The following is a 54,062-nucleotide window of genomic DNA, read 5'->3' on the forward strand; positions in this document are numbered from 1 at the left end:
GGTGTGGCGAGAACAAAAACCTGAATCAGTCCACGAAATGAGGCCATGAACCAGCGTGGCGTCGCAAAAACTTTGGCCGGAATATTGTTCATTGTTGCGCTAAGAGCTAGGCATCCCATTCGCGGAGCTTCGCCCCGTCAACGGCAACGCCTTTTGTAAATAAGCCTAACTATAAGTTTGCTCTGTGACCTGCAAATACAGACAACGACATTGGGCCCGAAGTGTCTCACAAAAAGTCTGTTTGCCCGAGTGATCCATTCATTCAGCGTTTCCGGCATTCCAAAGGTGGGAGGCTAGTCGACCTCTCTGGGATATCCGGACGCGGTAGATTCCCCGGCCCTTGTGCGGAGAGTGATGAAGTCCGTTGCGAAAGCTGGGCGTTTCGCACGCGTCGGTACCAATTCGACAGCGTGGTTGCAGCCTGTGGCGCGTCCTTGATTCCGGATCAATACCACTGGTTATCGAGAAGTTGCCGTGTTTCGGGGGATCTAATCAGTCAAACAGCCCCAAAGACGCGCTTTCCGATAACACTCAAGTTACCTGCAGCGGCTGCAGCCAGGATAGTCGCCTGTTTGAACGTGGCAATTACGGCCAGTCTTTCAGCGGCTTGATGACCCTCATCATCATTGTCGCGCCAACGTCGGATTTGGACTGCGACCATGCCCCTGAGATGTACTCCGAGGCGCTGACACGCTTCGTTCACGCAATTTTCGCAGCAATGACTGCTCGGTTTCGAGCGGTAGGTGACTACGACACGCGCAAGCACCGTTTTCGCCGCCGCACCAATGGCGGCGCTATCCCGCTGGGATTACCTGCATAAGCGGCTTGGTCTTCGGCGACCTCCCCGGTTAGATGCTGCTCTCGCATATGCCCACTGCAGGGATCGGCGACGCGAGAGTAGCTATAAGCGTGTAGCCAGGATACTGCTCGCGGGCAGTGCGCGAAAAGCTCGCTACGGCCGTCTCGCTATCGTCAGCGGTGACGACGCTATGGATCGGCTTGATGACGTCGGTCGTGCCATCTCGGCGCAGTACACCGGATACGATGAACCGTATCGGCTGATGCACATTCCATCCGACCCGTGCGTCGCGATCGCGGGCCAAAGCCGGAAGTGGGGCGACGAGCCGGCGGAACATATGGCCGCGAGAAAAGCGACCCGGAGCGCCAGTCCGACGTGGGCTGCTCGAGCGGAGCCGAAAAGTACCTGCTTCATGCTAAATCTCCAACATCATTCCGTGTAGCCCTCGAACCACCTCGCAAGGTGCCATTTGGGAAATCGCGCCAGAAGTACCCGGAGCGCACCGATTATTGCTAAGCCTAGGGGCGAGCTTCTTTGTCCAGCATGACCAGATCGATTTACTCGAGGCGATCGCGCAAGGCCAGTCCCGACGGCGTAGCGCGCCAGCAGCCTTGGCCGTCACTCGTCGCAAATCCAGCTCGATACAGCGCTTGCATCGTGTCGAGATTGGCGACGCGCGTGCCGTTCAACATCACAGCAGATCCAGCACCAGGCACCGCGATCCAACCGTGCGACAGCCATGACATTACTCGCGATTGCGCGGGTGATAGCTTCGGTGAATTCGGCCCCATGGATATCCTTTGTCAGTGCTTGGGTGGTCGACGGTCACTCCGCCCAGTCAGCAGGTTGAATCGATCCAACCACGTGTGGCTCTTGGCGTCGCATTCGGCAGCGCGCTTCTCGCCGCTGCGTTTGCGAGCGTCATTGGCGTCCGTCAGACAACTCGACGCCAGAGCATGTCGTTTTCCCATTCAGGGAAGAATCGAAACAAATTTTTCGCAAAATTTTCCGACGGCTTGCTCCACCTCTGCGCGCTTGCTCAGATCAAATCCTTCTCGCTCCGCGAACGCGCGGAACATGGGCGTCCTGTCGTCTCCCAGGGCGTCCTTCACGTGCGCGACTTCTACGGAGATCGAGCCGGCAGAATCGAATTTCTCGACGATACTCACGTCCAGTACGCACTTCCGTTGCGGTGCTTCCATGTCCTTGATGCTCCATGCAGTCGACTACGTGTTGATGCAATCGGGTGCCAGTCTGATTTCCCGTGCCGGACGGGTCAGCGCTTTTTCCTACCTACCGAACACAATGCCTCGTCGGCGCCAAACCTGCGGTAAAACAAGCGCCGCAGCCCACACCCAAGAAGCCTTCGCTGATGTTGGACGCGGGCTAGATCACCATTTCCGGCTATCGCGATTCAGGGTGTTGGATCGTCTGCCTAATTTGCTCCGTCACCGCGTCGTAGGTATCCACACACGCCTCAGCAATTTCTTGCTGCCGGTAGTTGTACCGGCATATTGCCTCGCGCTGCGGCCTGAGAGGGGTCTTGCAAGCATCTTCCATCGGAGTGCTGCCCACGTACTCGAAGTTGTCGTGCTTGCTGGCACTTTGCTCGAAGCGACCGTATTTGAGAGAGCAAAGCGAATCTCTGTCAGTAATTGGCGCCGCTGCAAGGGAAGAACCTGTGGCTAGGGTAAGGCTCAAAATGATGGCGAAATGGCAACGCATAGCGGATCACCCGTTTTTTCAATATGGCTTACGCCGCGATCACCGAATCAAACACATCCCCGCGACTTTCGAGGCATTCGTGTCGAAAGTTGCGGTGTACTCGCACTCGGCGGCGCTTCCCGACCGCTCGATCAAGCAGTCCGCGAAATCAGCCTTTGCAGATGCCACGAAAACACGAAGTGCTTTTCGCACCGTGTCCGCACCTTCAACGACCAACTCTTTTGTGGCGATCATCGAATCTATGATGTCCTTCATCTGCTCGCGATCGACACCATAACAGCACCCGAGCACCCACACGAGCTCGATCAGTGCGACCTGAGAAACATATCCCTGCCGCTCGGTCGACAATGACTCCATTAGTACGGTCGCCTTCTTTGACTGCACAGCGTCGTCCTGAGCGAAGTAGCGAATTAGAACGTTCGTATCCAGTCCGATCATCGAGCAGATGCTCCCTGCTCGGAGATGGCGTGATCCATGTCCTCGATTGACACGGATTTGGCGGGCTTCTTCACGATACCCTTGAGCGACGTGAGCGTGCGTGTTGCCGGATAAACCTCGTACCGGCCGGTCACCTCATTGAAGCTGAATTCGATGCGGTCGCCGGACACCAAACCAAGCCGATTTCGGACGTCCACCGGGATCGTCACCTGCCCCTTCGATGTGATTGTTGCCGCCGTCATATTGCCCCTCCAGAATTCCTTACTTTATGGTAAGGCGATGAGGAATGCAAGGCTCAAATTCTCTTCCCTCACGACGATACGTCCTCACCACATTGCTCGACAGACTATCAATCCGCAGCCGAGCGCGGCCGAAGATTTTATGCCACCGTCCTCAATCATCCCTTTTCGTCGGGTAGCGCTGCATTTCACGTCGAAACTGCCTTTCCGCTGCTTGCCCTTGGTGGGCGCCTCGTGGCTGTGATGCCTGGATCATTCAGGGGTAAACAGGTGATGCCGAGAGTTCTCTCAACGCTACGGGAACGAATTCACGACGACGAGTGTGTCCGTGGTGCGGATGAGGATCCGTCGGCCGGTTGATGCTCATTCTCAGACAGTGACGAGGGGGGGATGGAGGTGACGGAATGACAGTTCCGTTTACGCACCCAGCCACTGCTTCCCCAAAAGTCGAGCGCGGCTGCGCGGCGCTGCCATTCCTGTCCACAGATTTGCCCCGGTACCGCCGCACATCGAGTTAGGGGTCGAAAGCGACGTCTCTCGGCCGAGTTTTCAATGTTTGATTCGAAAGCGCCCGTCGGACAATAGAAATGCACTTTCGCGCGACCACAATCTACAAGTTTCCACAAGGAATCAGTCCATGCTTCGACCGATTCGCAGTTCCCTCCTTTCGATCGCCCTTCTCGGATCATGCGCGCTTGCGCACGCTGAACGCTCGGTGTCGGACGTGAACACAGCCATTCAGGCCGGGCAATATGCCCAAGCCGAGCAGATGATCAAGGAAGTGGCTCCGAATCATCCGATGAGTCCCCGGGTTCACTACATGATGGCGCAGGTGCTGTCTCACATGCCTGGGCGCGAAGACGAAGCTCGCCAGGAGTTACTGGACGCCAAGCGGTTGAACCCGCAGTTGCCCTTCGCGAACACAACCGAAGTCGAAGCGCTACAAGAGCGAATTCGCCCGCATGAAGATCCGCCGCGCCCGCAGGACAAAGCGCCTCGCGTGCTGGATCAGCCGATTCAACCTCCGGCGCCGGTTCGGCCTCCTCAGCCGGCGAGCCTAAAAGCACCGGAACTCTTGCCGCACCTGCAAGGGGCGCAGATGAGCTCGTACGACCGCTTCATGTTGACCATCCAGGAGAACAAAATTCTTGCGGCTGCAACGGTCGGCATCGCGATTCTAGCTATCGCGTGGTCATTCATCGGCCGCAAAAAGAAAGGCGACGGCCAGCGGAAAGAAAAGGGCTGGAAATTGTGGCGCCGAAATGAGCCTACGGGTCCGTCAGACGGTGAAGGGAGCGAGGCTGAAGAATTCCAGTATTCGAGTGCCTTGCCCGATCATCATGATCAGACACAACATCGCGAAAACCCACCCGCCTCGTGGGGGACGGCGCACCACGAGGACGTGCCCGAAGACTTCGCCCGTCATTAAATAACGGGGCCATAAGGTCTCAATCTCATCAGATCGGAACGTAACCCGTGTGCGTCGGGGTCATGCGCACCAGGCGCTCGACCATGCGGGTGTTCTGAATACCCAGCAGGAGTGCCACCTCAGAAACTGTTGCCCCGGCCAGCAGCTGTCGACGCGCGTACGTCGTACGCAGCACGCGCGGTCCCATGTCATCCCCGTGAAAGTCGATCGCACGCAGTACGTCTCGGACGGACTTGTACACGCTAACGGTTGACAGTGCCTGACCATTCTTTCCAGGAAAAGCGACGTCCGGTTCTGCATTCTTTGGGCCAACGCCTTCCCTTCTTTCCTGAACCCACTCACGGATCGCCCGGACGCAGAACGGTGCCAGCGCGGCTCGATAACCGTCTTGGTCGTTCTCCGGCGTGCAGTCAAACGACGGAACGACGTCGTTGAAGACGAATTGGTCGAGTCGCGCTTCAGCTGCCTGCGACGCCGTGATGCCACCACCTGCCAGCAGTAAGAGCAGCGCCCGAGTGCGCCGCGAGGACCAGTTCGCGACATCCATTTCTTCGAGCAGGTAAGTCTGCAGCCGCGCGTCAATTTCGGTGGGTAGGCACACAATTCGGGAGGTGTCATGGCAGCCGCCCAGCATACGACTTGCCTTGAGCACAGGGTTGGCTTTGCGATAGCCGCGTGCGACGAGGTGGTTCATCACATCGTCGATTAAGTCGGAATGGCGTTTGAGGGTCGAGCGATGCGCCGGCAAGGTCGTTGTCTTCCGAGCGTCCGCAGCCATACCTGGCTCGCCAGGATCGCGTCCCTGCAGGGACGTCAGAAAGTCGTGCGTCAAGTCAGGCCCCACCGACAGAACCGTCGTTTGGTGCTCGGCGACAAACCGAATGAAGCTGTTGAACATCGAGCGGTACTGGCGGATGGTCTGGTCTGAGTATGCGTTCTGACCGTCGCTAGTTGCGACGTTCTGCACCCACATCTCGAACGCAAGCGCCGGGACGCGTAGCCACTGGTCTCGCGAAGGTGCGAGATCGGTCAGGTCTGGCTCGTCGGCCGACTCCAGATCCTCAAATAACTTCCCTTGCTGAGACATGATCGCCCTCCCATTACCACTCGTAGCCGGAGGGTAATGGAAAAATCATTTGTTTACAAGAACTTGCCTGGCACGGAAATTGACCCCCGACCCTGATGACGCTGTTCGGCCCGAAGGGCCGGTTGGGTGGGAAATGAATGGCTGTCCGTATATTAAGTTGGCTATCTAATTGCAACTTGCGCCTCGAACTGCGACCAGTATCCTTGGGGCATCTTCGAATTCATGGTGCCATCGTGATTTTTGGTTCTCACCTCCAAACCGTGACTGCCACCGGCTCCATGCGTGAGCCCGACTCGATCGTTGGCCGGTGCACGACCGGCCCACTCCCTCCGTTCCACTCGTGGGGGCTCGTTTTCGGAATCAGGGGTGTGGAGAATGACCGCGCGGCCGCAGAGGTCGGGCGGACCAACCTGCCGAGCGATACCGTTGCATGGGCCGTTGATGGCCTTCCGTGGGGCTCGGCATCCGAATCCGCATACGCGCTGGCCAGACTCGTCGTTCGCTTCCTGCGGCCGGACTGGAGGGCTTCGTTTTGGTCACGTGAGTATTTCGAGGAGGTCGCGCGGGACTTCGCACATCGCTTCCTTGTGCCGGCGCCGCGGTCCGGTGGTCAGGTCACGCGTCCCCAGATCAACGCGTGGTTCGAGTCGCTGGGCCTCGCGGCACCCCCACTCTCCGCGTCCGTACGGCTCGTTTCGAGCAAAATCTAAGCACAAACGAAAACGGCCACCGGATGGGTGGCCGTTTCCTAGAACATTGCATCGTCATGCTGCACGACGAAACGTCCGCGTCTGCTGGCGCAGACGCTCAATCTCTTCCCGATGCGCGGCACGCTCGACAAGCCGTTTCGCGCGACGTTCGTACTGCAGTTTCCAGATGTCGCAGAAGTCCACACCTTCCTGAACCGACGCGATCACCGTCACCCTCTTGCCTATCGCACGCAACTTCTCGGCGAGCAGCCCTGCGTGATACTCACCCGGCCGAACCTTGATGACCCCGCCGCCGCCGTCTTCGCCCTTCGCTGCTCGCTTTTCCTGCTCGCGGTCACGATCGGCGTAAATGAAGATGGTGTCGTACTTGCTCCAGTCGAGGTCAGCACGGCTCAGGTTGCCACAATCGAGCATGCTGCGTACTTCGATCTTGTTTTCGTATTTCGCAACGACTGCGAAGCCCGTTTCAGCACCTTCAGTCAGGGCAAGCGTTCGCGACACGGCATTGTTCAGCCGCGTCGAACCACCTGCTGGACCATCCGGTGAGGGCATCTGCTTCTTTGCTGCGGGCCTCCCCTTCGCATCAACGAACGGCACCTTTTCGCCATGCGGAGTCAGGTAGATCCGCTGAAGCGTTCGAGCCGTCTTGTCACCGGCGGCGACGAGCCGCTGCAGCATTACCGGGAACTTGCCCATGTCCTTGCCGTCGTGCGCCCGATATGTGAGACACGGGTGATGACGGACATCGGGGCCAAGCCATTCGAGACGAAGGCCGGGCACGCGATGACACAGGTACGTCCAGACGGGCGAGTCTTCCGTGATGGCCAGACTGCGCTCCCAGGTTTTGCGCAAGATCGTGCGGAGTTCCTCTGGGCTCTTTTCCGGACGCACTGCCACCTTCTGAATGAAGGTAGAGGGCGCCGCGCCCTGGTTATATCTCTGCGTTTTCAGTTCGTCATAGATCTCGGCCAGGGGCTTGCCGGTGATCTCGTGGATGACGCTCACGAGGTTGCCACCGGTGTCGCACTTGGCGCAATACCAACCCGAACCACCTTTTCCGCGACGGTCCCAGATAATTCTGAACGTCGCGCTGCCTGTGCAAAACGGACAGGGTCCCCATTTGCCGCTGAGGATATTCTTGTCCTGCACGTAGTACGGCAGCACATTTCTCCAGTCGATCGAATCAACGTCGACGCGTTCTTTCGAATCATTCATGGTGTATGCCTCTTGCCAACGATTGGCGGATATAAAGGCGTTGAAGACTCACCATGAGCCTTCCTGATGGATGCCGGAGCACACATCAGGAAAGCCCCCGAAGGGGGCGATCCTGGACCGTTATAGGTCCGTTTTACATGGTTCCAAATGCGCGTCGCATGTCGAGATAGTTTGCGTTGCCGCAAAACGGAATGTCTCGATCCATGTCGTCGAAGCCGCCGCCAGCTGCAATGGCGCCCGTTGCTGGACGACCACCTTTACCATCTCCTTCAGCGCCGCCACCGCGCGACTGACGTGCGGGTTGGCCCGCACGACGTTCACCGTCGTAGTTGCCGCTGCCGTCGTTGTCACGACGGGTGCCGAGCATATTCATCTGGTCTGCAACAATTTCCGTCGAATACCTGTCGGTACCGTCCTCCGCTTGCCACTTCCTCGTGCGAATCTTGCCTTCGATGTACACGGACATGCCCTTCTTCAGGTACTGACTGACGATGTCAGCCAAGCGCCCGAAAAAGACCACACGGTGCCATTCAGTGTTTTCCTTGAACTCTCCGCTGGCCTTGTCCTTGTAACGATCCGTGGTCGCCATGCGAATATTCGCAGCCGCGTCACCACTCTGCAGATGTCGAACTTCCGGATCTGCACCAAGGTTGCCGACGAGGATGACTTTGTTGACTGATGCCATTTCCTTCTCCGATGGTCTCTCTGGAGACCGGCGCGTGAGCCTTCCTTAAACGAACCGGGCAGCGGATGCTGCGCCGGCTCCTCCATTACTGCTTCCGTGACATCTATCGACGTTCTCGATCTACAACTTGAAACTCGTAGATGTTGCGCGTCTTCTCATTGCGGACACCGTTTCGAGTCACCCAGAACTGCTGGCGACCACGCTTAAGGCTGATCGTGTCGCCGATGGCGACGCGGTTCTTTTCCACGTGCTGTTCCAGCTCATAACCTCTGAACTGCGCTTCCTCGCCGCTAGGGGTCCTCATCGTGATCGCGTAGATCTGGAAAGGATCCTTCTTCGGCTTTTTGACATCGACGACACCGAAGCCAATCACCTTGCCGACCACACGATGAGCCCCTCGGAAATCCACCGGTCCTTCCTCGACGCCGTTCTCCCCAGAGGGGCGAACGTCTACAGGAGGGGGCGGCGGATCCCGTCGGATCGGCTGCTGGGTGCGCGGTTGTGGTTCCGGTGCGGGACCACGGCTGGGCGCTTGCGCGTCGATCTCGTCGAAGCATGGGGTGTCCGCCCAGTAGGGGGCATCCTCGTCCATCGGCGGGACTGCTTCCTGTGCCGGGGACGACTGCTTCTCCTGCAGAGCCGTGTACTGATCGGGTTGCGCTGGCTGTGCCGTGGGCTGAGTCTCAGTCTTGCGACTGGGGCCGCGCCGCCGTGCTGCTGCGATTTCCCGGCGGGTGTACTCGACCGCTTCTTCCAGGGTGAACGCGACCTTTTCGCGGGCCGCAATGCTGCGCGTGAACGCGGCAAGTGGCTTACGAATGCGGCCGTTCTCGATGCGCTGAATCTCGTTCTCCGCTAGGTAGGACGAGAATCGGTACTGCCGGCCCGAGATCTCCTTGAGTAAGTGTCGATCGGCGATTCGCATCACCGGCTTGTTGTCCCAGATCGAGGGCTTCGATTCATCACCGGCCACATTGGCTGACGATTGGTCGGAGGTCGATCGACGGACGACTCGCGCGGACGGCTCGTCGACAGCTTCCTTCAGCTTCGAAGGAGCTGCTTCCCTGCGCACCACTGTTGCTTCAGCCTGCGGCTGAGTTGCTTCCATCGCCTTGACGGTGTGGAGCGAACGCATAACCCCGCGAAGGGCCATGAACATCAGCTTCAAGACTTTGACAACGACCAGCAAGCCGACCGGAAGCACATTGAGAATCCCGAGCGCGGGGGTCGTGACACGGTTGTTCGTGCTCTGATTCATTGATTCCTCCAACCTGTTACGTCGACGTAGTCCTCGAGCTTGCGCTCGCATTTGAGCAGGAAGCCTTCGTCGCCGAAGGCCTCGATCGTGCGCAGCAATCCCTTGAAATGTTGATGGAGACAGCGAGCAGCAACTCGCCTGATCCACTCCGCATTCCATCCGAGACGCTCGCAGACGAACTCGAAAGGCACCATCACGTCAACCACCGTGACTCCGTCGATCTCTTCGTCCGGACGAGCATCCTGAAAGGCGTAGATCCACTGCATCGCGTCATAAACGCGCAACTCGTCTTGATCGCAGTCCTCGAAACCAAAAAGGTCCGGGCCCGAGTCGTCGACGAAGTTGCGGCGCTTGACGATCGCGCGCAGGTCGTTCCACAGCAGGTTGCCCATCAGCTTGCACATCACCAGTTCTGGTGCGTCCGTCTCCTCAATCCGGCAGAGAAGTGTTTCGAACGAACCGACGGGCTGGTCTTGCTGCGCGTCGTTGTCAGCCGCGTTCTCCTCGAGGGCCAGAGCCGGCCGAGGATCCGTGGGCACTTTCTTTTCGTACACCCGGCGGCGTGCGTCCTTCATCAGGACATCCCACACACCGGATGCAGCCTCCACGACTCGCGGAACCTCAACACGGAGGAGCGCTTCGTCGATTAGTCGATCTATTCCCTTTTCCGTGGCGTATCCGAGCCAAGCGTCATCCAGCGGATGCTGGGCGACCATGGGGGATAACGCCATCGATGGAGGATCTACTGCTACTCCAAACAGTTCCAGGTTCATGATGCTTCCCCTTTGCCTCAGAGAGGCCGTTGAAAACCGGGAAGCGAAGCCGGACTCTTTCCCCTGCCGTCCGGCAGGGGAAAGGCCCGAGAGGGTCTTTCCAGGGGGGCTTAGAGATCGGCTACGTTGATCACGTAGTCGGCCAACCCTTGTATTTCTTTCGTCTGAGTTACGAAATACTCACGCGAGTATTTCCCGAGATCGAGGACACGACGCTTGAGAAGGATGAGCTGCCGCTTCTTCTCTTCATCCAGCAGTCCGTCAGTTTCGTCCGAGAACAGCGTATCGGAGCGGAACTGGGCGGCGCCAGCTAGGTAGAGAGCCACTGCGCGCATCAGACAGTCGTTGATGTACACGCTCTGTCCGCCGCTCAGCTTCTGAACCGGCTTTTCCTTCCCGTCTTCGACGTCGAGGACCATGATCTCGAAGCCTTCACGCATGGCACCGGACCGCAGTTCGCGTTGCGTTTCGAAACGCACCGAAAACCGGCCGTCGTAGCAGACAGCCAGAAGGTCATTCGCGATCGATGCGATACCGGGACCGGCATCGTCAATCGAGAAGGCCACCAGACCATCCCTGCCGAGCGCTTGGGAAGCGAGCTCCCATGCTTCGATTTCTTGGCCAAGCCTTTCAGCTACTTGCGACAGGGACCCGAGTTCTGCAACCCCGGCTTCTGCCCTACCGACACGCTCGTGAACCTGCGCCTGTTTGGCTTGGAGCTGAGCAATCTCCCCATTGAGTGCCAATACCTGTGCCTCAGCTTGAGAAAGTGACTTTGCGACACCCTCACGAACTGACGCATCGGCGCTTGTGGGCAGAGCCTGCAGCCTTTCCTGATAACCCGCAACCGCTTGCTGCTGTGCCTTCTGGACCTGTGCGATCGCAGTGTCACACGCGTGTGTGGCCGCGTCGATGTCTGCCTTGATGGTGTTCCGCGTGGTGTGGTGTCGCTCCAAGTCCGCCTTCTTAGTGGTCAGGAGGTTCACGACGCCGGCGCGGGCTGCCTTGGCTTCATCGATCAGTGGCGATTGCGATGCGAGCGGAACGAAACGATCCAGACTGCGGATCACTGCATCCAGTTCCTGTCCGACCTGGCCATGCTGCGATTCCAGTGCGTCGAGCTTTGCAACCTCGACGCCGGCCGACTTCAGCTCATTGTTGAGGGTCGCGTACTGCCTGCGCTGATTGGCTAAGTCCGTGGTGACCTTGGTCAACTTCGCCCGAGCTTCGCGAGCATCTTTCAGGAGTTCGCAACCGGCAGCGAGCTCCATGCCTGAGCATGGCACCCGATCTGCGAGCGCGGCAACAGTATTCAGTTGCGTGACTCGATCGCCAGTTGCCGTTCCTTCGCTCGCGACCCTCGCCAGATCCGCCGTCAGTGTCATGGTCTTTGTCCGATAAGGACGAAGCGCCGAGACCTGTTGTCGGATGCCGTCGAGGGTGCCAGTCAGCGCCGCCCGCTTGGTCTGCAGCGGAGCCACCTGGTCGACGGCCTCTCGAACCGTCTTCTCTCCGGCAATCCTCGTGTCGATCGTCGTCAGCCGGGTCTCGGCGTCCGTGATCTCCTTCTGGAGTGCCTTGATCGACCTGTTCGCTTCGGCGTCGCTCTGTCTCAGGGAGTGGATTTGCTTGGCCGCCTGATCGCGAAGTTCCGATACACGCACGTTGGTTCGGCGATTCTCGGTCTCGATCAGTTCGCGCCATTGCTTGCGCTGCTCATCCACACGCTGGAAGCCGGCAGCCTCCGTGTCGAGCTGCACAATTCGAACCCGCAGCTTTTGCACATCCTTCTGCGCCTGAACGAGCGCTGTTGCCTTTGCCCGCGACTGGCTAATCAGCTGTTGCACTTCGGTCCGGGCTGCGTTAGCGGCAGAGCGAAGCTCTGCGCCGGCGCGGATGCGGGCCTGTACCTCAGCGAGCTTCTCGCGAAGCAGGCTTGCGACTTCGCCCGCCGATGCGCTGTCGCGCAGCAACTCGTCGTGGCCGAGCCAGGCGCTCAAAAGTGCCTTCACGTCGGCATGCTCATAGTCCCCCAGCATCCTGCGCCGGTGAGCCGCGAACTGCGTGGTGAAGAACACTTCTGGCCGGCCCAGGATAGCTTCGATACAGCGATCGTAGGTGGCGGCGCTACCGTCGGACGTTGTTCCGTCCGGCAGGACTACCGGCGCCCAGCCTTCGCCATCCCAACGGTGCAGGAAGGCTTGCTGGTTGCGGGTCTTGCCGGTAACTCGAAAGATCAGATCGGAGCGATAGCTTACGCCATTGTGCGACCAGTCCAGTTGCTTCTGTGCGAGGGGTTCCGCGATTTCGTCCCAGTAGGAAAACGAGGAAGGTTTGAGGCCTTCACACCGCGACGGCATGAGCCGGTACGGATGCAGGTTGTCCAGGATCGTCGTCTTGCCCTGCCCGTTCCTCCCCACAAGCGCAACAAGGGTCGCCCATTCGGGGATGACCGAGAGGTCGAGAGTGAGTTGGGATTTTCGACAGCCGGAAAGGATTCCAGCAAACCCCCTCAGAAAAAGCCTTGAGGGATTCATTTTCGATCTCCATGCCGCGGAGCGGCTATTCAGAAATCGGCGCAGGGCCGCGTGTCCGAAGGGATCGACGCAGAACTATCGCTCATGCCAGGGGGCATGGGGAATAAGCTTCTGCGATTTAAATTTATGGTTGCCGCCAGCGCGGCCTTACAGCTGAGACGATACATGAGGCAGGCAGAGGATGCAATACACGTTCGTTGCGATAGCACCAATCTGTCGTGGAGCTCGTCCCTGCGACTTTGGTTTGTTGCCAAACACCGCACTTTTCAGGCTGGTGTCCGGTCTTGACAGCATCAGAGGCTGTTGGGTGTTGATTTGTTGATACTTTTCTATTCACGACGTTCTCCTTTTTGCTCATTGCGAGCGGTTGATAGGAGATGGACCGCAAGGCCCGGACAGATGTGAAGGTCTGTCGAGGCCGCCCGAAGGCGCCGCAGCGTGCGTTTGTTCATGAACAGCCGAAAAGTTACTTTGGTGCGCCCGTCCGCCCAGGTGTACTTCCCCAAAACGGCCGATGAGGCTACCCTGCGGGGGATCGCCCTGGCGGTCGAGCGGAAGGTTTCGTAGCTCCTCCAAACGCCTCGAGTACCGAGATCGCAGGTGAGTGCGCGGACATCGCCCACCTTCAAAAGATCGACCAACACCCCCGTAGGAGGTGTTGGTTCGATGTTACGTTGACATTCCGATCACGAAGCGGAGTCCGACTCGCGCCAGAGACGCTGCCATGCCCCGGTGAAGCGGGCTGCCATACGCGGCGAATGTCGAAACACGCAAGCGTTCTCCGCATGCTCGTCTGACGCAGCCGCTTTCGTATAGTTGAAACTTCCCGTTTCGACAGCCGTCCCGTCGAGCACCATGAATTTATGATGGAGCATCTTCAAGCGGTTGTCGAACTTCACCGGGATACCACTTTCCATCAGCATTCTGACCTTCGAGGACGACTTCTGATTTTCGGTAGTATCCGCGACCACAGCCACCTTTACGCCACGCTCGTGTGCCGAGATGAGCGCGCGAGCGATGGGCAGAGAGGTGAACGCGTAGGTCGCAACTAGGATCGTGGCCTCGCTAGCGGCACGCGGACGAACTTCGCTGATCGCACGGATCACGCGAGCGCTAGCGCCACCTTCCGGTGAGAAACCACAGTCCCAGGTGGCGCCCGTCTCGAACGCTTGTTCTTCCGAGGCGCCTTTGCCGCCATCCCCAGTGGAAGACGTGCGAATGAAGCGCGCCACGTGCGATGGCGCGCTATTGAGCAAGTTCTCGACCGGCCGAATGATCGAGTCCACGCTCTGCGCGTGCAAAAGGGTCCACGGCATGGCCAGCATCATCGCGATGCTCGTGAGTACGACTTTCTGCTTCATGAAATAACTCCTTGATAAGGCTTGTTGCGATTGATCTGGCGTCGCTCGTCCCGAGCAAACGCACTCTCGGCACGACAACCGACGCATCGTTATCCGTCGATTTGCACCACTTTTCCACCTTCTCCGCCAACGTCGACAGCGTCGAAATCCCGCTGCAACGCTGACGCTGGGAGGCAAGCAACTTCGGCTCGATGCGAACCTCCGCCGCCTGCGCCAACACCTGTTCGATCGCCTGCTTGTCAACCGTGACGGCTAGCTCGGCATCGACCGAGTAGCGAACACGAACGAACGACCCGACACATGAAGCGGCTTGCTCTTCGAGCCAGGCCATGTCGGGCACGCCGTCGAACAAAAAGTCGACCATCACGCGTGCCGGTGTCTCGCGGAACTCGAAGTCGCAGTCACGCGGCCCAATGTTCCAGATGAGAAACCCCTTCTTCCCTTCTTCGCCGTAGTGGAAGCGCCCGATCGAACCCGGGTACGCCACACGCTGGACAAAGCCGCCGACTTCACGATCCCACGACTGATGCCGATGGATGTGCCCCAGCATCGTTGCCGTCGACTGCGCTGCGTACAACCCGCCAAGTGAGAACTCGTGGTCCTTGCCGGCCATGGGAACCCCATGCTCGGTCAACGCCCCACTCACCGTGCCGTGCCCGACCGTGACGGTGGCCACGCCGGCGGCGCTTGCTGCTATGTTTTGCGGCGCAAAGACCCCTTGCATCAACCCGGCAAGCACATCGCCCATGGCTTGTGCCACGTGCTCTGCGCCGACCGACGAGACCAGATCCGACTTGTTGACTGTCGGTACGCAAGACACCAGCAGTCGTGCATCGTCGAGCGAGTCTCCGGGCGACACGTAACGCCACTGTGTGCCTACCAACGCCACCTGTCCGATCTTGTCGACCGTCTCCACGGGATACTTGCCACCAGCAAAGCGGTAGATGGCAAGCATTCCTGGATAGTCGTGCAAGAACGTACCCTGCAGGATCAGGACTGGGCAGTGATCCGCCAGGCGCCTGAGTTCCTGCATAAGCTGATGAAGCGCCGCCGAGTGCGCGTCCTGCTTGTGGTCCGTTAGATCGCCGGAGATGATGGCGACGTCAACACGTTCACTAATCGCGGTGCTCACGGCGCTGCCGAAACACTGGCCAGCCTCAAGCAAATTCCCGATCGAGAAATGCAGGTCGCTGAGATGCGCGACCTTGATTCTCCTTGTCTGTTCCTGGTTCATGAGCGACTCCTTCTGCCACTACGTGGCGGTATGAAGGGAGTGCACCAGCTTCCCGATGCCTCACAACAGGCGCATCGGGAAGCCCCCCGTACAGGGAGGTTGCCCACGGCATGAGCCGTATTCGCTTAGCAGGTAGCAGCCTGCTGCATGGCACCGCACGCGGATTCCATGGCAGCAATACCCGCCTGTTCGCCATTGGCGAAAAGTTGCTTGATATGCGAGATGAGATCGCGCATCTTCGGGAAGTTTCGTTCCCAGTCCCCGACGACGTGTCTGGCGTACTGCGCGAAAAGCTCCGGAGGAATCCGGTAGTCCGCGGTCAGCAAGCGAGACTCGAGGTACGCGTCTGCATTTGCCCCATAGCGGGCCAACTGCGTGATGCCCTCCACTGCCTTCGTGAGTAGATCTTCCTGCATATCCCAGCCGACGCCGTACTTGTGGTCGAGATATCGAAGAGCGAGTGCCTTGTCGCAGCCCCCCGATCGGAATACATCTTCAACCGCGGCGCGAAGCTGCGTTGCACGCGCTCGGTTACCCGTCACGTGCTCGGCGTCGATCACCCCCGCTTCCTGAGTCGGCGCCGCAGCAGCCTCAGCCTCGTCAGCCGGTGCTTGAGCAAGCCACGCCACAGGAGCGACATTCCCAACCGGGTTACGCCCGATTTGGAGCATCGAAGCGATGTCGATGGCAGGCACAATCCGCGGCACCCACTGCAGGCCGGTCTTGCGTTTTCCGTCGCCGTCGAAGTAGCTGCGCTCCTCCTGAACTTTGGTGATCCAGAAGACTGGCTTGCCGGGAGCGTTTGGATTGAAGGTCGGGATATGCCCCAGCGTGCTGCGGATCTGATCAAGCGTCGACCAGATGTTTTCCGCGGCGTACTCCGAGCTGGTTTCCATTTCAACGATGCCAAGGCCGACTACACCTGGGATGTAGAACTTCAGTTGCCCCCGAAACTGGCAGAGACCGGACTGAAACTGCTTGCACACCCGCGGCTCGCACAAGCCCCTAACCTCCCAGTCACGCGGAGGAAGACGCTTGACACCAGCCTGGCGCTGCTCGACGACCTTCTTTGCATCGAGCCCGGGCAAGCGCTCGCAGACCCGTTCTCCGCGATCGTTGAACGCGGAGTGGTAGCGATCCTCGCCCTTGTTGCTCTCGAAACGGTGCGGGAAGAAGTCGAACAGGTCGTTGCTGTGGAAGAAGACCGGGAAACGGCGCAGCTCGCGCTTGCCGTCCACGTCTTCACCGTATAGATCCAGGATCGCATTCGGAAGCACCGACATCACGAAGTCGTCGACCGAGAGGTTGAACGCCTGCGTGTTGACCGGATACATCGGATTCTTAATGCCGGTCTTGGCGGTGATGTCCTTCTCAATCACAGAGGCACGCCGCTGCTGAGCGATGCCATCCTGATAGATCTGTACTGCCGTTGCGTTTTCCTGTGCGGTTCGGGTTAAGACCTTGGTGCCGCAGCGGATCTTTCCAGATGCACGGGGGCCGCCGTAATTGGTGGTCGTGCGCTCGGACAGAATCGATTTCGTAGGTTTCATGGTTTCTGCCTTCCTGGGCTTACGTCCGTTCGGGTTATCGATGGCGAGATGCCTTTTCGATCCTCATGCCAGTACTGGCGATTGAAGGAAGGCGTGCGCAGCGCGCACGGCAATGCGTGTGGCATTGCCGTACAGCCGCAGCGTGCTCGTGCGATTTCGAGGGGGGAGAGGAGACAGCGGGCACATTGCCCGCTGTTCCTATTGGGATTACGCGAGCCCCCAGACGCCCCGCTCTTCCGATGTGAAGTCCGGATAGAGTTGAAGGGTCTGGCGAATCTTCTCGCGCCAGCTGCTGTTGGTTTTGATGCGATCAGTCGACGCCGAGACGGCTTCGTAGATCTTCGATAGCGGGGCCTTGCCGCCAAGCTTCATCAGCACGGAGCGGACGATGTTGCGCCACGTTCCCTGAAGTCGTCTTTGCGCCTGGCATGCCATGGCGCCCAGGACGGCGAGAATCGTGCCCGTCTTGCGACGAAACAAAACGATGTACTCGTGCATGATGAACGGCAGATCCATCTTCCCGTACGGCTGGAAGTTGCTCGTCGCATTGTGCTGCGCTTTAATGAGCACGCCGGCCAGCTCCTGTGCCGGTAGCCGGGCGATAATCTCGGCCTGGTAGGACGTGTACACGCCGTTCCGGCGCCAGTCACCGATGATGCAGCCGTAGTAGCCGCCCGGCAAGGTCGCCTCGCGCTGGTTAAGCATGGCGAGATGCATCTTCTGATGGAAGTCCTCGTCGTCCACGCAGCGCGACAGATCGTCGGAATGCGCTTCTTTGCCCCACACCTCGCCCGAGTAGCGAATCATCCCGTGATACGGCGGATGCGACAGCACCAGGTTACCCTGCTCGCCAGTCGCTTCGACGATCGAGTTGCGCAGGATGTTGAAGCCCTGGTGCAGGTCGAGACCATAGGCCGTGATGCCCATCTCCTTGGCGACTTCGATGCTGGTGCCAGACCCCATCATCGGATCGATGAACACCGGGCGCTCGAGGCGGCCGAGGATCTGCTCGAACAGTTGCCGGTAGACGTGGCCGCTGCAGTTGCCGCGCCACTTTGCGTTGCCCCACGGACCGCGGTCCGGGAAGGACATGATACTCATGATTGATCTCCAGTTAGTGCCATTGCTGGCGGGAAAAACCGGAGTGCCGTTGGCACTGCAATGTTGGAGACATGGCAGTGCGCGAGCGAGCTTTTGAGAGAGTGGCTGTGAGACGGACCCGCCCGAAGGCAGGTCCGCACACCGTCTCGTCAAGGATGCCGTGACGACTGAATGCAGAGGCTTAGTCCGCAATATGCGGCTGCGCCCCCAGACCCAGCATGCCCATGATGCAACGGGCAACGGGTTTGAGCGGCTCGGACAACTCGTGCGCAAAATCGATCAATTCACCGACAAACGCTTTCGTGTACGTGCTCATGCTGCTTCTCCTTTAGAGTTGTGGGCCTTTCAACCAAACCGCTTCACGAACCTTTTCAGGCCGCGAACGCCAATCCAACTGGCAGCGGAAAGGTGCAGGGCGAGCATCAGCGCATGGAACGCAAGCAGGACGTAGCCCTGAAACGGATCATGCGTTACATGCTCCACCCCGGCGAAGACGCCGTTGAGGAGCAAGGCAGATGCACCGATTACGAGAGACAGCGCAGAGATGAGAACCACGTCCGCCAGAAACCGCACGAACACGATCAGCCCCTCGTCTACTGACTCTCGGATTTCTTCCTTGAGCTGATGTTCCTGGCTCATAGACTTCTCCCGATTTAAGTTGCTCCAGTCATTTGAACCACCTGACGTGATGCCGGTGAACGGCTGGAAAAATCGAAGCCCAAAAGAGCAAGGACAAGGGAACTTGTCCTTGAGCGATAGGGCAGAGTCTTGCGGAGCGCCGCCCATAGTCAGGCGGACAACGAGGATTGTTTAGCTGCAGCGAGCAGCATCCGTAAGGAAGCTGCCGCTGCACAGGTCGCGGGGGATGATTACTTGCGAGCCCATTGCTCAAGGCGGCTCGCGAAGCGGTACACGGCTTGGTTACTTGCCTTGATTACAGGAAGGGCGACGAGAAGCAAGCCTGCCAAAGCCACGATCTCAAGGATGGTCAGCTTTGTGTGGAAGGCAATGCAAAGCACGCTGATCACGATAGCGATCGCGAGGAATGTCAGATTTCCTCGGAACGCGTAGCGAAGCATTCCGACCAATAGAACGATCGCGGCGATGGGAAGATTCAGAATTCCCAATGAGGGGTGAATCCACTTAGGCCGACGACGCTGTTGGTTCAGATGCTGTTGTTGCTGGTTCATGGCGATCTCCTGATGCCGTAGCGGCGCGTGAAACCGGAGATGCGGTCCTGGCTCATGGTGTGCCTGGTGCGGATGCGACACCCGCAGCAGAGAACCGTATGAAGTGAAAATCCGCGTCCCCTTAAGGAGAGCGGATTTCCTGGTTGCGATTATCGACGACGGTAGCCATCGCCCGACTTGAGGTAAGCCGAGATCGTTGCGCCCGCCAGGCTCAAAATGAATGCCGGCGGCACGATCCCAACGGCTATGAAGATGCCCCACCCTCGCAGGACGCCCCCGATCACGACCGAGTGTCCCGCCAATGCATCGGACATCATCGTAAGCATGGTCAGACGCTCGGCGTGAACCGTAGCGAAGTAACCATCCAGAGCGGCTTGGCCACCGATCTGGAAAAGTTCTGCCCAACCCTGTGTTTCCTGAGCAATACCGATGAACCAAACGACGATCCCCGCGAGCCAGCAAACTGCGAAGGGAATCCATACGCCGCAGCAAAACTCAGACACGGCGGAGTCGAAAGCGGCGATGACTCGGTCGAGGTTCGACGGAGTAGCGTAGATCGATTTCACGTTCATGATTAACTCTCCTTTGCCGTATCGTCGCGTAGAAACCTGGAGAGCGGATCTGGGGGCGAAAATCGCCCCGCCCTTTCCGGACAAGCTGTCGAGGAAGGACTCCGTTAAATTACAGAGGGAGGGAGGAAGACTCGGACGAGTCTTCCTTGGTCGCGATTGACGTTGAGGCCGGCGTGATCAAGATCACGTGGGTCCAATCTCTGGCGTACCGGACGGCTATTCGGACCGAAATCACGGACAGCGGCGACGGGGCGAGAGACGTGGATTCAGATTGCTGTTGATGATTTTCCAGTCGTGCCAGGAAGGCGCGAAATACTGGAACGGCACTGGTTTGGCTACTTTTGCAACCCGAAAGATTGCAGAAATTGCCAAGGCGCCTACTGATCTGCGCGTGCTGCCGCCAATGCGGCGTAACTCATTCTACGTATATCTATCGGTTCCTGCAAACCGAAAATTTGGGGAGGCGGGCCTTTCGGCCCTCCCCCCCCCAACTCAACTCACTGACAAGCGTCGCATGGCTGGTCGCCCTCATCACCGGGGCGGCGCGTGCACACGAGGCCGAGCGGCTCTTCCTCAATCGGGACAGCATTGAGATTACGCAGTCCCGTGCGCTTCTCGCGATACAAAACGTAGGCGCGAGCCAGAGCGTGATCGACGCGCATGAGCGACAGTTCGACCAGATCTTGGATGTCCTCGATCGGGATGCTTGCTTCCAGCTTTCGCGCGATACGCTCCACCACCGCATCTGCGACCGAGTCGACCAGATCGCGGTCAGCTTGCGACAGCTCTCCTTCGCCCTTTTCCTTCACCCCTCTGACATCCAGCGCGTTCAAGAGGATCGCGGCACGGATCTTCGACGGATCGAAGGCGACCGCTTCCCCGTTACGCTTTACGACGGTCTTGTTGATGATTTTTTCCGATTTCATGAACTTCTCCTATTGATGACGCTTTGCGTCGTTGAAAAGCGGGAAGGTCGTAACAGGCGTTGTTACTCGGCAGGGATGACCTGCAGGGTAAGAGCACGCTGGAACGCTCGCAGACGGGGAGCCGGATTTCTCCGGTGGCCACGTTCTTCCGAGCGCGTTTGAAAAATCGGTCTGAATGGGGCTGGCGCACGAACGCGCATTACGCTGCCTCGTGTCCTCTGGCGGACGTTCTTTACCGATTTCGGAAATGGGAAATCACGACACCCGGATGGGCGCGGTATTACGGAGGCGAACCGGTGCTCTGGTTGCTGTGGCGGCCAATAATATGGACCGATTGGAGCGGCGATGCCGACGACTCGGCGTGTATCGATAATAGTCGAACTTCCCGGAAGCGGCGAATTGCGAAAATTTGCTGGAAAACACCGGCATTCATTCCGACCCGCCTGATCCCTGCGGGGAGAATCCGGAAAGATACTTTGGGCGCGCGTCGCGTGCAGCAAGCTCACCAAACGGACCACTAGCCTTGAATACCGCCGAGCAGTCCCAACAGGAGGATTCCTGGGCCGACGTGCCCTTCACAATCCCCAAGAACCTCGACCGAGTCGAGGCGATCCGGACGAACGTCGTATCGCGCACCGAGATGCGAGTCTACTCCCCGCTCATTCGCCGCTGGGTGGATCGCGATTTCTACTTCGTCTCCGAGCGACTGTTTATCCGCAGCCGCGGACTGAAGACGCGCACGGCAACTGGCAATGCACTGCCCGGGCTGGTCAAGGACCTCAAGTATGCGACGCTGGGCCTCCAGGTGGACGCCGAGGCTTACGACGGTGAGTTGAACGAGGCCATCTTTCGCAAGACGCGGTTCGATCTGATTCTCCTCTTGCCGATGCTTTCGACGCTCTACCGCGAACTGCAGCGGGCGGATCTGGCCATCGCTCAGCTGTACATGTCCGAGTACAACAAGCAGATCACCTACGAGCAGCGCGAAGCCATGCTTCAACCGCTGCACCTGGCGCTCGTCGCAATCAAGCAGCATGCTATGGGCATTGTGCCCAAGACGATGGCTGAGCTTGCGGAAGAACTGCAGATCAGCTGACACCCCAACTGTTCGCCCGTGTTCCGGCGTCATTAGTGGCGTATTCGTGAGCGCGCCGTGCCGCGCAAATGCAGCCATTAAGGAGAGCCTTGCAGTCCCTCCCAGCCCGGCCAAGGCTCCCCGCGGACTTCGTCTTGCTCCCACGCGACTCGCGTTCTCGCTAGCTGAAGAGGCGTCGGAAGAACTGCGTCAAGGCCAAAGTGATTGCACCACCCCTACGCGACCCCGCGTCTGCAGACGTTGCATACTGGTTCGCGATTCCCGGCGGGATCCAGAAGCGGGCACCTGACGCCACGTAGGCACTGATATTCACGTCGCGCGGCTGAATGTTTGGTGGAAAAGCGAACATCGGAAATCCCTCTCGCTCGAATACGCCAACCGCAGTCTCGAGGTCCCGATTCAGTTCCTCATCAAAGACATTCTCGGGATTCAAACCCTTCGGACGCCACGTAAGCCAGCGAGGGACGTTGTGCAGCGCGTCAGCCAGGTCATGGATGGCGGCGATAGTCGTCGGGGTAAGGGGTTGCCTCGCCAAGCACCGAATCTGGACCAGGGCAGCTTGAGTAATGTGCAAGGCCTGCGTCTGCTTCTCGGTCAATTCGACCATCGTCCACTCCTCATTGATTATCCTGCTTGGTCAGGTCCCGGCCATGTTACGCATCCACGAGGTTCGCGTAGGCGTTGTCCTGATCCACGATCCGCTCGATTCCACTTTCCTTGAGGAACATGCTGGGAGGCTTCCCACCGCCAGTAGACAACATCAGGTCCTTACGCGCTCGCGTCATTGCGACGAACATCAGGCGGCGCTCTTCTTCGAGCGTTCCATCCTTCGCCGGGAAAACATCATCTTCGGCGCCAACAACCCAGACATGATCGAACTCGAGTCCCTTTGACCCGTGGGCCGTCATCAACTCGACGACCTTCGGTGCGTCTGCGCCCTCGGGCTTCTTCTCGTCGCGCTTGCTCTGCGCCATCTTGATGGCCGTCAGGCGGTCTTGAACGGTCTGAGCCAAAATCCCCCGTTCCGGGTCCGCGCGGCGCGGCATGAACATGTCTCGCGCGATCTGAATGACGTTTTGGCTGCGTTTGTCCGGAGCGTAGGAGGAAAGCCAGTCGCTGATGCCGTAGATGAGCAGCGTGTCCGCGCCGATCACCAGCGACGACTGCCAGCCCGTGAAGAGCTTCACAAAACCGCGCCACTTCTCCTTAACCGAGTCTTCGATCTTCGCCCTGGCGAAGTCCTCCGACTGACCGAGCAGGAATGCGCCGCGAAATAGCTTCTCGAGTTTGACGATGCTCTGTTCGTCGACACGGCACCAGGACAACAGTTGGTCTATTACCTTCTTCTCCGGCTTCACTACAGCCTGTATTGCCGCGCAGAAGATCATTACCTCAACACTATTCAGGATCGACTCGCCTGGCGGGCGGCGGTACGGAATGCCTAGCGACTGGAGTCGGGCCTCGACTTCATCAAGACGACGGTTATTTCGCGCGAAGATGGCCACATCGCTGCCAAAGCGGAGTGCGTCAGCGGCGTAACGCGCGGCCGCGTGAGCTTCCTCCTCTTGTGTCTTGAAGGTCTTCCATGCCGTCTTGCCGCCCGGCCCCTTCATAGCGACGAGGTTCTTGTCGACACGGTCGAGGTTGTGGTTGATGACCCTCGTGGCCGAGCTAACGATTTCGGCATGGCTTCGGTAGTTGTTGCCCAGCATCAGGCGCTCGGCGTTGAAGCTGCGCTCGAACATCTGCATGCCCTCGTAGCCGAGCGCGTTCCGAAAGCCGTAAATCGACTGGTCGTCGTCACCCACGCCGGTCAAAATGACATTTGCGCGATGGTGCGCGGCCGCCATGTCGAACTGTGGTTTATCGGTGTCCTGGTACTCGTCGATAAAGAGGCGTGTGACGTTGAGCGGCGGCACCGCGCCCGATTCGAGACCAGCGTTAGTCTTCAGAAGGATGTCCTGGAAGTCGATAACCTTCTGCCGGCTCATGATGTCCGTGTAGATTTGGGTCATCTGCTCATGGCGGAGCTCCGCCGCCGGCCGGCCCGACTTCACTTGCTCGATGATTCGGCTTGCCTCTTCGAGCGTTAGGTCTTCGATCGCGAGCTCCGATAGCGCGCGCAGGATAAAGCTACGGCGCATCCCTTCCTTAACGATCTTCCACTTAGTTTTTCCGAACGGCCATGGCCGGCCGGCGATGATGTCTCGACCGAATACGACCTCCCGCCCGTTGTCGGTCGCCAGATCCGGGAACGACATTAGGTTCATGACCGAGTGGAAGGTGCCGACCAGGATCCGGGAAGCGGCTTGCTTGCCAGCGAGTGCGATGGTACGGGCTCGAAGTTCGAGAGCAGCTTCTCGCGTGAACGTGACCGCGGCGATGCGCTCAGAGCGATTTTGCAGAGTCGCCGCGATCTTGCGCGAGATAGTGTTGGTCTTCCCAGACCCCGGGCCCGCGATGACGAGGCAGTTACCTTCGCAGTTGGCTACGGCCATCTGCTCGTCGTTCAGGGGCGCGAGGATTCGCGCAATCGCGTCATTCATGCCGCCACGGCTTCTTCAGTGTGAGCCGCTTGGAGGGGTTTTGCGCCCACCGGCTTCCCCTTCGCTAAGGCGCGGCCGCGCAGCGACTGATTCACGTGTGACGCGAACCCGTAGATCTTGCCGAGAGCCTGTTTGGCGAGCAGTTGGCGCTTTTCGGTTTCGCCGTGGCCAATGAGTTCGTTCCACTCGAGGCCAGCCATCAGCTCCAGCGACTGGTCGTATTTCATCACGCCCCTCAGCATCTTGATGCCGAGACGCGAGCGGAACAGCGCCTTCATGTCGACGGCCGGCGACAGGACTTCCGGCTTGATCCACGGCATTCCTTCGGCCTCCACTTGGATCTTCCCTTCCGTCACCAGCATCGTAACGCGGCCGAGTTCCTTATCGGCGTCGGTGTAGAACTCCTCGACCAGGGTGTGCAGCTGCTCGACGACTTCTTGACACTTCTTGCCGAGCACCATCTCGCCGTAGCGCTGAAGGTTGTGCGAGCAGTAGTCGATTGCGCCGAGATAGCGCTCCAGCGCCGAGCCAACGACACGATCTTTCACGACGACCTGTTGCGAGGCCATCACGATGCCGGCTTCCGGGGTCGTGAGCGCCTTGCGGCCTTTCTCACGCTGACTGGCCGCCTTCTTCATCAGGCGGGCGCGCGTGGCTTCCGGACTTTCGTCGTCGGCGGGAGTCGGAGCCTTCGTACGGCCGCTCTTGTTGCCGTCGGCCATGGACATCTCGACTGCCGCATCCAGATCGCGGAGAGCCGCCTCCGCTTCGAGCTCTGCGGCACTCTTCGGCTGGAGAGCCGTGTCGCCTACGTTGTCCTGACCGCCGAGTCCGGCGGACACAATCTTGCTGATACTACCGGCTACGATGTTATCGGCGCTCATACTGACCTCACTCTGTTGGAAGTCCCGATAGCTTCGCCCCGACCGCATCACAACCAGAATGGAATATCAGACCGTCTGCATCTTTATTCAGCGACGCCGGTACGCTGAGGAACCTGGTTCGGTGCCAACTCGAGTCGGATGTCGATGAAGTCTACATCGCCGGCGTATGCCTGCGTGGTGGGGCGTTGGGGGCTCATGCCAACCCGCATGTCGTCAAGCAGCGCGGCCGATGGAGCCTTTGCCCAACGCACTGCAAAACGGAAGGTGGCTCGGCGGCGCATCGTGTCGATAGCATTACCGAGTGCGCGCAATTCGACTGGCTTGTTCCTGTGGCGGAAGCCCAGGGCAACCACCATCTCTTTTACACTGAACTCTAGGCTCACGAGGGCATTGCTCAAAATGAGGACGATGTCAGAACCTTAGCCGGACGAGGAGCGTCCGTCGAGTCGAATATCGGGCGAGGTGTATGGGGAATGTATGGTTACCAGGCGTTCGGGGCGGACGCCGCCGGGATTGCACACCATTGACGTAATGTGCTTTTTTCATTCCCAACGCTCAATAATTGGCAGTGATCGCATATTCATGAATGCGAGGGAGGTCGAATATTGCCGAATGTGGCCAAGTCATTTGGCTCGGGAGAACTTGCTTCGCTCCCTACTCTCCCGGCATGGCTCACGTATCTCGCTTCCGAATCATTCGTCCGATCCTCATTTTCGCCTGCCTATTCTTCTGCGGCGTACTATGCGCCCGGCCGCCGGCTGCGGCAGCGGGCTACGTCGCGCTGCCCGCGGCTCTTTGGTGTCTGCGCGAGCTCGGCAAGACGTCCCTCTTGTACTTGCTCGGATGGTTCCTTGGCGCACTCAGTAGCGTGGCGATCGGAGTGCTCGACGTGGGCGCCGGCCGCCCGATGGCCCTTACGATTTGGCTCGCGCTCGCCCTGCTCTCGACTCTCTTCACGGCGCCGGCCTTCAGCCGCCGGGCGACGCCGGTCGAGCGTTCGGCATGGGTATTCATCCCGCTGTCGCTGCCCCCCCTGGCCCTGGTTGCCCCTTTGCCGCCTGCCGCAGCGGCTGGCTGGTGGTTCCCGTCGACTAGCGTACTGGGTGTACTGTTCACGATCTGGACCGCGGCGGCCGTGCTTGAGGCGGTCAAGCGCCCGTCGTGGCGACCGCTCTTCGTTCCGACGTTCTGCGCCGTACTATTGAACGTCTACGCTGTTCTCGTACCGGCCATGCAGTCCCGTGTAATCGCCATGAGCCTGCCGGTTGGTAAGCCACCTGTGGACTTCGACGAGTCAATCCGTGCCGCACTGTCGTACGGACCGATCGTGCGGGGGGCCGCTGCGGTGCCTATCGCGTCCGGTGCGCCGACTCCGATTGTCATGCTTCCGGAAAACGTGCTTGGCCCTGTCTCGCCGGGGCTAGTCGACGCACTCCAATTGCCGTCGGCCGTCCGGCTAATCGCGGGCGGATCGGGAGCAGTCCCGTGGGCGGAGCATCTTCAAAAAGGCGTGTGGGTTTTGCCGGATCGTGTGTTCTACCCCGCTATTCAGCCGATTCCTGTTATTGAGGACGGACTCAAGCCGCACTGGAGCGCTATCGGGCGCACGGCGAAGATAGGGGATGAACGTTATTCGCTGCTCGTGTGTTTCGAGGCAGTCACATCTCTTCCCCTTTATCATCTGCACTACCGAACACCGGTCCTGCTGCTCGGCAACGGTTGGTGGGACCGCAGCGGAATCATGGATATCGAGGTATCTCTCGCACGCGCGTGGGCCCGTCTCTTCAACGATCCAATCGCGATTGCACGCGGTTTTCCACTTTAGGGAAAGGCTCCGTAATTCCATAGGTATTTGAGCGCCGCGCTCGAGGACTTCTCACTTATCGTCACACTCATCATGAGTGACGCGATCCTTCCGCACGGCGCAGCGAAACTACAGCCCACCATCACGATGGTAAAGGCTGGGCCGTTCGTTGTTCGCCACTTGGCACCCGGCAAGCCCTTCCTGGAGTTTACGGACGGGAAATATGTCCTCGTGTACCCCAAGCACCCGGACGAGATGCCGATTCTGTCTATCGCGGATCGGCTTCGCTATCGCATCAACCAATGGCTCATTTCGCGTCGGGCAACGTGGTATGTCCCTCCGATGAAGTTCTCGTTTGCATCCTTGCCTACGGCCCACAACGGCACTTCCGCCAGGCCGGCCGCATCGCGCCCGCGCGCTGCGGCGCGAGCCAAGTACAGGGGCCGCATGCGTGCCAGCGTGGTGGCGGTCTCTATTGCCGTCGGTCGAAGTTCTCTGATCGTCTTTCTCGGATTCATGGCGCTGATGGGCGTCACTCGGTTCGTGCATGTCGACGCACAAACCGTCTTTCAATCGGTCCATTTCGGCATTCCGCACTTTCTTACGCCTTGGCGTGAAGCAAACGATCCCGTCGACAGGGCGTTGCATGGGCAACCGAACGGATACTCCGCAATTCCGTACTACCCGAGCATCACGCCACGCACCTTCTCGACACCCCCATCTGGCGACAACTCGCCTCAGGTACGAGATAAGGATCACATCGTCCGTGACGCGGCCAAGGGCTGGATTCCGCTGCCGGGCGGTGGCCCTTTCCCCATGAACATGCCAGCCTATGGTGACGACGGCCAGAAGGGACCGATCAACCTCACGATCCACCCGCCGACGTTCACCTCTCCTGACGCTTATGGCGATGGGGAGGATAGCGGCGATGCAGTGGCGCTGCTCGGAGCAACTCCCACCCCCGTGGCTGCGCCGCCTCGACCCGATTCGGGACATATCGCTCCGAAGAAGGTGCATGGGCCTCGCGTCCTAGCGGTGCACTCTGCTCGTGAGCCAGTCACGCCACGCGCGGTCAATCATCCGACGCCGCAACCCCACCTTGAACCAGTTCAGCAGCAACCGCAGCAGCAGAGCCGCGACACGGTCAACGTGCAGCTTATGCCAACTGCGACGCAGGCCGCACCGACTGTGACGCAGGCCGCACCGACTGTGACGCCGCGCCAAAGCGACGCCAGCGAACCACAGCATCAGACCACTTCGGCAGACGTCCCTGCCACGCCCAAATTCAATGTCGTCACGAAGAACGGTGACGCACTGGTCGTTATGGATCACGGCCAGATGAAACAGATTTCTGTCGGACAGACCCTGCCCGACGGTTCGACGCTGCTTACCGTCCAACAGAGCGGCGGCGGCTTCTCTACCTCCCGCGGCAACTATGTCGCCTACTGAAGACTAGGAGTATTCCATGCAGAATGCAGCACAGCACAACGAGGTTATTGACGGCGCAGCAGCTGTTTCCTATCTCGACAAGTTTCGCTCGCCGGAACCGGTTCAAGCCGAACAACAGCAGGCAATCCCTCGGTCACGTACCGCGCTGCCGAACCTGCGTACGATGTTCGATCGCCTGATCAACATCTTCGGCCGCGACAATGACGGCGTCTTCTACCTTGACCATGAAAAGCACAATATCCGTTCGACGTTCTCGGGCGACTTCGAACTGCAGGGCATGATCAAGACACGCGCGGGCGCGATCTTCAAGGGCTCGCTGCAAAGCTCGGATTCGCTGATCAAGTCAGCCGGTACGGTGGTCATCGACGTCGATGCGGATATCGCAATCGATATCGAATGTGAAACGCTGATCGTGCTAGGTAAGCACTCGGGCAAGGCCACCGTGCAGGGTACGCTCATCAACATGGGCGTGATCAAGGGCGAGTACATGTATGGCGCTCTCGAATCGTTTGGCCGCATCGAAGGCATGGTCGAGCAGATCGCGAACTGATCACCGTTCTCCGTATGCTCTTCCCGGGCCTCTTCTCGCCATGGTCGCGCCGCGCGGCGACCATGGCTGTGCTGGTCTGGTGGGCAGTCCTTTCGTGGCATCACCGTGACTTGTTTCATGAGGTTGCTGAACAGGCCGGCTTGCCCCGCGTGATTTCCGGAATCAAGTGCGCAATCACGAACGGAGCGAGTGCAGCCGCTATCTGCTCCCAGACCGATCCGCAATCCAATCAGCAGAGGCAAAAATGAGTCGCAACTGGGAAAGTGTCTACGCGAACCTCGGCGACGTGACCGATTGCCTGCGTGAAGCAGTTCGTACCCTTCGCAAGGAGGTGCAACACGCGGTGCCGGGTACAGCCCGGGGCACCCCGGCGGTTGACGTGAAGGCGAATCTGGAACAGCGCATCGCATTGATCCAGGAGGCTATTAAACTCGTCGAACAAGACCGCTCCGATTTCTACGTATCGCACACGCCCGAGGTGCGGAGCGCTTGGCCGCAACCGAACTTCCTTTTCGGTGTTCCGTCGGTCGAAGCGTGATCGACTCCCATACGATGAACATGAATGTCGGCTCCCACGTCTTCCTGCTGGGCCCGCATGGTTGCGGCAAAAGCACCATTGGACGCCATCTAGCTGCGCAGGGATACGTCCACTTGAGCATTGGCCTGATTGGCCGTCTCGCTCGCCGTGGCGCTCGCCCGGCCGACCTACCAGTGCGCGTGCTTCAGGTGATGGCACGCCATGTGCCGGGTGAAGCGCTCGATCCGCGCGCCGCTACCGAAATCCTCGACTACGCTCGCAGTCTCGATCGGGTCGTGATCGATGGCTTCCCAGCCCACGTCGAACACCTCGCCCTTCTAAACGACATCGAGCGGTGGAAGTTCGTATACGTGCTGACGCCCCGTCAGATTCGGGAACAACGGCTCAGGGCACGCGCAGAGACCACGAAGCGAGGCTGGTCTCCCGGTCTTAAATCGGTCCGCGATAGCCTTCTTCCCTCGCTATGCTGGCATTTACGATCGAACGGCCAACTCCTTCGACATTTGAACGGTTGACACGCTCGATTATGTAATTATGGGCGAAGGCACACCTCCGCAAGTCGAAGGTCTTCACGATCCCACCTACATCGAGAGCCAACTTCTGTGACGCCTTCCCTCCCCGTAGAGCAGGATATCCGCAGCAGCACTAAGCTGATCGAGACCCTTCTGGAGTATGCGATCCTGTATGCCGCCTCGTCCGCGGAGCCGCGGGATGGATCATGCTGGGAAGCCATCAGTTTCGCGCGTGACTACCTGCGGGAAATGGCGCCCAGTGCCAGCGGATCAGACAAGCAGCCACCCCACATCGATTCGCCTTGGCCTGAACTCCAGCATGAGCTTCTGACGGGCCTGTACGAAGGTCACTTTTCAGTCGACTACCAGCCAGTCTGCGAACTTGCCTCGCACGCGGTCGTGGGCGTTGAAGCACTCGCGCGGTGGGCCCATCCGAAGCGAGGCAGCATCTCGCCAGTCGTGTTCATCCCGGCCGCCGAGCGCGCCGGCTCCATCCACGCATTGGGTCGCTGGATTCTCTTGAAGGGCTGCGAGCAGATGGTCGCGTGGGATCGGGAAGGCCTGTCCATCCCATATCTGTCGGTGAACGTCTCGCCGCTCCAGCTCAATCGCGAAGCATTCCTCGCCTATCTCGACGAGGCGCTGATCATCAGCGGCCTGACTCCGTCGCGTTTGGTGCTTGAAGTGACCGAGAGCCTTAACCTCTTGCACAACAGCTACGCCGTCGAGAAGACATTTCGTGAGCTGCGTGATCGCGGCGTCCGGATCATGATCGACGACTTCGGAACGGGCTTCTCGAGCCTGACGTACCTGCAGAACCTGCCGTTCTCGGCCATCAAGATGGATAGGCAGTTCGTGTCGAAGCTACCTTCCTCCCGCACTGATCTGGAAATCATCAAGGCGATCTCCCAGCTCACTCGCCAGTTGGGTATGGACCTAATTGCGGAAGGCGTTGAGACACAGGACCAGAAGGAAGCGCTCGTCAAGCTTGGCTGCAATTTCATTCAGGGGTGGCTGATAAGCCCTGCACTGCCGGCTGCTGCCCTGAAGCGTGAGTTTGACGAGGGGCGTCTGGCCACGAAGAAGCCGCTCGTGGCGATCGCGGCTTGACGGCTGAGGCCGCCTCTCGCCGCCTAGAATCGCTCCCGCGATTTGGAAGGAATTGCGTCTCGCCTGCTTGATCCTGTACATCTCAGCATCGGCACATCGCAATGTCGACTCGAGTAACTCTCCGGGCGTCATTGCCCGCGATCGCCATTCGGTAAATGTGGCCGCACGACGCTTTGGCCGCAGCTTGCTATGAGCGGCTAAAATGGGGCGCAAGATATCTCGGCGGGGCGGCGCTGGCCGGCACTGCGTGAGGGACATCCCTCCGCGCCTTGCGGCGGGAGGGATAATTTCTTCAGGGGTTACACGAGTTCGAGCAACTGCGAAACGATCTGGTCTTTGAGGCGAGCCCCTGGACCAAACCACGCGCTGTTGAGGCGGGTCTCGTTGTTGCGCGCCTGGCGCTCGAAGTCCACGTACTGCGTGACTGCGTTCACCAGACCCCAGGCAGTGTTGCGCACACCGCTCATTTCCGATCCGCGGCCCGAACCGTTGAAGAGCTCCATGATCTTTTTGTAGCCCCGCGTTTCGGTCACGATAGTCGCGACGTTTTCAGCTTGTTGCGCTGCGAGCACGCCTGCCAGCACCATGCCAGCTTCGGTGCTACCCATCGACGTCCTCGAGAACGACTTCATTCGGGTGACGAAGGTGCTCCACGACTCGCCGGCCAGGATGCCGAGTTGGCTCTTCACCACGTCCGGATCGAACTCCGCGTCGTGACGAATACGCACTTGGCTCTCGACGTCCCGGTTCAGCGCGAAACGCAGGGTGTTGTTACACACCACACGCGTGCTCGTGTACATCGCCGTCGTCGCAATCGCACTGTCGTATGACGTCGCGAGGAGCAAGTAGCCCTTCACATTGTCACCCGGAACGATGTCTTGCTTCAGACCTGTGTTCGCGAGAACCCAGATCGTCCGGCCTTCTCGCATCGATCCGGCCGTTTCGATCTGGAAGCCGGCGCTCCGAGTCAGATCGCGGAAGAACTCGAGAACCGAGTCCGGCTGGACGACGCGGTACTTCTTCGTCACGACCGACAGGCCCTTCAGGTTGTCGCTTCGCACGAGTACGTCGTGGCCGTCGAGCTTTAGCGTGTCGCCACCCTCCTCTTCCGAGGAATTGAAGCGCACCGGCCGTCGCAAGATCGACCACTCCAGGCCGGCGGCTTGACGCCACTCCTCGATCGAAGCTCCTCGCTGGACTTGCTGGCCCAGACCGTGCCAAGGCTTGTCACCGGTCCAAGCCATTTCCGCGCGACCAAGTTCGTTGATGGTGAGTTGATGCATTGCTGTTCTCCATTGTTGCGCGGGATTGCGCCCTTGATAATGAAAAAAAGGCAGCCCATCGTTTCCGATGGCTGCCTTGTTGATTGCTTGCTGCGGTGAGTCCCGGTGGGACTCTGTGAATTACCACTCAACTTCCAAGTTCGCGATCTCGTCGAAGCGCACGAGACGCTTCGCATTTATGGGGCCGCCTCGATCCAGATGCCACAGATCGAGGTCGACCGTCATCGTTTGCTCCATGTCGTCGAGCGAATGGCCCATGACCGCACCGCGGATGGCCTCTCCGGAATGAAGCCGGACGCGGAGCAGGAATCCGCCCCCGCTCGCGTCCGCTTCCCGGATCGTTTCGACGATCCTGCTAGCTTTTGCCATGATGAAACTTCCTGGGTGAGCGCCGGACCAGAACGGAGCCGGGTGTTGCGATGGAAGGTTGCTTGAAGGGTGACGTTTCAGTGCAGCCGGACCTCGAGAGATCCGGGAGTGCACAGGGCACGCAGCAGCGGATGAAGCACCGTGCGACGTTGCTCAAGACGCGGGCCACCGATGCAGTAGTCGATCAGGTTCAGGCTACTGTCTGTGATGACAGTGCCGTAGACGAACTGCGAGTTTGACGTCTTCCGGTGAAACTGGAATACACGCGCTTCGTCGTAATCGAACTGTGGAGATTTGAGGATAGTGCGCGCGATGAAGTCAGGATATTCAAACTCGTGCTGTGTTCGAATCTCGCGAAGGTCGCGCTGTTGCAGTTGCCCGACGTCTAGGAGCTGACCGGGGGCATTGATCGGATCGGAGTACCGATGTCTCGGGGCCACAAACTTCGTGACTTGGCCCGGACCTACGACCTCTTTCACTTGAATGACTTTCAGGATTCGCTCGTAGGAGCGGTTCCCTATGTCAGGAACGGGAATTTCCATTTCGTCCTCCCTTTTTTTCACCTGATGCCGCCAGCGCGGCTGCTGAGAAAGAGGACGCCATCCGTTGGATGGATGTACGGATCATACCCCAAGAACTTGCTGGTGAAAACACACATGCTTCAAGCTGGTTGCTCGTTCCAGGCATTCGGCAAACTCTCAAATCCAGTTCGGGGGTATGCACTATCCATTCGCGAAACTACCATTTCCACGTTCATTTGCATTCCGTAGAATGGCGAGACAATTAACGTATGAAGACGGTGTGGCAATCGGGCCTGCCGTGATGAACGAGGTGGTTATGAATCCACTTATGCCCTTGGTCGCAGTTGGGTGGCTGATCCGCATCATCGGGATGTGCGTCTGGGCGGTCGCCTTCTCGCACGTCTCGCATGGTGGCCTGGTCACGCCGACGGACATCGACAAACTCATGTTCGTGACGATCGTCGTGCCGGTTCTGATCGTGCTCCCAGACTTCTACAAGGCCTGGAAGTTCTTGCTGGCCTACGCCTTGGTAGCGGCCGGCGCCATCACTGTTGTCAGACTGGCGCACACGGGATGGTCAACTGTGCTGACGGTACTGGGCATCTGGACGTTTCTACTCTTTGCACACCCGCGGATCCGCCCGGCGCTCCTAAATTTTCGGGCGCGGCTTAACGGAGGTGCGTCTCAGCCGATGAATCCGGCTCAGGCTGCCACCTCAGCGCCGCGCCAGGCCCGCCATGGTATTCAGAATCAGCCGCCGCAACCGCCTGCACCGAGTTATGACTTTTCGGACAGTATGAGCACTCCGCGCTACAAGTTCGCGGACGTGGTCGGTATGGCCGAGACGAAGGAGCGCCTGCTCGCCGCAGCGAAGGATGTGATCGCCGCGCGCGCGACACCACGCAACGGCATCCTCCTGTTCGGTGATCCAGGGAACGGGAAAACGTTGTTTGCCGAGGCGCTTGCTGGCGAACTTAACGTGCCTTTCTTCTCGATCGCTTACGGCGACATCGCTTCTATGTGGGTTAACGAGTCAGTGCAGAAGGTGAAGGCAGCATTCGCGGCGGCCCGCAAGACGGGCTTCGGTGTGTTCTTCATCGACGAGATTGACTCGTTCTTAAAGGAGCGTAGCGGCAATGGCTCGCACCACATGGACCGCGATCTGACCAACACGATGTTGACCGAGATCGTGAATCTGCGCGGCACGAAGATCGTGCTGGTCGCGGCGACGAACCACCTGGACGACCTCGACAGTGCCGGTGTTCGCGAAAAGCGCTTCGACTTCAAGGTGGAAATCCCGGCGCCGGATCAGGAGGCTCGCCAAGCCATCTTGCGTCGTGCGATCGGTGGCACTGCTGGTTACGATGTGGCCGAGCCTGCCGTGATCACGACGCTGGCAGAGCGTTGGGCGGGTTACAGCGCGGCACGTCTGACCGCTGTAGGCGAGCAGATCGGCGAAATGCGCCGTAGCGGCGAATTCGCTGGCAAACTCAGTTTCGAGATAGGCATGCGTGCGTTGCGTCTGGTTCAAGGCCGCAAGGGGAAGCTTCCGGAGACGGTGAAGAGCATCGACGAGATTCTGATGCCGGAAGAGTCGCGTAATGTCCTCAAGGACATGGCCTTCAAGATGGCGAACGTGTATTCGCTCGAAAAGATGGGTAGCCGCTTGCCGACTGGTCTGATCTTCGTTGGCCCGCCGGGTACGGGCAAGACCCAGGCCGCGATGGCGCTCGCCAAGCAAGCAGATTGGGCCTTTCTCAAGATCATCGGCTCGGAAATCGCGGCAAAGCCCGAAGCATGGGACAAACTGTATAAGACGGCGTGCGACATTCGCCCGGCAATCGTGTTCCTAGACGAAGCGGACGGAATTCTGCGCGACCGTCAGTATTCCGGCTACGGCATGCTGACCGAGAAGATCCTAACCACCATCGACGGCGCGGGTGGCCGAGTGCGCGACCTGCTGTTCATCGCCGCGACGAACTACTACGACCGGATCGACAGCGCGGCGGTGCGCGGGGGGCGCTTTGAGGAGAAGATCGTTTTCGACGTGCCTGAAATCGAGGATATGCAAGCGTATATCCGCGCCAAGCTGGATCGCCTCAGCGACTGGACGGTCGAAGCATCGGTCGAATTGCTGCTCTGCGAGCACCTCCTCGGCCACTCGATTGCTGATGCCGACGCGGTGATCCAGAAGGCGATCGACGCCGCCGCGGTTCGCCGCCTGCGCGAAAACACCACCGACATTCGGGAATCGGACGTGGGGCAGGCCGTGAAGGCTGTGCTGCGTGCTCCCGCAGGTTCGATGTGATCGTGACCGGGGTCAGGCGTCGCCCTCTCCTTGGCCTTTGCTCGCCTATTGTTTGATCTTTTCGATATGTCCATTGACCAATCCGAAGCCGTTGATCTCGACGTACTAGTGCCGCTTCTCCTCAAGCGGTTCCGCGACCGTAACAACCCGAATGCGGGATTTCCTGACAGCCAGATCCGCGCTAAGCTGCGCGACATAGGGGTTGTACTTCGTGCCGGCGATTTCGACAAGCTCGCGCTGGCTTTGCGACGGACTCCCATCGCGCCGTCCGCCGAACTGCTTGCTCAAGTGCGGGCGCAGCTCGGCGAGCGTAAGCCGACGAAGCCGAATATACGGCTCGTCGCGGACGAGCTTGGGTTGTCTCTGACATACCGCCAGCGGATCGGGGTATATCTGCATGTGGTTGACAGAAAAACGACCACGATTACGGACGAAGTGTTGGCTGACCTGCGGGCCAAGAGCGCAGGTTGGCCACTCACGCGCGCGAGCATCGGCAACTTGGCTGCGTCGCTCGGCTACAAGTTGCTGCGAAAGGACGTCGACCAGGTCACGCGTCTGCTGCGCCTCGACGCGGCACAGCAACATCCGGTCGTGATGAGCCGGCCAACGTTGGAGTTGGCCAAGGTACTGTCCAAGAAGGCCGGCGTGTCCATCGAAACGGTTTTTCTCCGTGCGTTGGTGGACAGTGCCTTAGGAATGCTGGACCACCAGCGGTTCCACTTCGACCCGCGCGGGCGGGATCCCCTGAGTGTCCAGCACGTCCGTCTTCGCATGCAGGTCATCGACCCCGCCAGCTTCCCGCGTGAGGTGGAAGTGGCCGTCTGAGAGATCAGGACCCAGGACTTTCCGCCGCGCCCAGGGCTCCAGTCATGGCGCCGACCATGCCCTCGATACTGCCGGCCGTGGCGGGCGTGACAATCCAGCGGCCGCGTACCGCTATCGCGGGAACTGCAGAAAGGTCCATCGCGCGGAATGCCTTGTCGCCAGCATCGATCCGCTCCAGCATGTCGGGGGCGTGATACGCGTCCACCAGTCGCTGAGCCTCAATGCCCTCCTCCCTTGCCCACTCGGCCAGATCATGGTCCGACGCCGGGAAGTCGGCCTTACGCGCGACGGCCTGGAAGGCGGCCTCCTGCAAGCGCGGAATCGCGCCGAGGCTGTCGAGCGCGTTGAAGAGCGCGGCCTCGCGGGCCAGCTCCGGACGGCCGCCAGTGACCGGGACGCGCTTCAGGATGACGGTCGGCCCCAGCTGCTTTGCCCATACCTCAAGCATGGGCTCGAACGCGCGGCAATGCGGGCAGCCGTAGTAGAAATAGTCCACCACGACGTTGCGCTCGGAAGCGGTCGCAGTGGCAAGAACGGACCGGGTTTGCGCGAGATCGTAGCCTGTGTCGGTGCGCTTGTAGTCACCGTTTGGGTGCATCCAGCCAGCTACGCCTACGGCTATCAGCGCTCCTACAGACGCCGAGATAGCCGGCACTTTCCAGCCTTTGGTCCAGTGGATCAAGATTGACCTCAAATGGGATTGGGATGGATTGAGTGTGCCCGAGAGCTTGGGGATTGGAAGCCCGAATGAGGGGGGAACTGAGGGGAGATTATCCGCCGCTAGGTGTTTTAATTTCCCCTGGTGGGGTGAAGTTAGGGCCGTGTTCATCCCCAATGAGACCAGACACATAGGCAGCCACTACTTCAGCCTAGTCCACGATGATCGCGGCGTCATCCCTTTCGAGGAAAGGTGCTCGGCGAGATCTTCGCGATTGGCCTCGTGATCGCCAGGTCGTTGGTACTGAATACGCGGTGGGGCGCCGCGGCCAGATCACTCAAACGTTAGTTGGGAGGGACACCGGGGACTGCGCCCCGGTGTTGCTGTGGTTGATGTTTATGCAAACACCTTGCGGTACACGCCAACGAAGCTGCGTGCCGAACGCATCGCCATCTTTGTCATCAGCGAGGCAGTCATCGTGACGAGTTCAACGTCGCCGAGGAACGATTCGCTATCCGCCTGCCGAGTCGTGCCGAAGACCTGCAGGGAAGCCCCTGGTGGAATCTCTTCGTGCCGCTCGACGAGCCGGACGTTCCATTCCGGGGTGATCCGATCAGCGGTGGAATAGTGAAGGATCTTTGCGCGATCCGTCGGCATCACTTTGACCAGCGCGGGTCGCGAGAGAGTCCGGTAGATTGAGTAGCCTCTCTCTTCCACCATGATGCGGCTCACACGAACGGTCTGGCCAAGGTATCGACGGAAATCCGCGAGGATCTTCGTTTCGAGGCCAATCGTTTGCGATGTCATGACATGCTCCAGATTCAACGTGGAGCACGCCCTGGTGGGAGTGCCCACACAGGGTTGAAAAAATGCCGGTATCGGCGGTGAAAATCTGGAGTAGTTCGCACCAGCGCCGCCATCTGGCAGCCGTCGCGTACCGCATGCCGTGGTCGCAGACCATGGAATGCGTAATGGTGGGGCGCGGCGCACACTTTCGTGTGGCCGCGCGTCCGGTTTCGCTTAATGCAGCGTGCGGTCCGCCTTCAGACGTGCGTCCGGCGCCGGATACGTACTCGCTCCCGCGAGGATTTGGTCGAGGTGAGCCTCGATTTCCTCCGACGCAGTTTCGTACGAGGACACTTCCACATCGCAAAGCACCACGCGGGTGCCGCACTCATTACGATCTTCGCAGTCAACTTTGGCCTGGCCGAACAGTTCCTCGGCCTTGAAGGACGAGTAGAACCATTCGAAGCTCCAGCCTGCTGCGGACATCCACGCGATGACGGAAACAGTAACACCGGCTTCGACATTGGCGGATGCTGCTTCGACATGTTCGATTGCTTGGGTATTCATTTCTCCAGCTCCTTTCGAATGACGGAGCAGCCCCTCGACGGAGACGTGCCCCGCGTGGGTTCATGATTAAAGAGTTGTGCCAGAGATCTGGCGGGTAAATCGGCACGCGCGATCGCAAAAGAAAGCAGACTGTGGCGTGAATACCTTCACGGCACAACCCGATGCGTACTGGAGAATTGCGGGCGCTCGAGCGAGCGATGATTTCGAAGGGGCCGGACACGGCGCACGAAAGCGCGTTTATAAAGCGGATGCCTGCAGCCAGGCGTGCACCGACTATACCGCAAATTCGCCGAGAGGAACAACAGCGCCGCCCCCCCCAAACCTTCGGGGCGGGCGGCGTTCGGTTGCGTTTAATCGTTCAACACGGGAGGCGCGTGGGGGCGCCCGTCCGTATGCGTCACGAAGATCGAGGCGGCAGTCTTGCTTTTCTCGACTTTGAGCACGAAGGTGTGCTTTCCGGCGGCGAGACGGATCGAGTCCTGCAGCGAGTCGCCACCATGCTGGCCGTGGACACCCCGCAGGCGAACGTTGTAGAGGCTGCCGTCGCGGTATTCCCGAACGGCCGGCATCTCTATGCTAGCTTCGCGGAAGTTCGTACGATAACGGCGGAATACCGCACCGATCGCGCGCTGGAGAGCCTGATCGCTGTGGTAGCGACTAAGTTTGACGAAGTCGGCGCCGAATGAAACCTGCTCGAGGCCGGCCCCGGTCGTCATCATCGCAAAGCGACTGCCCTTGTAGTCCTCCATCCCGTCGAAGTACGCACCGCGGAATCGGTCCACGATCGGATCGACCTGCGCCTCGCTCGGACCATCTTCCCAGTTGACGTCGATACACGCGCCGCCAGAGTACTTACTGCTGCGGACGCTGAATTTGATCCCAGGGAAGGCCTCCTTCAGACTTTGCCGCAGGATCTTGGCCGTTTCGGTACAGCTCAGGTCGCGTCGATTCGAGGTTGCCGGGAGGCTCGACGCGGAAGCTACGGAGAGGTTGCTGTTCATGGTTGGCTCCTATGCCGGAATGCCGGCGGTGGTGAAACAGGAGCCGTGACCGATCATTTCGATCACCTGCCGATGCGCGGAGTATGGGCAGACGTGGGGGGGGCAGACGCGTCCCGTTGGACGACGTCTGCTATGGTTCCTGATTAATTGAGGGACATACGCATGCCGCCCGCGGACTGGTTGATGCTCTCTGCGCGTGCTGCCGCGGCGTGCCCAAGGTTGCAGGCGAATACTTTCTGGTAGCCCTTCACGATCTCGATTGCTTGATCCAATCGTGCAGTAGGGGCGGCGATATCATCGGCCCAGGCGATCGAACCCTCACCATAGTGATGCCAGATCTGGTATCGACCATCCCCCATCAAGCGGACCTCGGCGACCGCGTCGTATATCGGGTGCATTTGCACCGACCAGACGAGATTGCCCGATATGAGGGAAGCGGTCAGCGCCGCCTTTTCGTTGCTTTTCATCGTTCGTCCTTTTCTACCGGCATCGGCGTTGAGAAAAGATCGAGTCGTTTCCGAGCTCACCTGAGCGAGATACTCAGGTGAGCCCTCCGTGAGGAGGGAGGCGTCCATCTGGTTGCTCAAGCGTGCGCCAAGTGGGTGGTTGAACAGCCAGAGATTGGCTACCGGCATTGAAGGAGCCGCGACGCGTTTTAGGGGCAGGCAGCCGAGTAAATAGCGAAGGCGTGCGAGGCATGGATGTGCCCTGCCGAGGACAAGATTGGGAGATTTCTTGGGCCTGAGAGTAGCCCCGCGGTGCGTTAGAGCCCTGAGGCCGCACCAGTGAAGAGATGCCGAGTGAACGGCTGGAACGGACATTATCATGGGATTTCGGGCAATGCAATCGCCTCGAATTTGCGTTTGTTGGAGCGGGCGTCAGACTCTATGCAGTTGAATTCGCTTTCACCCGAACATTCGGCCAGCGTATTGCTGACCGCGCTTTGGGTGGTAGAGTTTCGACGACTCGCTTCCCATTTCCGGAGGTCAATTGCCCATTCGATCCGCGAGATTTTCCCGCTGGCGCCAGCGAACGCGCTGCGACGCATCTGAACCGTCGTACAGTCTGCTTGTGCGAATGCTTGCCGTGATTGCATGCACGACTATTGTCGCGGCGGCGTTCATAATGTCGCTTGCAGTATTCTGGCGTGCTTCCAACACCCCGACCGTGCTCGACGCACTTTTCGCGAACTGGTCCGACGAGGTGCTGATCTTGCTGGGAGGCGGCTCTCTGCTGGCTGCAGCGTGCGCCGTCCACGCCGTCCGCAAAGTTCTCGAGTGACCTAGCCTCTACCGGAGCTTCACCGCTTGTTCGCCATTGCCCCGACCGACAGCCCTGCCCTCGAAACTCGTTCTGCCGCCTACCCGTTCGGCGAAAAGGTCCCCTCTACGGTGCTGATGCTGCGCACGTGTGTGCCAGAGGCTCCTTTGTGCGTCGAGCCTCAGCATTATCCGATCGCCTACATCGGCACACGTTACCCGTGCTTCGTGGAGTCGAATGGCGAGGTGGCCGTCATCCTGCCCAACGGCCAGTTGATGCACGTGCCGCACGACGCCTTCAAGGTCATGTGCTTCCACTCTGGCCCAACCGACACGAATAGAGCCAAATTTTTTTTGTTTTAAGGGAAAAAACTATCATCGTTTCTGCCGTAATGTGGGATTGATGGGACGACATTGCGCCAACCGATCCACAGACCCAGACCAGGAACTTTGCATGATCACGGATGCTTTCCAGCTTCCTCGCCTCGAACAATCGCCCCGCCTGTGGGCGCTGGCGCTCAATCTCACCCTCGCGCCGTGCGTGGGGGAACTTGAGGAGGAAGAGTCCAATCGCGTGGTACTGGTGATGATGAGCGAGAAGCGCCTCGATCCTACCCGTGTGAAGGATCTGCTCACGCAGGCCCTCTCCGATTATCGCGGTGAGCGTTTGCCGGTCCATCCGGAAACCCCGATGCTAGGCGAGTTCATGCAACGCTCGTCGTGGCGCTTGGCGGTCCATGGTGCGCGGACCGCTAAGCTGCGTTCACTTCACACCACGCAAACCGAGATCTGGCTGCGTGACGATGCCGACGATGCCTACCCCGTCTTGTGCCAGGCCTTCTCGCCTGACCCGGATCGTATCGACGAAATGCTCGATGCCGCGAGCGCCTTCCGGTGGGCGCCGACGGAGCAGTCTCTTCGCGGCGGCGAATGAAGTACTCATTCCTGGCCGCGGTCACCCTGGCGGGTCTCGCGGTCCTGTCGTCCGCGCGAGCGGGCCAGCGGGACGACGAGGAAGTGTACCGACAGCGCGTGATCGACTACGTGGTACAGCAGTACGGAAATGGAACACCCCTCGCCGCGGCCGCGATGACATACGCACGGACTGCCGGCGAGTTGTGGTTGGCGACGGCTCAAACGCAACAATACGATCAGGGGATGACCCAACGCGCTGGCATCGCCGAGATCTGCTTTCGTGGGCAGCTGGCCGAAGCCGGTGTCTCCGATCTCGACGGTGCAGTCGCCGCGCTCGAACGCACGATCGCGTCGAACCCCGCCATATATGCTGGCGAGCTTTATGCAGCCGCGCTTGCCTTGCAGCATCCGCTGGATCTGGCCATGACGCCTACGCAGGCCTGCCTCCAGGCTCGTGTCCCACTCCCCTAGTTACCCTGCGCGATCTAGGGGGCGCGTGAGACGATCTTGGCCGCCATCGGGGGCGGCAACTCGGTTCAGGTCAGCTTCGGTTCGTTCGGCATCGCCGTCCGTGCCGCACGCAGAAGTTCACAGCAGCCAGGGCGTTGGAGCACCGCGCAATCGCGTCGCTGAAGTCAAAGGCGAAGTGATGTAGGCCGGCCGAGGCTTACGCCAGCGGCCGGCAACAGCCCTAGGCGGGAACGAGGAATTTGCGCAGCTTCTCTACGCCACGCTGATGCAGTGCAGTTGCGCGGCTATCGCCGATGTTGAGTCGCTTGGCGATCTCGCGGTTCGTGAGGCCATGGTAGTAGCGAAGTTCGATGACTTCCCGGTCACGTGCCGAGAGTGTTTCGATTGCGTCCAGCAGCTTCTGGATGCTTTGTTCGAGGATGAGGTTGTCTAGGGCTGTGTCCGTGAAGCTCTCGATGTTGGCTTCCTCGATCTCCTCGCAGGAGTAGATGATGACGTCAGTCTGCAGGCGGTGGATCATGTCGTGCACGTCGCTGACCGTCAGCCCCAACTCCTGTGCAATTTCCTTCGCTGTCGGTTTTCTACCTGTGCGCCCCGACACCGCGCTGGCTGCGGCGCTAATCTTCTTCGCCTGAACGCGCTGTGTGCGAGAGAGTGGATCATCCGCGCGCATCTCGTCGATTACGGCGCCACGGATGCGGGACATGGCCCGCGGGATGAATACCTGAACCTCCAAATCCTGGTTGGTCTGGGCGTATTGGATCAATTCGGTCCATGCCGATTGCATGCGGTCGTCGAGGGTCTGGCCAAACCCGCCGCAAAGCCGCTTCACCATCCGCGGAATTTTGTCCGCAAACAGGCTACAGAGCTGTGCCTTGCTCAAATCTGAAACTCGGTGATCCATTCTTCTTTGGCTCGTCGTGGTCTAACTGCTTATTTCATTGTTCTCATTGCATCGCCATACGTGGCAGCCGAACTCGGCTTGGTTGACGAGTCAGTTCAGTGCTCACCGGACTACACCGAAATGCTCGTCAATCACAAGCGCTTCACCCTCCTCTTATGCGATCCTCTCCCCGCTAGAGGGACCTGACACAACCTCGTCTGCACGAGGAGGTTTGAAGTACTTGCTTATCTTATCAATTTTCCGATGCTTGCAAATAGGCTCGCAACTAAAAAATTACGTTAATTCGGGGTTAATTGAATTCGAGAATCTGATGCAAAGGCCGCACAATTCGATTTGAGAAAACGCCATACGTTTCTCCATCCAAAACACACTCTCTCACCGACCAGAACGCTGTCGTTGATACTAACGTTTGCATTTCGCAGTCCCGAAGGGAAATTCGAGGCACCATGCGGCGCAAAAATTCATCCCACAAAACTGTCCACCACCACCACTACTACGGTGGCCGCCGCCGCTTGCGCGTCCGCATCCTCCGTACCCTGGTCGCTACGGTTGTGTTGTTTTTGGCATACAAGTCGGCGGTGCACGTCCTCGCCGGTTCCGGATCGCATCTCTACCACTATTAGCGCTATGTCCAACTGGAACAACCTGCCCCTGCGCAAAAATGACATTTCTCGTTCCGGTTACGGTCACAAGAAAGGACGCTTTGCCCTGCTGTCTTGGGCAAGTTTGATTTTCTGTGCGCTCGTTGCCCGCAGAGCAATCAAACTGGGCCGAAACGTTGTTGTAACCGGCACGCCTGACTCTGGGGCGAATACGGTATTAACGCTTATTTCTGGAAAAACTTTAGGCCCGAATGCAAATCCGGGGGGAGGAAAGACGACATATTCGCCTTCGTTGGAGGATTTGGAGGGAACCCACGCACTGAAATTCATCGGTCCACGAAGCTTTGACCCGAACGCTTGGCGTACGATCATGCAGCACCTCGGCGAGCGGGGTCGCCCGTTCTCGATCGCGACAGTCAGCCGTCACGCCGACTGGCTTCGCCACGAACTGGACCTCTATGCCGCCTCGAGCAACGCGCGCGGCATTTTTTGGCTGACGCTAAAGTGATTCTTGGCCGAGTCGCCACCGCCCAAGTCGAACCATTGAACCCGACCCGGCAGGTTTCGATGCGGGCCCGCACATGTTGTCGGCAGGCAGTGGGAGGGGGTTGTGAAACGGCGCGCACTCAGACCAACAGGCCTGAAAACCTCCCCTCCTACTCTCCCCGTCAGTTGCGCTTGAAAGCTCGAGCCGGCGGCATCAGACGGCTCGCGCGACGCATTGTCCAGTAGATCTCAGCCGTGGCTGTCAGGAGCAGTGAGGCGATTGCGTTGAAGGTTACATGCTGCACAAACACATCGGAGGCGGAGAGGATGAAGTTCCGGGTCGGAAGGTCCATCATAAAGCGCTGAGCGTGGTCGCCGCCTACGGACGGCGAGTTCGCTACGAGCAGGATTGCATCCAGTAAGAGACTGCCTAGGTCGATCAACGATATGAGGGCAAACACGATCGTCGAGGCAACGAGCACCTGGCAGATGAATCTGGCGACGCGTAGCTTGCCCCGGTTGCCGTGAAAGTACACACCGAGTTCGGTGATCGCTTTGCGCGAGGCTGATTCACTCCGCTCGGCAGTGTCCGACACGCCGGTCACGGCTTTATTCATGAAGTGTCTCCGGTGGTTTTGCAAAGCAGTGCGAGCTCAGTTCGAGCTCGGCGAGAGCATGTCGTGAACGAACTTGGCCGTCCCGTCGACGATTGTGGCCATGGCACGTCCCATTCGCTGACCAACGGTCGATACCAGGCCGCCGTCGTTGGATGGCGTCGAGGCCGTGATCGCGGGCTTCCAGGTCAGCGAGGCGCTGCAAATCAGCATGCCGTTCTGTCCGTAAGTGGCGGCTACCCCGGGTGTGCTGCAGGTGCCGCCAGGTGATGCCGTGGGCAATTGTTGGGCGCTCGCCGCGCCGGCGGTCAGTATGGTAGCGATGATAATTGCACCGCGGATCGGCCCAACTCGCGTCATGGGTGACTCCGTAGAATTCGAGATAGCCCTTCGAGGCCGGGACAGAACGTTGAAATTTTCTGTGCAAATGGACTAGCTCGCGATCAGAAAGCACCCCGTCACGGAGACGCATTCGCGCATGGTCAACCTCTTGAACCATTCTCCGCAATTTGCACGATTCCGAAATTGACGACTCGGGAATGAAATTACTTCATAGGATCAGATGCTTCCAGTTTCGGTCGCGTCACGACCGAACACCGGCAAAAAAAAACCATGCGCCGGGGCGGACGCATGGCTGAAGACGTGAAAAACCACGACACTTGATCAGGCCCGATCTACATGCCAGAAGACCCAAGCCGGGGAGGATAGTGCCACGGAGCCCTCCCACGCTTGTGGACAAAAGAGTCGCCGGATGATCACCTATTCTCCCGCGGCGCCATAAGCCGCCTATCGACTTGCAATATCTATCCGGCCCCATAGCCTACGGACATGCCCCGTCCTTTTCCGGAGTCCGTATGTTTCGCTTCTCGTTCCTGACGTTCCTGCTGGTATACTTTTTCAGCAGCATTTTCCGCACGTCGCTCGTGGACATGCTCGTCCATGATGCACTTCACTCAATCACCTCGCTGGCTCAGCACTCTGAGTCCCGCTACTACGATGATCACAAGGATCGCCCCGAGCACATGCTGATGCGCGGTTGTGCTGATGGTGAGGTGTGTCACCCGAACATCGCACGCAGGCGACCTCAGCACACGGACGACTTCGGCGAGAACGGGCCGCTTGATCGCCGCTACGCAGATCCGACCTAATCGCATATCCTCGCATCAACATCGCTCGGGCAGCCCGTCAAACGGCTGCCCGCCGTCGTTTTGAAGGCCAGAATATCCGCTTCGCTGACCTGCGTTTGCATTTCACTAACGCTCCCATAGCCTGATTTTGGCTGGCGCGATCGCCGGCTCCTTTCATTGAAGAGGAATCCTGCTCATGGGCGATACTGAACATTTCTTCCCCCTCCACCAGATTCGCTTCCGTAGCCACCGCCACGGGGCTGAGAGTCGCGCGCTGTGCCGCGAAATCGCTCTGCGGTGGACGCTCCCGCGACGATCTGATGGTTCCTTCGATTGGCGCGCACTCCCGCCAGCAGCGCCCGCTGGCGCCGTATTCACAGCTCATTTGCAGAGAGGGGTGGTGTCTGTGCTGCGGGGCATCGACACCGGCCTGTGGCTGATGCGTCGCGATAGCTTCGATCGGAAGATTGATGGCCGCATATGGCGGCACGAAGTCTTCGTGGGGGACGACGGCTCAGGTGACGTGATCGGCGTGCGCGTGAGCGTCGCCCCGGGCCGCAACATGGTTGTCCCGATGAGGCGTTCGTCAGTGATCTCGTCGCTCGTGCGGAACTGCGCCTTGCTCGACGACAAGACGCAGGTGCAGACTAAACCGCGCATGGTGACGAAATTAGACGTGGCGCCGGTATTGGACCTGCTCGCCTCCCCGACACGCACCCTTCCTGTTCTGCTCTTCAACCGGTTTATCCAGGACTCTATGCACCTCGACGCGCAGAGAGTCGCGGACAAGCTGGCCGGCTTCGCGCATGTGCTCGTGGTGATGCCCGACACCGCGGCCACCGTGCGACAGTACCTCGCCAAGGAGATGGGCGTGCAGCTCTCCGCCGTCACCATCTGCTGGCCTGTGTCGGCGGCCGATCATGGCGCCGTCCACGCCAAATGGGACTTGATACAGGTGAAGGACCCGGCCTTCTGGCATTTCCTTGAGGCAGGCGTGATCCGCGCGTCCGTAGGCACGATGGCAACTTGGCTCGGCTCACTGGTTGCCGGCCCTCGGGATTGAGCGCGCGGTTTGGTACCACGGCACCCAAATGTTGTGGTCCCGCCCTGCCATATTCGTGCGGTACTAGCATCGACCGCCCTCTATACTCGCCGCATGACTCCCACGGCCCTCGAACAGCTTCTGGACTATACGTTCAGCGATCGCTCGCTTTTCGAGCTGGCATTGACGCATCGGTCCTTTTCCGAGGATCACAACGAGCGCCTTGAGCTCCTGGGCGACTCGATCCTCAGTGGTTCGGTCACCGCCCTTCTCTACAAACGCTTCCCACGACTTTCCGAAGGCGGGCTGTCGCGCATCCGCTCGAATCTTGTGCGAGAGTCGACGCTCCATGAGATCGCTGTGGCGCTAAATCTCAGCTCGTGGCTACGATTGAGCGACGCGGAGATCAGTGCCGGCGGACTTGTACGTCCTTCGATCCTTGCAGATGCCTTCGAGGCAGTGCTAGGCGGTGTGTTCCTCGACGGCGGATTTCCACCAGCCGAGCGTCTCGTGCGCCGGATCTATACGCCGGTCCTCGACACGATCGACATCCGCCACTTCGGCAAGGATCCTAAAACACGCTTGCAGGAGTTACTGCAGGCGAAGCGTGTACCTGTACCGACGTACCGCATCGTCGCGATCTTCGACGACGAACAGCCTCGACGCTACGAGAGCGAGTGTGTCATTACCTCCCGCGGTCTGCGCACAACCGGCATTGGCCCAAATCGCCGGGTCGCCGAGCGCGAGGCAGCCCACCGTATGCTCTCCATTCTCGAGACGCGCACAGCGGCCTGACAACGGGTCACTCCCGCGCAAAAAAACCTCCTCGCGCAGGTTTGCATTCTCACGCAACCGCTTCATCGCAAGGACCCTTCCCCTCATTTAGCGGCCTGCGCGCCCTTTGTCACGATCCGTGGATTCCCGTCATGACCATGTAGATGGAACCAGCATGCTGCAAAATTCAACGATACTCGGCGAGATTTACCGGCTGAATCTGGCGTACCTGACGATGCTGCACCGCAACCTCCTGGCGGATTTCGCGACGGCGGTTGACACATTCGGACTGTCCGAAGAAATTGCAGCCGCAATAGTGAATAGCAAGCCTGACAAGCTCGCCAGGCTTGCGCGGACCCCTCAACTGCTTCTCCGCGTCAGGTTCAACGACGTGCAGTTCCTTCGCACGCTCGCAGCGAAGGTCGGACCGGGTATCGCGCAGAAGATCGAGTCCGAAGAGGCCTCGTCCGCCTAGCACTTGCTGTTCCATTTATTCATAGTTTTGATCTATTCACCCCGCGCGGCGTATAGCTGACGCCCTCCCGTCAAAAGTTTGTTTGGACAAACTTAACTTATCGAATTAACTCTTTGGAATTGCTGTGCAGGGTGCTTGCCTCCACCTGCCGCAGTCGCATAGAATGTCTTCAGCCGTTCGGTCGGCATTGTCTGTACTCCATCAAGTCCCCCTCGTCACACTCAACTGAACGTCGTTCAATTGAGCGTCGACCTTCCTCCGGCACGCTGAACCCCGCTCTATATAGGTTCGCTAGTGTCCACGGAGCTCTCTTTTTTCATCGCCACACTGTGGCAATCAGGAGAGCACCATGAACCGTAATCTTCAAGCCTTTTGCGTTATCCGTACGCAGCACGAAATCGTGTTCGGCGATCAACTGATCCTGGTTCAGGAGTTTCGCACCGAACTGAAGGAGGCTCTGGCCGATGCGTCCGTTGTCACGTTGATCGAGCAGCTCGAGAGCGGTGGCAACGTAGCGCAGTTCGACGAGGATACGTGGTGGACCATCGTCGACGACTTGAAGGCGCATCTGGGCAGCCAGTGCGCCAACATGGCGGGCGATTCTCGCGATGAGCAGGAATCAGCGTTGGTCGCTGCGGAAACGTGGGTCGAGGAAAACATCTCGAATGCCACCCGCGCCGAAATTGTCGCCGCGGCGGTCGTTCACTACGGCTATTCGACGGCCGGAACGATGATCCGTGAACTCAACTCGCCTGTCGCGGCATAACTCGCAAGCATCAAAGTAGCTTTCGGCGGTGCCTGTCCTTCTGGACAGGCATTATCCGAATGATCTGCTAGGCCCCGGAGAGCACGTCTCCTCAGGGCTATCGCCTCCTCCTTTTTTAACCGCCAACTCGGCAGAAAGGAGAATCATGAACACCACCATCTACCCGAAACACACTCCCTGGGGCGCCCCGCATACGACCACCATCGTTGCGGAAGGCATCGTGCGGTATACGACTGGCAGTCACGGTGGATACTGGCTCAGCCAGGAACGCGTCGCATCCATGCCCGACGGCCTTCGCCCGAAGGAACTCGAGGTAGATTGTGGCGCCTGGTTCGAAGAGGACGAGCAATGGACGCTCGTCGCCCTTGCCTTCCAGATGTACTTCGACGATGGCGCTATCCAAGTGGCGCGGCGCACGGTTGTGAACTGGATGCCGGAAGTCTGGGAAGCCTGGACGGGCGAGAAAGTCACGCCGGCGATGAGCCATCGCCGCGCGCGGGAAGTTTTTCTGGAACAGCACAAGAGCGATCAGATTGTCGTGGCGGCTTTTGGCAGCTGGGACAAGACGGTGCCGAAAGGCATGGTCGGCGTTGTTGCCGTGACCGGCGGCCGCGTTTCCGGGACGCTCAAACCACCCGAGACGTACTGGCTCGTCGACGAAGCCGAATATGCTGACGCTCACGAACAGCCCGGTTATACCGGTGACTTCGTTATCGACCCGTCGCGTCATCAGCCGTGGCCGCGTGAGGTTCTTGTCAAGGCAGCGTAATCATCAATCGGCGGCGCCTGCACCTTCGGGTGCGGCGCTTCCGATCCATCCCAGACCGTCGGTCGGGTCCTGGATGGCACAAAACGCCATTTCTCTTGTTCACGCCCGCAGGGCATCAGGAGAAAATCATGACCATGATCATCGCCGCCGCTGTAGCGTTCATTTTCATCGCAGCAGTGCGCGCAGGAGCAGGCTCAAACGAAATTGAAGAAGCATCGGACGCACTCGACCGCTGCCCTCAGTGCGGGAACTACCTACCCTGTAATTGCAACCACTACGAGGACTCCTCGTACCAGCATCACCACCATCATGACCAGTGGCCCAACGACGCGATGAACCAATCGTCGCAAGACGACTCGTGTCTCGGTTACGGCCATCACCATCACGGCGGTTCCGATGACTGGAACTGAGCAATAGGGGCGCTCCGCAAGGATGCGCCCCACCTACCCCTTCAAAACGCGTCCGGATCCTGCTAAGCGCCGCTCAGCAGGGCCACGGCCCGCTCCTTTTTCGCCCTACGGGCATCTAAAGGAGAAGCATCAAATGGCAAATTGGACCGGAATTGCGCGCACGAACTACGTCTTCCCCGGCAACCTCGAGGAAATCGAGAAGGTCGCGAAGCGCTTCGATCTGCGCGTCATCAGCGAGGACGAGCGCATCGGTTTTGTGGCAGATACAGACGACGGCGGTTGGCCATCGAACACGTACGACGAGGATCTCGAGGACGATGTCGAGTTCGACGTCACGACGATGCTGATGCCGCACATCAAGGAAGGCGAGGTGCTGGTGGTGATGGAGGCAGGTAGCGAGAAGGCCCGCTACGCATCGGGATATGCGAAGGCATACATCCGCAACGGCGATGTCTGCCGCATGGTGAGCGTGTCGCTCAATGACATTTTTGCGAAGGCGGCCGCGGAGTTCGCCGTGGACGTCAGCGTAATCACCAACGCTTCGTACTGAGGGGAACTATGAACGGACGGGGCTTCGGCCCTGTCCCGCTGGCAATCTTGTCGACCCCTCGGGGGCCTCTCCGGTCGAGTTCGCTCACTCCTACCTGGAGCTGTAAACGTGCTTTCCTCGGGCGCGCGCACGCGCGCAATGAACTCTCAGCTTCGCGCACTGGCGCTGTGACGTAATAAGGCCCGCTGTCCTCTCTTCGAGAACGGCGGGCCTTTTCGTTGCCCCTGGCAGCCCGAGGAACAATCAGTTGACGAATCGGCGATCGAGCAGCCACCTGCTCGGCTGGCCGTCGCGGCCATAATGGATCTCGCCCTGCAGGCAGCCGCCGTCGTCGAAGTACTGCTCCTTGCTACGGTAGACCACCCGCTTGCTCGGTACAACCGAGAAGGCGTGCGCCGGCACCTCAATCAGCGGTCGCACGGACAGGCCTTCCGCCAGCACCTCCCGCGCCCACGCGTCGAGGTTCGTCAGGCTCGCCGCGTCTCTGGCGACGGCGCTCGTCAGGTCCAGTGCCTGAACAATGCCATCCGGCAGGAGCACAGCGCCGCCCGAGCGCTCAAGCACTTGAGCGCTCGTCGGCGCCGTGGCCTGAAAGAAGATGAGGCCGCTGGGCTTTACGCCTGCATCAGCCGATACTGCAACAACCCACAAACGCTTCAATTCGGAATCGCACATGTTGTTCTCCGTGGTCTTTTAGCCTCGTTGGGCTACGACTAGGGCCTATCACCCCGTGAAGGCAGCAGCCTTGACGGGAAGTCAGCAACGTCGAACGTGCAGCGAATAACTCTGCCGCGGGTGCTCCGCTGTGCAAGCGCTACGTATTGGATGCGTTACGTGTGGTCATAGTCTGCCGGAGGCCTGCGGGAGGACGTCACGGACGCGTGCAGGAGCAGACTCAGAATTGATGCCGAACTAACGGCGTGACCGAATGATACTGCGAATTTTCGAATATCGACAAGGGGGGCGGAGTAATTGTAGGCAGGCCACAGCCGTTCGATCGGCGCCGTGGTGCGCTTCGCTACTGAGAGTGCAAGAAAGTCGCCTGGGCTGAATTGGCTGTGGTCAAGCCTTGCGAGCGGAATTTCGTCGACCACGACCTCGGCTGACATGACTACGGTGCATACACCGCGGATATCGGCGATTGCGCCCGTACTGGCATCCGGGTATCATTTCTGCAGCCGTTTGATCGGCATCTCATCAATCCGGGCCTGCCCGCCGCCGGCGTAGTCGAAAGTCACTTTGGCCCCTCTGGCCGATCTTAATCCTCCCCCATCCGCTGACGCTGACCGTCTATAGGTTACGCTCGTTCGTCGCGTCGCGTTCTGCCTAGCCATTCCAGCTACGCAGAGCTTTAAGCTCCTCAGTTTATCCGCCCATCTCGGGCACGAGGAGATCAACATGAACAGTAAGATGGAGCGTTTGCTCGGGCCCGTAGGAGTCATTCCGGACGGACAAATCAACGCACCTATCGGCGACGAGTTGGTGATGCGCACGGGAATCCCCCACCGTGGAGGAAAACTCGCGATCCACGCGTTCGAGAGCGGATATCCCGTGATGGTCTCGGCAAACGCATTCTTCAATCACAGGACGGGCCGCTTCGACGTGCCGCAGCATTCGCCGCTTCAGGACGTCGACGTCGCGCTGGATTCCGCAGGGTTTGTCGCCATGATGAACTTCAAGTCAAAGGGCAGACAAGCTGGTGTCGGGGGGATCTATCCATGGTCGTACGCGGACTATCTCGAGCTCGCCGCCGTGCTTCGACCGACTTGGTACAGCGCTATGGACTTGTGCTGCGAACCGGAAGCCACGAACGGTGGGATCCACACGGACTGGCGTATCAGGGCAACGGCAACGATGCTTGAGGCTCTCCTCCAGATCATCGAAAAGTGGCAGGCCGACTACGCGCTTGAGGGGGCGCGATCGGTGATGATTGCGAACGACCTCAAGCCGCCGGTGCCGATTTGCCAGGGCTGGGAACTAGACGACTACCTGAAAAGCCTCGACTTAACGATGGAAGTGTGGGACCGGCACACGTGGCTGGCACCGCCTTCGCTGATGGGTCTCGGTTCGGTCTGTCGACGCGACCTTCACCATCCAAAGTACGGGCTCTTCGCCATTCTCGACGGTCTGGAAGGACGACTGCCGAGAGGCACGAAGCTGCATCTGTTCGGAGTGAAGGGCGCTGCGCTCGAGCGCGTCAAGATGTACTCCCACATCGTTGCATCGTGCGACAGCATGGCTTGGGACTACGGAGCGCGACAGGAAGCGTTCCGCCACGGCATCTCCAACAACATGGCACACCGTGCCGAGAAAATGGACACTTGGATGAACACCGCCATTGAGCGGATGAAACCGAAATCGGGAGACCAATTCCGGCTTGCTTTCTGAGCCGACGAAATACGATCCAAGCTTAAACCGAAACGCGCACGGCCCCATGGGCATGCGCGCTTCCGGCATCTCAGAAGACCCCAGGCCCCCTGAGCTGCAGCACCACCCTTTATGCCGCCCGAGAGGCACGAAGGAGCGAACCATGAAGCACCGCAAGGAATCGCTGACCTCTGAACAAGCCAACGTGACGTTTGATCACTCGATCGGATTTGAAAGCATCGATGCTTCCAAGTCACTCAGCACAGTCAACAACGGTTGTCTAATCGCCATCTGATGGCACGATTTTGTTGACACTCGATCAACAGAAATTTTTATACCCTCGCGGGCCTCGCTCCCGCAGGGAACGAGCGTCCGCCTCTTCAGGAGAAGAAGCATGGTCATCTCGCAAGAAATTAAACTCGCTGACACGACGTGCAGCCCCGCTCGACTCGTTGATGAAGACGGTAAGTGCTTGGCTCACGTATATCTGACGGAGCAAGGTAGTCGTCGGCGGTCGCCTCAAAGTGAGGAGGCGGCACGGCGTCTGGCTGCGTGCTGGAATGTGTGCGTTGGTATGAGCACGGAAGACGTGGAGTCGTGGGCAGCACAGAACAAGCGCAAGCGCGAATCTCTTGCTGCGGATGAAGCCATCAACTGTGTTGCAACACCAAAAGCATCGACGAGCTGATGAAGCTTCAGTCCGCTCGGTCATTCCGGATTTTGCAGTCCTTGCGATCGTAATCATTAACCTGAAACCGACCCGTCGCGCTCCTTCTGGGGCCGGCGGGTAATTGACCCTCGCGGGGATGCGCTCCCCGTTTGGGACGCTTCTCGCAAAGCTTGGAGAAGCAGAATGAAAAACGTGAATCAAAACCTTACCGTTCCGTCAACCGAC

At 59.3% G+C, this 54,062-nt stretch carries 64 protein-coding genes (2 of these 64 cut by a window edge); 29 read left to right on the forward strand and 35 right to left on the reverse strand.

Going from position 1 to position 54,062, the window contains the following annotated elements; all coding sequences use genetic code 11:
• Positions 1 to 92: the 5' end (the start) of an O-antigen ligase family protein gene (locus PCE31107_RS14280; RefSeq protein WP_174966669.1), read on the reverse strand. Its footprint begins 1,213 nt before the window's first position; only the first 92 of its 1,305 coding nucleotides appear in the window; its start codon is at positions 90 to 92; the stop codon falls past the left edge of the window.
• 518 nt (positions 93 to 610) lie between these two features.
• Between PCE31107_RS14280 and PCE31107_RS14285 the strand changes: the two genes are divergently transcribed.
• On the forward strand, positions 611 to 820 hold the full coding sequence (locus tag PCE31107_RS14285; protein WP_150609230.1) for a hypothetical protein: 210 nt from the start codon (positions 611 to 613) through the stop codon (positions 818 to 820).
• A 950-nt stretch (positions 821 to 1,770) separates the two neighbouring features.
• Here PCE31107_RS14285 and PCE31107_RS14295 read toward each other — a convergent pair.
• The 3 genes from PCE31107_RS14295 to PCE31107_RS14305 form a co-directional block, all read right to left on the reverse strand.
• Positions 1,771 to 2,001, reverse strand: a complete 231-nt coding sequence (locus tag PCE31107_RS14295) for a hypothetical protein (RefSeq protein ID WP_150609234.1) — start codon at positions 1,999 to 2,001, stop codon at positions 1,771 to 1,773.
• A 562-nt stretch (positions 2,002 to 2,563) separates the two neighbouring features.
• Positions 2,564 to 2,962 carry a type II toxin-antitoxin system VapC family toxin gene (locus PCE31107_RS14300; RefSeq protein WP_150609236.1) on the reverse strand — a complete coding sequence of 133 codons (399 nt, stop codon included), beginning with the start codon at positions 2,960 to 2,962 and terminating at the stop codon, positions 2,564 to 2,566.
• A complete protein-coding gene (locus PCE31107_RS14305) occupies positions 2,959 to 3,204 on the reverse strand; it encodes an AbrB/MazE/SpoVT family DNA-binding domain-containing protein (RefSeq protein WP_150609238.1) in 246 nt (81 codons plus the stop codon). Before PCE31107_RS14305 ends, PCE31107_RS14300 begins: the two co-directional genes overlap by 4 nt.
• A 634-nt stretch (positions 3,205 to 3,838) precedes the next feature.
• Here PCE31107_RS14305 and PCE31107_RS14310 point away from each other — a divergent pair.
• Entirely contained in the window at positions 3,839 to 4,630 is a 792-nt protein-coding gene (locus tag PCE31107_RS14310) for a tetratricopeptide repeat protein (RefSeq protein ID WP_150609240.1), read from the forward strand.
• Between the two features lie 28 nt (positions 4,631 to 4,658).
• Here the strand turns inward: PCE31107_RS14310 and PCE31107_RS14315 are convergent, their stop codons facing one another.
• The 15 genes from PCE31107_RS14315 to PCE31107_RS14375 all read right to left on the reverse strand — a co-directional run bounded on the left by PCE31107_RS14315 (position 4,659) and on the right by PCE31107_RS14375 (position 20,829).
• A complete protein-coding gene (locus tag PCE31107_RS14315; protein ID WP_150609242.1) occupies positions 4,659 to 5,717 on the reverse strand; it encodes a tyrosine-type recombinase/integrase in 1,059 nt (352 codons plus the stop codon).
• Between the two features lie 764 nt (positions 5,718 to 6,481).
• Positions 6,482 to 7,642, reverse strand: coding sequence for a DUF7146 domain-containing protein (locus PCE31107_RS14320; protein ID WP_150609244.1), 1,161 nt, complete (start codon positions 7,640 to 7,642; stop codon positions 6,482 to 6,484).
• 133 nt (positions 7,643 to 7,775) lie between these two features.
• Positions 7,776 to 8,327 carry a single-stranded DNA-binding protein gene (gene ssb, locus PCE31107_RS14325; protein ID WP_150609246.1) on the reverse strand — a complete coding sequence of 184 codons (552 nt, stop codon included), beginning with the start codon at positions 8,325 to 8,327 and terminating at the stop codon, positions 7,776 to 7,778.
• Positions 8,328 to 8,430: 103 nt separating this feature from the next.
• Positions 8,431 to 9,585 carry a hypothetical protein gene (locus PCE31107_RS14330; RefSeq protein ID WP_150609248.1) on the reverse strand — a complete coding sequence of 385 codons (1,155 nt, stop codon included), beginning with the start codon at positions 9,583 to 9,585 and terminating at the stop codon, positions 8,431 to 8,433.
• The gene (locus PCE31107_RS14335) at positions 9,582 to 10,358 is read right to left on the reverse strand and encodes a hypothetical protein (RefSeq protein ID WP_150609250.1); all 777 of its coding nucleotides are present in this window, start codon (positions 10,356 to 10,358) and stop codon (positions 9,582 to 9,584) included. The genes PCE31107_RS14330 and PCE31107_RS14335 overlap by 4 nt, the downstream gene beginning before the upstream one ends.
• 110 nt (positions 10,359 to 10,468) lie before the next feature.
• The gene (locus PCE31107_RS14340) at positions 10,469 to 12,895 is read right to left on the reverse strand and encodes an AAA family ATPase (protein WP_150609259.1); all 2,427 of its coding nucleotides are present in this window, start codon (positions 12,893 to 12,895) and stop codon (positions 10,469 to 10,471) included.
• Positions 12,896 to 13,581: 686 nt separating this feature from the next.
• Entirely contained in the window at positions 13,582 to 14,223 is a 642-nt protein-coding gene (locus PCE31107_RS14345; protein ID WP_174966670.1) for a phospholipase D family nuclease, read from the reverse strand.
• Positions 14,141 to 15,490 (reverse strand): metallophosphoesterase family protein, encoded by a 1,350-nt coding sequence (locus PCE31107_RS23390; protein ID WP_174966671.1) that lies wholly within the window; start codon positions 15,488 to 15,490, stop codon positions 14,141 to 14,143. The genes PCE31107_RS14345 and PCE31107_RS23390 overlap by 83 nt, the downstream gene beginning before the upstream one ends.
• Positions 15,491 to 15,615: 125 nt before the next feature.
• Positions 15,616 to 17,040, reverse strand: coding sequence for a recombination directionality factor (locus PCE31107_RS14350; protein WP_150609263.1), 1,425 nt, complete (start codon positions 17,038 to 17,040; stop codon positions 15,616 to 15,618).
• 207 nt (positions 17,041 to 17,247) lie between these two features.
• On the reverse strand, positions 17,248 to 18,141 hold the full coding sequence (locus PCE31107_RS14355) for a hypothetical protein (RefSeq protein WP_150609265.1): 894 nt from the start codon (positions 18,139 to 18,141) through the stop codon (positions 17,248 to 17,250).
• A 181-nt stretch (positions 18,142 to 18,322) separates the two neighbouring features.
• Positions 18,323 to 18,457 carry a hypothetical protein gene (locus tag PCE31107_RS23810; RefSeq protein ID WP_281351832.1) on the reverse strand — a complete coding sequence of 45 codons (135 nt, stop codon included), beginning with the start codon at positions 18,455 to 18,457 and terminating at the stop codon, positions 18,323 to 18,325.
• Between the two features lie 29 nt (positions 18,458 to 18,486).
• Entirely contained in the window at positions 18,487 to 18,780 is a 294-nt protein-coding gene (locus PCE31107_RS14360) for a hypothetical protein (protein WP_150609267.1), read from the reverse strand.
• Positions 18,781 to 19,010: 230 nt separating this feature from the next.
• Positions 19,011 to 19,331 (reverse strand): hypothetical protein, encoded by a 321-nt coding sequence (locus PCE31107_RS14365; protein WP_150609269.1) that lies wholly within the window; start codon positions 19,329 to 19,331, stop codon positions 19,011 to 19,013.
• A gap of 149 nt (positions 19,332 to 19,480) precedes the next feature.
• Positions 19,481 to 19,903: a hypothetical protein gene (locus tag PCE31107_RS14370; protein ID WP_150609271.1), complete on the reverse strand. Its 423-nt coding sequence runs from the start codon at positions 19,901 to 19,903 to the stop codon at positions 19,481 to 19,483.
• A 497-nt stretch (positions 19,904 to 20,400) separates the two neighbouring features.
• Complete coding sequence (locus PCE31107_RS14375) at positions 20,401 to 20,829, reverse strand: ATP cone domain-containing protein (protein WP_150609273.1); 429 nt, start codon at positions 20,827 to 20,829, stop codon at positions 20,401 to 20,403.
• A gap of 523 nt (positions 20,830 to 21,352) precedes the next feature.
• Between PCE31107_RS14375 and PCE31107_RS14380 the strand changes: the two genes are divergently transcribed.
• The gene (locus PCE31107_RS14380) at positions 21,353 to 21,925 is read left to right on the forward strand and encodes a hypothetical protein (RefSeq protein WP_150609275.1); all 573 of its coding nucleotides are present in this window, start codon (positions 21,353 to 21,355) and stop codon (positions 21,923 to 21,925) included.
• Between the two features lie 160 nt (positions 21,926 to 22,085).
• On the opposite strand, the gene PCE31107_RS14385 is transcribed toward PCE31107_RS14380, so the two are convergent.
• The 4 genes from PCE31107_RS14385 to PCE31107_RS14400 all read right to left on the reverse strand — a co-directional run bounded on the left by PCE31107_RS14385 (position 22,086) and on the right by PCE31107_RS14400 (position 25,738).
• Positions 22,086 to 22,532, reverse strand: coding sequence for a hypothetical protein (locus PCE31107_RS14385; protein WP_150609277.1), 447 nt, complete (start codon positions 22,530 to 22,532; stop codon positions 22,086 to 22,088).
• 46 nt (positions 22,533 to 22,578) lie between these two features.
• Positions 22,579 to 24,471, reverse strand: a complete 1,893-nt coding sequence (locus tag PCE31107_RS14390) for an ATP-dependent helicase (protein ID WP_150609280.1) — start codon at positions 24,469 to 24,471, stop codon at positions 22,579 to 22,581.
• Positions 24,468 to 25,355, reverse strand: a complete 888-nt coding sequence (locus tag PCE31107_RS14395) for a hypothetical protein (RefSeq protein WP_150609282.1) — start codon at positions 25,353 to 25,355, stop codon at positions 24,468 to 24,470. The genes PCE31107_RS14390 and PCE31107_RS14395 overlap by 4 nt, the downstream gene beginning before the upstream one ends.
• Positions 25,356 to 25,438: 83 nt before the next feature.
• Positions 25,439 to 25,738: a hypothetical protein gene (locus PCE31107_RS14400; protein ID WP_150609284.1), complete on the reverse strand. Its 300-nt coding sequence runs from the start codon at positions 25,736 to 25,738 to the stop codon at positions 25,439 to 25,441.
• A 284-nt stretch (positions 25,739 to 26,022) separates the two neighbouring features.
• Here PCE31107_RS14400 and PCE31107_RS14405 point away from each other — a divergent pair, with 284 nt between their 5' ends.
• The 6 genes from PCE31107_RS14405 (at position 26,023) to PCE31107_RS14430 (ending at position 31,318) form a co-directional block, all read left to right on the forward strand.
• On the forward strand, positions 26,023 to 27,180 hold the full coding sequence (locus PCE31107_RS14405; protein WP_150609286.1) for a carbon-nitrogen hydrolase family protein: 1,158 nt from the start codon (positions 26,023 to 26,025) through the stop codon (positions 27,178 to 27,180).
• 27 nt (positions 27,181 to 27,207) lie between these two features.
• Positions 27,208 to 28,608 carry a hypothetical protein gene (locus PCE31107_RS14410; RefSeq protein WP_150609288.1) on the forward strand — a complete coding sequence of 467 codons (1,401 nt, stop codon included), beginning with the start codon at positions 27,208 to 27,210 and terminating at the stop codon, positions 28,606 to 28,608.
• A gap of 16 nt (positions 28,609 to 28,624) precedes the next feature.
• Complete coding sequence (locus tag PCE31107_RS14415; RefSeq protein ID WP_150609290.1) at positions 28,625 to 29,158, forward strand: polymer-forming cytoskeletal protein; 534 nt, start codon at positions 28,625 to 28,627, stop codon at positions 29,156 to 29,158.
• A gap of 244 nt (positions 29,159 to 29,402) precedes the next feature.
• Positions 29,403 to 29,696 (forward strand): hypothetical protein, encoded by a 294-nt coding sequence (locus tag PCE31107_RS14420; RefSeq protein WP_150609292.1) that lies wholly within the window; start codon positions 29,403 to 29,405, stop codon positions 29,694 to 29,696.
• A 14-nt stretch (positions 29,697 to 29,710) separates the two neighbouring features.
• On the forward strand, positions 29,711 to 30,211 hold the full coding sequence (locus PCE31107_RS14425) for an AAA family ATPase (RefSeq protein ID WP_150609294.1): 501 nt from the start codon (positions 29,711 to 29,713) through the stop codon (positions 30,209 to 30,211).
• A gap of 87 nt (positions 30,212 to 30,298) precedes the next feature.
• Positions 30,299 to 31,318: a putative bifunctional diguanylate cyclase/phosphodiesterase gene (locus PCE31107_RS14430; protein ID WP_150609296.1), complete on the forward strand. Its 1,020-nt coding sequence runs from the start codon at positions 30,299 to 30,301 to the stop codon at positions 31,316 to 31,318.
• Positions 31,319 to 31,617: 299 nt separating this feature from the next.
• Here PCE31107_RS14430 and PCE31107_RS14435 read toward each other — a convergent pair whose 3' ends face one another.
• The 3 genes from PCE31107_RS14435 to PCE31107_RS14445 all read right to left on the reverse strand — a co-directional run bounded on the left by PCE31107_RS14435 (position 31,618) and on the right by PCE31107_RS14445 (position 33,512).
• Positions 31,618 to 32,601 (reverse strand): DUF932 domain-containing protein, encoded by a 984-nt coding sequence (locus PCE31107_RS14435; protein WP_150609298.1) that lies wholly within the window; start codon positions 32,599 to 32,601, stop codon positions 31,618 to 31,620.
• Between the two features lie 120 nt (positions 32,602 to 32,721).
• The gene (locus PCE31107_RS14440) at positions 32,722 to 32,970 is read right to left on the reverse strand and encodes a hypothetical protein (RefSeq protein ID WP_150609300.1); all 249 of its coding nucleotides are present in this window, start codon (positions 32,968 to 32,970) and stop codon (positions 32,722 to 32,724) included.
• 77 nt (positions 32,971 to 33,047) lie between these two features.
• Positions 33,048 to 33,512, reverse strand: coding sequence for a hypothetical protein (locus PCE31107_RS14445; protein ID WP_150609302.1), 465 nt, complete (start codon positions 33,510 to 33,512; stop codon positions 33,048 to 33,050).
• Positions 33,513 to 33,807: 295 nt separating this feature from the next.
• On the opposite strand from PCE31107_RS14445, the gene PCE31107_RS14450 reads away from it, so the two are divergent.
• Both PCE31107_RS14450 and PCE31107_RS14455 read left to right on the forward strand, forming a co-directional pair.
• The gene (locus PCE31107_RS14450; protein WP_150609304.1) at positions 33,808 to 35,799 is read left to right on the forward strand and encodes an ATP-binding protein; all 1,992 of its coding nucleotides are present in this window, start codon (positions 33,808 to 33,810) and stop codon (positions 35,797 to 35,799) included.
• A gap of 66 nt (positions 35,800 to 35,865) precedes the next feature.
• Entirely contained in the window at positions 35,866 to 36,624 is a 759-nt protein-coding gene (locus PCE31107_RS14455) for a hypothetical protein (RefSeq protein ID WP_150609306.1), read from the forward strand.
• A gap of 4 nt (positions 36,625 to 36,628) precedes the next feature.
• On the opposite strand, the gene PCE31107_RS14460 is transcribed toward PCE31107_RS14455, so the two are convergent.
• The 5 genes from PCE31107_RS14460 to PCE31107_RS14480 form a co-directional block, all read right to left on the reverse strand.
• A complete protein-coding gene (locus tag PCE31107_RS14460) occupies positions 36,629 to 37,306 on the reverse strand; it encodes a thiol:disulfide interchange protein DsbA/DsbL (RefSeq protein ID WP_150614336.1) in 678 nt (225 codons plus the stop codon).
• A 372-nt stretch (positions 37,307 to 37,678) separates the two neighbouring features.
• On the reverse strand, positions 37,679 to 38,089 hold the full coding sequence (locus PCE31107_RS14465) for a hypothetical protein (protein ID WP_150609310.1): 411 nt from the start codon (positions 38,087 to 38,089) through the stop codon (positions 37,679 to 37,681).
• 213 nt (positions 38,090 to 38,302) lie between these two features.
• Complete coding sequence (locus tag PCE31107_RS14470) at positions 38,303 to 38,635, reverse strand: hypothetical protein (RefSeq protein WP_150609312.1); 333 nt, start codon at positions 38,633 to 38,635, stop codon at positions 38,303 to 38,305.
• Between the two features lie 350 nt (positions 38,636 to 38,985).
• On the reverse strand, positions 38,986 to 39,636 hold the full coding sequence (locus PCE31107_RS14475) for an LPD29 domain-containing protein (protein WP_174966672.1): 651 nt from the start codon (positions 39,634 to 39,636) through the stop codon (positions 38,986 to 38,988).
• 143 nt (positions 39,637 to 39,779) lie between these two features.
• Entirely contained in the window at positions 39,780 to 40,103 is a 324-nt protein-coding gene (locus PCE31107_RS14480; protein WP_150609314.1) for a hypothetical protein, read from the reverse strand.
• Between the two features lie 333 nt (positions 40,104 to 40,436).
• Here PCE31107_RS14480 and PCE31107_RS14485 point away from each other — a divergent pair, with 333 nt between their 5' ends.
• From PCE31107_RS14485 to PCE31107_RS14500, 5 genes are all read left to right on the forward strand, one after another.
• Positions 40,437 to 40,688 (forward strand): hypothetical protein, encoded by a 252-nt coding sequence (locus PCE31107_RS14485; protein WP_150609316.1) that lies wholly within the window; start codon positions 40,437 to 40,439, stop codon positions 40,686 to 40,688.
• A 73-nt stretch (positions 40,689 to 40,761) separates the two neighbouring features.
• On the forward strand, positions 40,762 to 40,917 hold the full coding sequence (locus tag PCE31107_RS23395; RefSeq protein WP_174966673.1) for a hypothetical protein: 156 nt from the start codon (positions 40,762 to 40,764) through the stop codon (positions 40,915 to 40,917).
• 26 nt (positions 40,918 to 40,943) lie between these two features.
• Positions 40,944 to 41,258: a hypothetical protein gene (locus PCE31107_RS14490; protein ID WP_150609318.1), complete on the forward strand. Its 315-nt coding sequence runs from the start codon at positions 40,944 to 40,946 to the stop codon at positions 41,256 to 41,258.
• 91 nt (positions 41,259 to 41,349) lie between these two features.
• Positions 41,350 to 41,829, forward strand: coding sequence for a hypothetical protein (locus PCE31107_RS14495; protein WP_150609320.1), 480 nt, complete (start codon positions 41,350 to 41,352; stop codon positions 41,827 to 41,829).
• Positions 41,826 to 42,281, forward strand: coding sequence for a hypothetical protein (locus PCE31107_RS14500; RefSeq protein ID WP_150609322.1), 456 nt, complete (start codon positions 41,826 to 41,828; stop codon positions 42,279 to 42,281). Before PCE31107_RS14495 ends, PCE31107_RS14500 begins: the two co-directional genes overlap by 4 nt.
• A 220-nt stretch (positions 42,282 to 42,501) precedes the next feature.
• Here PCE31107_RS14500 and PCE31107_RS14505 read toward each other — a convergent pair whose 3' ends face one another.
• Complete coding sequence (locus PCE31107_RS14505; protein ID WP_150609324.1) at positions 42,502 to 43,185, reverse strand: sigma-70 family RNA polymerase sigma factor; 684 nt, start codon at positions 43,183 to 43,185, stop codon at positions 42,502 to 42,504.
• A gap of 627 nt (positions 43,186 to 43,812) precedes the next feature.
• On the opposite strand from PCE31107_RS14505, the gene PCE31107_RS14510 reads away from it, so the two are divergent.
• Complete coding sequence (locus tag PCE31107_RS14510; protein ID WP_150609326.1) at positions 43,813 to 44,295, forward strand: hypothetical protein; 483 nt, start codon at positions 43,813 to 43,815, stop codon at positions 44,293 to 44,295.
• Positions 44,296 to 44,455: 160 nt separating this feature from the next.
• On the opposite strand, the gene PCE31107_RS14515 is transcribed toward PCE31107_RS14510, so the two are convergent.
• Together PCE31107_RS14515 and PCE31107_RS14520 are read right to left on the reverse strand one after the other, a co-directional pair.
• The gene (locus tag PCE31107_RS14515; protein WP_150609328.1) at positions 44,456 to 44,890 is read right to left on the reverse strand and encodes a hypothetical protein; all 435 of its coding nucleotides are present in this window, start codon (positions 44,888 to 44,890) and stop codon (positions 44,456 to 44,458) included.
• A gap of 36 nt (positions 44,891 to 44,926) precedes the next feature.
• Positions 44,927 to 45,247: a hypothetical protein gene (locus PCE31107_RS14520; protein WP_150609330.1), complete on the reverse strand. Its 321-nt coding sequence runs from the start codon at positions 45,245 to 45,247 to the stop codon at positions 44,927 to 44,929.
• Positions 45,248 to 45,741: 494 nt separating this feature from the next.
• On the opposite strand from PCE31107_RS14520, the gene PCE31107_RS14525 reads away from it, so the two are divergent.
• The 8 genes from PCE31107_RS14525 (at position 45,742) to PCE31107_RS14560 (ending at position 50,800) form a co-directional block, all read left to right on the forward strand.
• A complete protein-coding gene (locus PCE31107_RS14525) occupies positions 45,742 to 46,035 on the forward strand; it encodes a hypothetical protein (RefSeq protein ID WP_150609332.1) in 294 nt (97 codons plus the stop codon).
• Between the two features lie 175 nt (positions 46,036 to 46,210).
• Positions 46,211 to 47,077 carry a hypothetical protein gene (locus tag PCE31107_RS14530; RefSeq protein WP_150609334.1) on the forward strand — a complete coding sequence of 289 codons (867 nt, stop codon included), beginning with the start codon at positions 46,211 to 46,213 and terminating at the stop codon, positions 47,075 to 47,077.
• A gap of 93 nt (positions 47,078 to 47,170) precedes the next feature.
• Complete coding sequence (gene rnc, locus PCE31107_RS14535; RefSeq protein WP_150609336.1) at positions 47,171 to 47,851, forward strand: ribonuclease III; 681 nt, start codon at positions 47,171 to 47,173, stop codon at positions 47,849 to 47,851.
• Between the two features lie 154 nt (positions 47,852 to 48,005).
• Positions 48,006 to 48,305, forward strand: coding sequence for a flagellar transcriptional regulator FlhD (locus tag PCE31107_RS14540; RefSeq protein ID WP_150609338.1), 300 nt, complete (start codon positions 48,006 to 48,008; stop codon positions 48,303 to 48,305).
• 349 nt (positions 48,306 to 48,654) lie between these two features.
• Positions 48,655 to 49,071 (forward strand): hypothetical protein, encoded by a 417-nt coding sequence (locus PCE31107_RS14545; protein WP_150609340.1) that lies wholly within the window; start codon positions 48,655 to 48,657, stop codon positions 49,069 to 49,071.
• A gap of 145 nt (positions 49,072 to 49,216) precedes the next feature.
• Positions 49,217 to 49,840, forward strand: coding sequence for a DUF7007 domain-containing protein (locus PCE31107_RS14550; RefSeq protein ID WP_150609342.1), 624 nt, complete (start codon positions 49,217 to 49,219; stop codon positions 49,838 to 49,840).
• Between the two features lie 128 nt (positions 49,841 to 49,968).
• Positions 49,969 to 50,250, forward strand: a complete 282-nt coding sequence (locus PCE31107_RS14555; protein WP_150609344.1) for a hypothetical protein — start codon at positions 49,969 to 49,971, stop codon at positions 50,248 to 50,250.
• Between the two features lie 133 nt (positions 50,251 to 50,383).
• The gene (locus tag PCE31107_RS14560; protein WP_150609346.1) at positions 50,384 to 50,800 is read left to right on the forward strand and encodes a hypothetical protein; all 417 of its coding nucleotides are present in this window, start codon (positions 50,384 to 50,386) and stop codon (positions 50,798 to 50,800) included.
• A 243-nt stretch (positions 50,801 to 51,043) separates the two neighbouring features.
• Here PCE31107_RS14560 and PCE31107_RS14565 read toward each other — a convergent pair whose 3' ends face one another.
• Positions 51,044 to 51,475: a hypothetical protein gene (locus tag PCE31107_RS14565; RefSeq protein WP_150609348.1), complete on the reverse strand. Its 432-nt coding sequence runs from the start codon at positions 51,473 to 51,475 to the stop codon at positions 51,044 to 51,046.
• A gap of 723 nt (positions 51,476 to 52,198) precedes the next feature.
• Between PCE31107_RS14565 and PCE31107_RS14570 the strand changes: the two genes are divergently transcribed.
• From PCE31107_RS14570 to PCE31107_RS14580, 4 genes are all read left to right on the forward strand, one after another.
• Positions 52,199 to 53,188 (forward strand): deazapurine DNA modification protein DpdA family protein, encoded by a 990-nt coding sequence (locus tag PCE31107_RS14570; RefSeq protein WP_246174730.1) that lies wholly within the window; start codon positions 52,199 to 52,201, stop codon positions 53,186 to 53,188.
• Between the two features lie 142 nt (positions 53,189 to 53,330).
• Complete coding sequence (locus PCE31107_RS23815; RefSeq protein ID WP_281352576.1) at positions 53,331 to 53,462, forward strand: hypothetical protein; 132 nt, start codon at positions 53,331 to 53,333, stop codon at positions 53,460 to 53,462.
• A 99-nt stretch (positions 53,463 to 53,561) separates the two neighbouring features.
• Positions 53,562 to 53,855: a hypothetical protein gene (locus PCE31107_RS14575; protein ID WP_150609350.1), complete on the forward strand. Its 294-nt coding sequence runs from the start codon at positions 53,562 to 53,564 to the stop codon at positions 53,853 to 53,855.
• Between the two features lie 165 nt (positions 53,856 to 54,020).
• Positions 54,021 to 54,062, forward strand: partial view of a hypothetical protein gene (locus PCE31107_RS14580; protein WP_150609352.1) — the start only. The gene runs 465 nt beyond the window's last position; only the first 42 of its 507 coding nucleotides appear in the window; its start codon is at positions 54,021 to 54,023; its stop codon lies off the right edge, out of view.

This window comes from Pandoraea cepalis (assembly GCF_902459625.1).
GTDB lineage: Bacteria > Pseudomonadota > Gammaproteobacteria > Burkholderiales > Burkholderiaceae > Pandoraea > Pandoraea cepalis.

Excerpts from the sequence above, each read along its gene's own strand:
- PCE31107_RS14500 (WP_150609322.1), top strand. The coding sequence starts at position 41,826 with ATGAAGTACTCATTCCTGGCCGCGGTCACCCTGGCGGGTCTCGCGGTC.
- PCE31107_RS14505 (WP_150609324.1), bottom strand. The coding sequence starts at position 43,185 with ATGGATCACCGAGTTTCAGATTTGAGCAAGGCACAGCTCTGTAGCCTG.
- PCE31107_RS14520 (WP_150609330.1), bottom strand. The coding sequence starts at position 45,247 with ATGACGCGAGTTGGGCCGATCCGCGGTGCAATTATCATCGCTACCATA.
- PCE31107_RS14450 (WP_150609304.1), top strand. The coding sequence starts at position 33,808 with ATGAATCCACTTATGCCCTTGGTCGCAGTTGGGTGGCTGATCCGCATC.
- PCE31107_RS14315 (WP_150609242.1), bottom strand. The coding sequence starts at position 5,717 with ATGTCTCAGCAAGGGAAGTTATTTGAGGATCTGGAGTCGGCCGACGAG.
- PCE31107_RS14305 (WP_150609238.1), bottom strand. The coding sequence starts at position 3,204 with ATGACGGCGGCAACAATCACATCGAAGGGGCAGGTGACGATCCCGGTG.
- PCE31107_RS14470 (WP_150609312.1), bottom strand. The coding sequence starts at position 38,635 with ATGAATACCCAAGCAATCGAACATGTCGAAGCAGCATCCGCCAATGTC.
- PCE31107_RS23815 (WP_281352576.1), top strand. The coding sequence starts at position 53,331 with ATGAAGCACCGCAAGGAATCGCTGACCTCTGAACAAGCCAACGTGACG.
- PCE31107_RS14530 (WP_150609334.1), top strand. The coding sequence starts at position 46,211 with ATGGGCGATACTGAACATTTCTTCCCCCTCCACCAGATTCGCTTCCGT.
- PCE31107_RS14565 (WP_150609348.1), bottom strand. The coding sequence starts at position 51,475 with ATGTGCGATTCCGAATTGAAGCGTTTGTGGGTTGTTGCAGTATCGGCT.
- PCE31107_RS14340 (WP_150609259.1), bottom strand. The coding sequence starts at position 12,895 with ATGAATCCCTCAAGGCTTTTTCTGAGGGGGTTTGCTGGAATCCTTTCC.
- PCE31107_RS14480 (WP_150609314.1), bottom strand. The coding sequence starts at position 40,103 with ATGAAAAGCAACGAAAAGGCGGCGCTGACCGCTTCCCTCATATCGGGC.
- PCE31107_RS14475 (WP_174966672.1), bottom strand. The coding sequence starts at position 39,636 with ATGAACAGCAACCTCTCCGTAGCTTCCGCGTCGAGCCTCCCGGCAACC.
- PCE31107_RS14355 (WP_150609265.1), bottom strand. The coding sequence starts at position 18,141 with ATGAGTATCATGTCCTTCCCGGACCGCGGTCCGTGGGGCAACGCAAAG.
- rnc (WP_150609336.1), top strand. The coding sequence starts at position 47,171 with ATGACTCCCACGGCCCTCGAACAGCTTCTGGACTATACGTTCAGCGAT.
- PCE31107_RS14495 (WP_150609320.1), top strand. The coding sequence starts at position 41,350 with ATGATCACGGATGCTTTCCAGCTTCCTCGCCTCGAACAATCGCCCCGC.
- PCE31107_RS14375 (WP_150609273.1), bottom strand. The coding sequence starts at position 20,829 with ATGAAATCGGAAAAAATCATCAACAAGACCGTCGTAAAGCGTAACGGG.
- PCE31107_RS14370 (WP_150609271.1), bottom strand. The coding sequence starts at position 19,903 with ATGAACGTGAAATCGATCTACGCTACTCCGTCGAACCTCGACCGAGTC.
- PCE31107_RS14455 (WP_150609306.1), top strand. The coding sequence starts at position 35,866 with ATGTCCATTGACCAATCCGAAGCCGTTGATCTCGACGTACTAGTGCCG.
- PCE31107_RS23810 (WP_281351832.1), bottom strand. The coding sequence starts at position 18,457 with ATGAGCACGTACACGAAAGCGTTTGTCGGTGAATTGATCGATTTTGCG.
- PCE31107_RS14320 (WP_150609244.1), bottom strand. The coding sequence starts at position 7,642 with ATGAATGATTCGAAAGAACGCGTCGACGTTGATTCGATCGACTGGAGA.
- PCE31107_RS14540 (WP_150609338.1), top strand. The coding sequence starts at position 48,006 with ATGCTGCAAAATTCAACGATACTCGGCGAGATTTACCGGCTGAATCTG.
- ssb (WP_150609246.1), bottom strand. The coding sequence starts at position 8,327 with ATGGCATCAGTCAACAAAGTCATCCTCGTCGGCAACCTTGGTGCAGAT.
- PCE31107_RS14525 (WP_150609332.1), top strand. The coding sequence starts at position 45,742 with ATGTTTCGCTTCTCGTTCCTGACGTTCCTGCTGGTATACTTTTTCAGC.
- PCE31107_RS14510 (WP_150609326.1), top strand. The coding sequence starts at position 43,813 with ATGTCCAACTGGAACAACCTGCCCCTGCGCAAAAATGACATTTCTCGT.
- PCE31107_RS14330 (WP_150609248.1), bottom strand. The coding sequence starts at position 9,585 with ATGAATCAGAGCACGAACAACCGTGTCACGACCCCCGCGCTCGGGATT.
- PCE31107_RS14345 (WP_174966670.1), bottom strand. The coding sequence starts at position 14,223 with ATGATGCTGGCCATGCCGTGGACCCTTTTGCACGCGCAGAGCGTGGAC.
- PCE31107_RS14350 (WP_150609263.1), bottom strand. The coding sequence starts at position 17,040 with ATGAAACCTACGAAATCGATTCTGTCCGAGCGCACGACCACCAATTAC.
- PCE31107_RS14570 (WP_246174730.1), top strand. The coding sequence starts at position 52,199 with ATGAACAGTAAGATGGAGCGTTTGCTCGGGCCCGTAGGAGTCATTCCG.
- PCE31107_RS14295 (WP_150609234.1), bottom strand. The coding sequence starts at position 2,001 with ATGGAAGCACCGCAACGGAAGTGCGTACTGGACGTGAGTATCGTCGAG.
- PCE31107_RS14420 (WP_150609292.1), top strand. The coding sequence starts at position 29,403 with ATGAGTCGCAACTGGGAAAGTGTCTACGCGAACCTCGGCGACGTGACC.
- PCE31107_RS14440 (WP_150609300.1), bottom strand. The coding sequence starts at position 32,970 with ATGGCAAAAGCTAGCAGGATCGTCGAAACGATCCGGGAAGCGGACGCG.
- PCE31107_RS14435 (WP_150609298.1), bottom strand. The coding sequence starts at position 32,601 with ATGCATCAACTCACCATCAACGAACTTGGTCGCGCGGAAATGGCTTGG.
- PCE31107_RS14335 (WP_150609250.1), bottom strand. The coding sequence starts at position 10,358 with ATGAACCTGGAACTGTTTGGAGTAGCAGTAGATCCTCCATCGATGGCG.
- PCE31107_RS14405 (WP_150609286.1), top strand. The coding sequence starts at position 26,023 with ATGGCTCACGTATCTCGCTTCCGAATCATTCGTCCGATCCTCATTTTC.
- PCE31107_RS14365 (WP_150609269.1), bottom strand. The coding sequence starts at position 19,331 with ATGAACCAGCAACAACAGCATCTGAACCAACAGCGTCGTCGGCCTAAG.
- PCE31107_RS14300 (WP_150609236.1), bottom strand. The coding sequence starts at position 2,962 with ATGATCGGACTGGATACGAACGTTCTAATTCGCTACTTCGCTCAGGAC.
- PCE31107_RS14310 (WP_150609240.1), top strand. The coding sequence starts at position 3,839 with ATGCTTCGACCGATTCGCAGTTCCCTCCTTTCGATCGCCCTTCTCGGA.
- PCE31107_RS14545 (WP_150609340.1), top strand. The coding sequence starts at position 48,655 with ATGAACCGTAATCTTCAAGCCTTTTGCGTTATCCGTACGCAGCACGAA.
- PCE31107_RS14555 (WP_150609344.1), top strand. The coding sequence starts at position 49,969 with ATGACCATGATCATCGCCGCCGCTGTAGCGTTCATTTTCATCGCAGCA.
- PCE31107_RS14395 (WP_150609282.1), bottom strand. The coding sequence starts at position 25,355 with ATGAGCGCCGATAACATCGTAGCCGGTAGTATCAGCAAGATTGTGTCC.
- PCE31107_RS14415 (WP_150609290.1), top strand. The coding sequence starts at position 28,625 with ATGCAGAATGCAGCACAGCACAACGAGGTTATTGACGGCGCAGCAGCT.
- PCE31107_RS23390 (WP_174966671.1), bottom strand. The coding sequence starts at position 15,490 with ATGAACCAGGAACAGACAAGGAGAATCAAGGTCGCGCATCTCAGCGAC.
- PCE31107_RS23395 (WP_174966673.1), top strand. The coding sequence starts at position 40,762 with ATGTCGCTTGCAGTATTCTGGCGTGCTTCCAACACCCCGACCGTGCTC.
- PCE31107_RS14360 (WP_150609267.1), bottom strand. The coding sequence starts at position 18,780 with ATGAGCCAGGAACATCAGCTCAAGGAAGAAATCCGAGAGTCAGTAGAC.
- PCE31107_RS14575 (WP_150609350.1), top strand. The coding sequence starts at position 53,562 with ATGGTCATCTCGCAAGAAATTAAACTCGCTGACACGACGTGCAGCCCC.
- PCE31107_RS14465 (WP_150609310.1), bottom strand. The coding sequence starts at position 38,089 with ATGACATCGCAAACGATTGGCCTCGAAACGAAGATCCTCGCGGATTTC.
- PCE31107_RS14385 (WP_150609277.1), bottom strand. The coding sequence starts at position 22,532 with ATGGTCGAATTGACCGAGAAGCAGACGCAGGCCTTGCACATTACTCAA.
- PCE31107_RS14550 (WP_150609342.1), top strand. The coding sequence starts at position 49,217 with ATGAACACCACCATCTACCCGAAACACACTCCCTGGGGCGCCCCGCAT.
- PCE31107_RS14285 (WP_150609230.1), top strand. The coding sequence starts at position 611 with ATGACCCTCATCATCATTGTCGCGCCAACGTCGGATTTGGACTGCGAC.
- PCE31107_RS14445 (WP_150609302.1), bottom strand. The coding sequence starts at position 33,512 with ATGGAAATTCCCGTTCCTGACATAGGGAACCGCTCCTACGAGCGAATC.
- PCE31107_RS14425 (WP_150609294.1), top strand. The coding sequence starts at position 29,711 with ATGAACATGAATGTCGGCTCCCACGTCTTCCTGCTGGGCCCGCATGGT.
- PCE31107_RS14390 (WP_150609280.1), bottom strand. The coding sequence starts at position 24,471 with ATGAATGACGCGATTGCGCGAATCCTCGCGCCCCTGAACGACGAGCAG.
- PCE31107_RS14515 (WP_150609328.1), bottom strand. The coding sequence starts at position 44,890 with ATGAATAAAGCCGTGACCGGCGTGTCGGACACTGCCGAGCGGAGTGAA.
- PCE31107_RS14560 (WP_150609346.1), top strand. The coding sequence starts at position 50,384 with ATGGCAAATTGGACCGGAATTGCGCGCACGAACTACGTCTTCCCCGGC.